Raw genomic sequence first — 56,249 nt, 5'->3', positions numbered from 1 at the left:
CCCCACAGCGCTTAAAACAAGGTTGATTCGCGTTGAAATTGCACAATGCGAAAGATTTGGAGACGGTGGGCGCGTAAATCGAGGAAGGCAGCTTCCGCCGGGGGCGTATTTCCGCAACCTGCTAGGCATCGTCACAGGGTTGACGCAGAGGACCCCTGAGCTTCTCGCAAAAGAAATTGCGCGGTGTCGTGAAATGACAGACAAGCCGTTTGGCGTGAATCTGACATTCCTGCCGTCCTTTACCTCACCGCCGTATCCGGAATACATCGCTGCCATCGCGGAAGGCGGCGTTCGTATTGTGGAGACTGCTGGTCGTAGCCCCGAGGAGCACATGCCAGCCCTGAAAGCTGCAGGGATCAAGGTAATCCATAAGTGCACGTCAGTTCGACACGCGCTTAAAGCAGAACGCATTGGTTGCGATGCGGTCAGTGTGGACGGCTTTGAATGCGGTGGACACCCGGGCGAAGACGATATCCCGAACATGATTTTACTCCCGCGCGCGGCTCAGGAACTAAAGATCCCATTCGTGGCTTCGGGTGGCATGGCCGATGGTCGCGGCCTGGTTGCAGCCCTCGCGCTCGGCGCGGACGGCATCAACATGGGCACGCGTTTCGTCGCGACGAAAGAAGCTCCCGTACACGAAAATGTCAAGAAAGCGATCGTAGAAGCAACGGAGCTTGACACAAAGCTGGTCATGCGCGGCCTCAAGAACACCGAGCGCGTGCTCAAGAACGCTGGCGTTGATCGTCTAATCCAAATCGAACGCGAGATGGGGGACGAGCTGCAAATTAGTGACATTCTCGATCAGGTTGCTGGCGTGTACCCGAAGGTGATGGTTGAAGGTCAGATGGACGCGGGCGCATGGAGCTGCGGCATGGTCGTTGGTTTGATTAACGACATACCGACCGTCAAGGAGTTGATTGACCAAATTGTGTCAGACGCTGAAAAATTGATACGCGACCGTCTCTCGGGTTTCCTCCAACCGTCGGTGCAGCGGAACTCATTGGAGACGGTTTGATCCGGCAATGGAAATTGAGCACCTGCTTTCGTTACATTGAAGCGACGCAACTTGAGCCGCGAGGATTCTCATAGGGTGACTCAGTCATGTGCGACTGGTGGGGAAGATTTTGTCCGCATTGCGGGGCGATCGCGCATCGGGAATACGTGTTCTGTCTAGCGATAGCGACGCCCCGTATAATGCGACTTCCGCGAGTCGCATTATTGGTATTGGTTTGCTAGATGATTGAAAGATCTGGGTAATCGGTGTTGCCACGCTCTATTCACCTCATTTGTTGCCTGATAGCGAGTGAAAATGAGAGGTTTAACATGTCGCGGTCGTATTTACGAGCTCAAATTGAGCTCGTGCGGATACTAATCGCGTTTGCGGTGTGCTGATCGGGTATCCTTAATGTCGAGGTTTGTTGTCAATCGATTGTGAAACGCTGTATCAATCCTAGTGCTGGTGTTTAATGAGGTCATTGCCGTAACGCAGCAATACGGTCATCTCTGCAGGCGTATGGCAATTTGGGCAGCAATTCGCCAGCGCAGCGTTGCGATCGAGTCAGATACGTGTCGCTGCATGCGCTGGGGAGCCAGGAGGGATGTAGTCTTCGGGTAAGGTAAGTGCGCGACCTATTTCGGAGTTCTTTTACTGCATCCTTCCCACGAGGCCAGCAGTAAAGTGGCGGTCGGAACGAAACACAAGACCCCGAATCACGGTTTCCGCTTCTCTGCGGAGATCATCAGTTGCGCGGTGCGATGGTACTGCGTGTTCAACTGACTCAAGCACATGGTTGGTGGGTGCGTGCCGTCGCCGTGTTGCCGGAAACAGGTTTCCATTCAGCGATCTGGCACGCTACCATGGTGCACTTCAGTTACCGCAATCGCGACTCGTGTTGCTGACGCAGGTCTTTTCGAAGTATTTTACCGACTGCGGATTTCGGGAGAGACGTTACCATCGAAATGTGACGTGGGATTTTGTAAGCAGCCAGGTTTTTCCGGCAATGGATCATAATTTGCTCAACGGTGACGTCGGCGCACTTGGGCACGACATAGAGGCAAGGGGCTTCCCCTGTCCGTTCGTCGGCGACACCTACGCAGGCGCATTCGTGAACATCGGGCAGCATCATTACGACCGTCTCGATTTCGTTTGGATAGACGTTGAATCCCGAGACCAGGATTAGATCCTTTTTACGGTCGACAAGATGCATGTAGCCGTCCGCGGTCATACTCACTACGTCACCTGTCCTTAACCATCCGTCGGAGGTAAAGGCCTCGTGTGTCGCATCGGCACGATTCCAGTACCCCGCGAACGTTTGAGGGCCTTTGACAAGCAGTTCGCCCGCTTCACCCAGTTCAACTTCCTGACCTTGTGCGTTGACGATTCGCACGTCGGTGGATGGGGCTGGAAGGCCGATCGTGCCACTAGATCCTGGAGGGTTCAGCGAGACTGTTGGTGAGGCTTCGGTGAGTCCATAGCACTCGGTTATGGCCGGCCCACCGGCCTCCGACCAGCGGCGCGCTACGGCGTCTTGCACGGGAGCGCCTGCTCCGAAGACGAGTCTCGTCCGAGAAAAATCGATTTCTCCGAAATCGGCGGCGCTAGCCAATGAATTAAAAAGCGTATTCACACCCAGGAACATCTCGAATGGTTCCCGGCACATTTCGCCTACGACGGTCTGCACATCTCGTGGATCCACGATTAAGCGATTCTTCATGCCGATGCATATGGCTGCGAATGTCATGGCAAGGGGATAAATATGATACAGAGGCAGAGGTGTGACGACGGACGGCGCGCCGCCCTCCAGCAACGTGCGGTATCCAGCGAGTATTTGTGACACGCTTGCGGCCATACTGCGTTGCGTCAACATGGCTCCTTTTGAGACGCCTGTTGTACCGGATGTGTATTGAAGAAAAGAGATGTCCGTCGGTTCTACCTTTGTTGCGTCAATCGGAACTTGGCGACCCGCTTCCAATGCGGCAGCTAGGTCGATCTCTAGTTCCTGGCCGGGAGAAGCACCGCGGGAAACGAGCGTAGCGTTCGCGGCAGACGAATCTAGCCGACGAGCTACTTCGCGAAGCCCCACTGGCGGTGCAATTACGATACGGCGGATGGTTGGCTGCGGCAATGCCTCTCTTAGGATGGGCAAGAACGCTTCCGCAACGACCACGCAGGCGGCGCCAGAGTCGCTGAGTTGCTGTGCTAGCTCTCGTGGTGTATAGAGCGGGTTGACGGCAGCAACGATGAAACCCGCGCGAAGCGTGGCGGTCATCGCAACAAGGAACGGTAGGCCGTTCGGGAGCACGAGCGCGACGCGATCACCTTTTGTTAGTCCCGACTGTTGCAGGAAAGCTGCGAAATACGTTGACAGTCGATTCAGGTCCGCATAAGTCAGCATTTCCCCGAGGCATGTGGCGACGGTGCGTTCTGCGTATCGTGCGAACGAGCGTTCCAGCATAGAATTTAAGGTTTCGTGGTCGTCGAGCGAAATCTCGCGTGGTACATACGGGGGGTAAGAGCGGTGCCAACGTGTCTTGTCCATGTGATTCCCTCTGCTTGTGTGGTGTTCTTGGGGCGTCTCACGCAATTTAAGTCGCTGCGCACGACCAGTTGATGAACGATGGTTAAGTAAACGAAAATTATGTTATGGACTTGGGTTATGTCAATAGGGTTACCCCGAATGCTGACAACCACTAGCGTGAAAGCTAAAGGTATGCGTCTGTCAGCTAAAGCAACTCTTGCGTCGCCTTTGCTTGACATCGCGTGAACGGATCCGTACCATAAATTAACGGTCGTTTATCTATGGTGCCGATGCGGTTCACCGGGCAGTCGGTTCTACCTGTTGCGGCAGAGTCGTCTGGCATCAGTGCGCGCGATCTGGCGTTGCGTTGGAAGAGGCCTTCCGAGTAAGGGGCGGTGTCTGGAAGCCGCGAACCGCCGTCTGCCGGTGAACTGTTCAGTGAGGCCGGAAAACCGGTCGGGTTAATCGGTTGGGGGTATGTGGGGTGCTCACGCTGTCCTAACTGGACGTCCGCTTCCTCTCATGGTTTCGCCGCAGTTGGTTGTCGGAAGTCCGAAGGTTATCTGTTCTCGGTGTCCCTCTTCAGGCGCGGTGGTACCGAGGCTGCCGGCTCCATGAAAGAGCCTGGGATTTTCTGCCATCGAATGGGTAATGCCCTTGGAATCAAAGACTGAGTTACGTAGTCTGAATCCTGCTTGGATGAATCGTGATATCGACGGAGCACCTCAGCAAGTTTGGATGGTTATGTTAGTGCCGCCTACAGTATTGTATTGAAAAACAATCGCTTATTAATAAGGAGACGCTGGAATGTCCGGTTACACCGCACCGCTGCGCGATCTGCAGTTTGTCATGAAGGAGCTATTGCCGGCTCTGCCGTTTAAGGCTGCAGGCGAGGATGAAGCTGACTGGGAAACGGTCGGGCAGGTACTGACGGCGGCCGGGCAGTTTGCGGAAGAGGTAATCGCACCTCTTAATCGTGTGGGGGACGTGAGCGGATGCACGATGCCTATGCCGGGCGTAGTCAAGACGCCGCCCGGGTATCGAGAGGCGTACGCACAATTTCGTGAGAACGGCTGGGCGGGACTGGCGTGCAGTCCCGGGTATGGTGGTCTTGGCATGTCGGGCGTCGTCGAAGTGGCCGTTGAGGAGATTCTCGGCGGCGCCAATATGGCATGGACGTCGTACCCGGCCATGTCGCATGCGACGTATGTCAACGTCGAGGCCAACGCATCGCCAGAGCTGAAGGCGATCTATCTGCCGAAGCTGGCTACAGGCGAGTGGGCAGGGACGATGTGCCTGACGGAGCCGAACGCAGGCACCGACCTTGGGTTGCTGCGTACCCGGGCGGAACCGCAAGCGGATGGTTCGTGCGTCATTACGGGAACAAAGATCTTTATCTCGGGAGGGGAGCAAGACCTTACCGAAAATATCGTGCACCTCGTCCTTGCCAGGCTGCCCAATGCGCCGTCCGGGGTAAAGGGCATTTCTCTGTTCGTTGTCCCGAAGTTCCTGCCCAACGCGGACGGTTCGGTTGGGCAACGAAACCCGGTGACCTGCGGCTCCATCGAGGAGAAGATGGGAATCCACGGGAATAGCACGTGTACCATCAACTTTGACGGGGCGCGGGGGTGGCTAGTTGGTGAGCCGAACAAGGGTCTGGCCGGTATGTTCGTTCAGATGAACTACATGCGAGTTTTGGTGGGGGTTGTTGGCACTGGTGTCGCGGAGGCGGCGTATCAAAAGGCCCTGAACTACGCACGAGAGAGATTGCAGGGGCGGACGCCCGTGCGCCAGGCAGACGGCGCTGCGGAGGCGATTGTCAGGCACGCGGACGTGCGGCGCATGCTCGCCACGCAAAAGGCGAGAATCGAAGGCATGAGGGCGCTCGCGTTGTGGGCCGCGCGTCTTGCCGATGTGCAGCGTGAGCAACCCGGCGATGTCACGGGGCGTGTGGCTGGAGAACATCTGTCTCTGCTGACTCCGGTGATCAAGGCATTGGGCAGTGACCTCGCCATGGATTCGACGCTCCTCGCAATGCAGGTTTTCGGTGGACACGGGTATATCCGTGAGAACGGCGTCGAACAGCATGCACGCGACGTCCGGATCATCGCACTTTACGAGGGAACAAACGGGGTCCAGGCGATGGATCTCCTGGGCCGGAAGGTAGTCGGGGATGGCGGGGCCCGTATGTCGAGTCTCCTCGGTCTGGTATGTCAGTTTGTCGAGGAGAACACGGCGAGCAAGGAACTGCAGGAGTTCGTCGGCCCACTAGCCGATCTTTTCCAGCGCGCTACTAAAGCGACCGCATTGCTTGTTGATATGTGCCGGGACGATCCGGATGTCGCCGGAGCGAATGCGACGGCATACCTGCGGCTTGTGGGGCACGTTCTTCTGGCCTGGGTGTGGGCTCATGCAGCGAAGGCCTCGGTCGTCCAGGCCGCCGCAGGCGACGCATTTTATGCTTCAAAGGTGGCCACAGCGCGCTTCTACTACCAACGTTTGCTTCCCGAGCACCTCGCACTGTGCAGTGAACTCAGCTCGGGTTCTGCTGCAGCCATGGATCCGGCATTGGGTCTTGACTGATAAGGAATACAACTGGCAAACACTTCCGCAGAGCCGGTTGCGCTGCACTTTGTCGACGGAGTGCGCTTGGCTGTCGCAGGCTGCAATGCGGAAGTCGTCGAAACTGCTGCTGTCACTACAACCTAAGGAAAGCACAACCGATGCAATCCTTTAGTTCTGTTCCTCGGCAGCACCAAGCCGATATCGAGCGCTCCGAGCTCGGGAAGCCGTTTGATGAGCGCTGCGGTGCTCGATGCGTATATGTCGTTTCTGTCCAGTCAGCGACGAAATTGCCGAACGCATCCGCTCTAACGACGATCATGACGCGCGCCGCTTATGCGATCCTTAGGACAGTCTCCTACTCTGAGTCGCTTGCGGGCATTCGCCAGGCGGCCAATCTGTTCGCTTCGATCGGCGGGGTGGGGTGCAGTGTTGCCTAGCTCTGCAGGCGGCGTCTGTAGTTCAACGCTGCAGCATTAGCACATGCATGATTAGCGGCTCTGTCGCAGTAGCGCGAGCACGTAGAATGGGTCGGATCGGAACGCGCGAGCACGCATGATGGCAAAGACGAAGACGCCCCGCAAGACACTGCCCGCCGGGATTGGCAAGGTACTGAAGCGGTTGCACTATCCGCTGGACGCGATCCTGCTGTGCGTGCGCTGGTACGTGGCGTACTCGCTGAGTCTGCGCGACCTGGAGGAGATGATTGTCGAGCGCGGCTTCGAGTTCGATCATTCGACCGTTTATCGGTGGGTCATCAAGCTCGTGCCGCTGTTTGAAAAAGCGTTTCTCAGGCACAAGCTACGAAGAATGGCGGTACGCTGTATGTCCTGCAGGCACGTCCACCAGCGATCATCGCCCTGTTGCCGGACGGTTCACACGAGGTCGTTATCGCGAATCTTACGCGCACGCCCGACGGGATCAAGGTTGATGCTGAAAACCAGGTGGTGTACTGGACTAACATGGGAACTGGCATTCATCTGGTCGACAGCGATCCGGCTTCCGGCGCAGTTCCCCCGAACGACGGAACGATCGAAAGCGCGAAGGCGGATGGAAAGGAGCATTGTGTGCTGGTGCCCTCCGGTCTCGCCGGAGCGCCCAAGGAACTGGCGCTGGACAAGGAGGGCGGTCATCTCTATTGGTGCGATCGCGAAGGCATGCGGGTCATGCGCGCGCGGCTGGACGGTACGGAGGTGACAGAACTCGTCCGCACCGGGCGTTTCCCGGAACATACGGGCGACGCGACCCGCCATTGCGTAGGCATCGCATTGGATAAGGCGAACGGATGCGTCTATTGGTCTCAAAAGGACCGCCGGATGCCGGAGAAGGCCGCATCTTCAGGGCTGGCATTGAGCTGCCGCTTGGTGCGACAGCCGATCAGCGCCCGGATGTCGAATGTTTGCTGGCCGATCTACCCGAACCGATCGATCTCGATATCAAATCACCGCGATGTTAGCGCCGGTGTAAATCCGACACTAAACGACGGCGTCATGGAATTGAGCCGTTAAGCGACCGGGGATTGCCAGGCGATGTTCAGGGAAGGTTCCGCCGGGCATTGATGACGCTTTGCGCGGCGTAAGGAGCCCGTAGGGCGAGTGCAGACGCGCAAAGCGCGGTGAAGGATGACGGTGCGCAGCGGTTGCGGTAGAAAGGCATACCGCCGAAGAAACTACCGGCGCGACACCGGTCAAACCGCCAAGTTCACCCCGGGGCCGCGCCACACAGGACATATGCAAGGCATGGGGCCAGGCACAGGCACACGTGCAGCCGCAGTATTCCACGGCTGGTGGTCCCTGTCGATACGACCTGCCTTCGGCGTTCCATGGGGACCGCCGATGCAGCCCACGGGCCGCTTCTTTCTGTGCGCCCGCTGTCGGGCGCAGGTGTTCATTTGTCGCCGCTGTGATCGCGGCCAGATCTATTGCGCCAACGGCTGTGCCCAGGCGGCTCGCCGCGCCAGTCTGCGCGAAGCGGCCCAGCGTTACCAGCACTCTCGCCGTGGACGTCTTGCCCATGCGCAGCGCGCCCGACGTTACCGGGCACGACTCAATAAAGTGACGCATCACGGTTCACCAGCGACGGCGCCCAGTGCTCTACTGCCTGCGGACTCGATGCGCGCTGCTGTGGCTCAGCATTGCGTCACGGCATCGGTGCCGGCGGCGACGCATTGCCACCTATGCGGCAATGCGTGTTCGCCGTTCGTACGCCTTGGCCCGCTGCGCCGTCGAGCTCTCCATTCCATCTACCGATTGAGGGGAGGCTCTAAAGGTGACGATTGACGCTGAACTCGAAGCCCATATCCTGCGGCTCTATCATGTCGAGAAGTGGCGCTGCGGCACCATCGCGCGGCAACTGCACGTGCATCGCGACACCGTCAAACGGGTGCTCGCACAGGCAGGGCTGCCTCGTCATGGACCGGCGCCACGCTCTTCGATGATCGAGCCATATCTGCCGTTCATCCGCCAGACGCTGGAGAAGTATCCAACGCTCACTGCCAGCCGCCTCTACGGCATGGTGCGCGAGCGCGGCTATCAGGGCGGCCCTACGCACTTCCGGCATCTGATCTCGCTGCACCGGCCACGGCCGCTGGCCGAAGCGTACCTGCGGCTGCGCACCTTGCCCGGTGAACAGATGCAATGCGACTGGGGGCACTTCGGTCACTTGCAGATCGGTCGTGCACGCCGGCCCTTGATGGCCTTCGTGATGGTGCTCTCGTACTCGCGCGATCTGTATCTGCGCTTCTTCTTCGACGCGCGCATGGAGAACTTCCTGCGCGGTCATATCGGTGCATTCACGCGCTGGGGCGGGCTCGGCAGGGTGATTCTCTACGACAACCTCAAGAGCGCCGTGCTCGAACGCCAAGGGGATGCCATTCGTTTCCATCCGACGCTGCTCGCCTTCGCCGCGCACTATCGCTTCGAGCCCAGACCGGTAGCGATTGCGCGCGGCAACGAGAAGGGCCGCGTCGAACGCGCGATTCGTCATGTCCGCGACGCGTTCTTCGCGGCCAGGCAGTTCACCGATCTGGACGATCTGAATGCGCAAGCCGAACACTGGTGCCGCACGCAGGCAGCCGATCGCCCCTGTCCGGAGGATCGGACGATCAGTGTGCGTCAAGCGTTTGCCCAGGAGCAGCCGACGTTGCTCGCGCTACCGGAGAATCCGTATCCCGTCGAGGAAACGCTCGCCGTCAAAGTCGGCAAGACGCCCTACGTGCGCTTCGATCTGAACGACTACTCGATCCCGCACACGCACGTGCGACGCACGCTCACGGTACGCGCCGATCTCGAGCAGGTACGCGTGCTCGACGGCGCTGAAGTCATAGCGCACCACGTTCGCAGTTTCGATCGCGGCGCGCAAATCGAAGAGCCTGTTCACATCGAGACGCTCATCGGCATCAAACGCGAGGCCCGTCATCATCGCGGCATGGATCGCCTGGCTAAGGCAGCACCGGCCAGTCAGGATCTGCTGCGCCGCGCGGCTGAACGCAATGCGAATCTGGGCACCATCACGGCGGCGTTGCTGCGTCTGCTCGAACGATACGGCGCCGCGCAATTGCAGGCCGCAATCGGAGATGCGCTCGAGAGCGGCGTACCGCACCCGAACGCCGTGCGCCTGGCGCTGGAGCGCCGCCGCGAAGAGCAGCAGCTACCGCCGCCGCTTGCCGTGTGTCTGCCGCCGCACGTGCGCCAGAAGGACACGCCGGTTCGACCACACCGGCTCGACACCTACGACCAACTTGCCGGAGGCTCCGATGATCTCGCTTGAATCATTGCGTACGCGCGCGCAGGAATTACGCTTGCATGGGCTGTTGGCCCACTGGCCGGAAGTCGCGCATGAGCCGTGGGTCGCCCCGCTCGTGCAGTGGGAAGAAGACGAGCGAGCCCGTCGCTCGCTCGAGCGGCGCATCAAGGAAGCGCATCTGGGCGGCTTCAAAGCCTTGTGCGACTTCGATTGGGCTTGGCCGTCACGATGCGATCGCGGCGCTATCGAAGAGCTGATGACGCTCGGGTTCATGAAGGACGCCGCCAACGTTGTGCTCATCGGCCCCAACGGCGTGGGCAAGTCGACGCTAGCGAAGAACATCGCGCATCAGGCGCTCGTGCATGGGCACACGGTCCTGTTCACCACCGCCGGCAACATGCTGGGCGAACTGGCCGCGCGCGATAGCGATTCAACGTTGCGCCGGCGCTTGCGTCGCTATGCTGCCCCCGACGTCCTTGTAATCGACGAGGTCGGCTACCTCTCGTACTCGAATCGCCATGCGGATCTGCTGTTCGAACTGATCAGCCGCAGATACCAGAACAACAGCACGATCGTGACATCGAATCGACCGTTCGCCGAATGGCATGAAGTGTTCCCGAACGCCGCTTGCGTCGTCTCGCTCGTCGATCGCCTCGTGCATCTGGCCGAGGTCATCTCGATCGAAGGCGAATCGTACCGCTTGAAGGAAGCCCGCGAGCGGGCTGACAAACGCGCCCGCCACCGCAGTCCCGGCAGATCGGCAAAGGCAGGCGAGACCTCATGAAAGCCCCGCTGTTGCCTTCCGGCCGAACGCGCGGCTTGAGCTTCGTCGTGCCCGACGACTGGACGCCCGAGCAGGCGCTCGCCGTGTTCGAACTGCTCGACGACCTGCGTGAAGTGATCTGCGCCCGCTATCTGCCCGACATGCAGCGGGTCCTGCGTGAAGACCGCCGGCAACACGAGCTACCGCTCAACGAGCGCGATCCGCCGTTCTGATCGATGTCATTGACGACGAAGGGGCCTGCGCGGCCCCTTTGTTCTTGAGTGATTCGCTCAACCTTGCGTCGTCGTTTAACGTCGGATTTACACCGGCGCTAACACGCGATGGCGTACTGTACTGGACTGACCGTGGCGACGATACGTGTAACGGAAATACACTAAATCGCGCAAAAATCACGGCGTCCGGACTGGTCGATCACCAGGTGGTCGCAAGGGGACTGGAGGAAGGCATCGGCGTGTCTCTGGACGCACGAGGGCGCCGCGCATCTGTGACCGATCTGGGCGGCAACGTCCGCGAGCTGAACATCGATACGAAGCAAGAGTCGCATTTCACTACAGTTGCTCATCTGGGTGTGCTGACTGGTATCGACTACGCCGACATCCAGGTCTGATCCCGTGGGGGCTGAAGCCGTTTGGCGCAGTGCTGCCGGGAGTTGCGCCGGGACCTTCGAGGTCGTGAAGGTGTGCGTCCCGTGGCGGACCACACGCTGGAGCTTTGGCGAAGTTGTGTTCGACTATTTCAACGGATGTTGATCGCTGCGCCACGGCGACGACGGGAAATATCTCACCCGCTCGGTGCGCACTTCGGCAAGCGTCGCCGGGTTTTTTTCAAGTTGACGTACGTAGACTGCACACGTTAGATAACCGTAGTGATCCTGACTAAATCGCTTTGCGGATTGCGGCGGCTCCAGTCCAGCCATACCACGTGGCGAAGCGTTCATGGAGTGCCGTACGATGACTTGCCACGATCGCGCGGGCTCAGGCTGAACCGGAAATACCAGCGAACCGCGCAGCTGGTGACGACGGCAGGGAAGCGGTGACCGTGATCACCGATTTCGTTTTCTTCATCGCTGCATTCTACCGCGACCCCTGCGTCAACCTGACAGATCCTTTAGCCGCTGGGCAACCATCTCCACCCTTCCCGAAACCGCTACGGGATCCGCTGATAGGGTAGGTAACGCGGCATCCAGACCTTGCTGCGAATCAGGCCTTCTATCTCGTCGGTATTCACCCCTTGGGTCAGACCTTCATTGTGAGCCTGCAGCGCCACCGCAAGGGCGACCGTGAACGACACGTCACGCAATGACGAGACCGGTGGCAACAGGTTCTTGCTGGCATCGCTGCGTGACGGCGACGCCGCAGCGAGCGCTTTCGCGGCCGCCATGAACATCTGGTCGGTTACCCGTGACGCTTTGACCGCGATTGCACCGAGACCCACGCCTGGGAAGATGTAGGAGTTATTGGTCTGATCGACCTTGAATTTCGCGCCGTTGCGATCGAGCGGCGGAAACGGACTGCCTGTGCCAATGACCGCCCGGCCCTCGGTCCAGGCTTCCAAATCGGTGGGCGTGGCTTCCGCGCGCGAGGTGGGATTGGAAAGCGGGAATATCACAGGGCGCGCGTTGTTTGCGGCCATGGCGCGAACAACGGCTTCGGAGAAAGCACCGGCCTGGCCCGACACGCCGATCAACACGGTTGGCCTGGCATTGCGTACGACGTCGAGCAGCCCGATCCGGTCTGGATGATCGAGCGTCCAGTTGGCGATGGCCACCTTATCCTGCAGGAACGGTTGCTGGAACGATGCGATGCCATCCATCCCGTCTACCAGGAGCCCGTCGCGATCGACCATGAAAAAGCGCCTGTCAGCTTCGCTCTCAGGCAGGCCCGCATCAATCATCGCTTTGCGAATCAGGCTCGCAATCCCGCAGCCTGCCGAGCCCGCACCCATCACGGCAATGCGCTGCTCCGTGAGTGGCACGCCCGTCACGTTGACGGCGGACAGGAGCGTGCCTGTCGCCACTGCGGCCGTGCCCTGCACATCGTCATTAAAGGTACATAGACGGTCGCGATAGCGTTCGAGCATGCGCGTCGCGTTGTTCTTGGCGAAATCCTCCCACTGCAGCAAGACGTGGGGCCAACGCTTCGTGACGGCTGTCACGAAGGCTTCGACAAAGTCGTCGTATTCCTCGCCGCGAACGCGCTCGTGACGCCAGCCTATGTAAAGCGGATCGCTCAGACAATCCGGGTTGTCGGTGCCGACATCGAGCATGATCGGCAGCGTCGTCGCGGGATGCAGGCCGCCACATCCCGTGTAGAGCGCCAGTTTCCCGATCGGGATGCCCATGCCGCCCGCACCCTGATCGCCGAGGCCAAGGATGCGCTCGCCGTCCGTCACCACGATGGCTTCAACGTTGTCAAAGCGGGCGTGCGCGAGGATCGACTCTATCCGCTTCTTGTGCGGCAGGCTCAGAAAGAGGCCACGCGGCTTGCGGAACAGGCGGCTGAACTGCTGGCAGCCGGCGCCGACGGTCGGTGTATAGACCACCGGCAGAAGTTCTTCGAGATTCTGCACGAGCATGGCGAAAAACAACGTCTCGTTGGTGTCCTGCAGATCGCGCAGAAATGCGAAGCGTTCGACGTCCGTCGCGAAGCTGCGCAGCACCTGGAGGCGGCGCGACACCTGTTCTTCGAGTGTGCCGATATTGGGCGGCAAGAGCCCGAGCAGATCGAACGTGTTGCGCTCCGATTCGGTGAACGCAGTGCCCTTGTTCAGGAGCGGGTCGGCAAGCAGTTCGTAACCGGAAAGTGAAGTATCGAGGAAGGCTTTTGCTGCGTCGGGGGAGGACACATCTGACATGGAAACCTCGTGCAGGGATTGGGGCCGTTGGGTACGCAGCATCAAACCGCGCGGCGAACTATCAGTTCCTTGATCTTGCCGATCGCCTTCGTCGGGTTCAGGCCCTTCGGGCAAACGTCGACGCAGTTCATGATTGTGTGGCAACGGAACAGACGGTAAGGATCTTCCAGGTTGTCGAGGCGCTCGCCTGTCGCCTGGTCGCGGCTGTCCGCGATGAAGCGATAGGCCTGCAGGAGACCTGCGGGACCGACGAACTTGTCCGGATTCCACCAGAAGCTCGGGCACGAGGTCGAGCAGCTTGCACACAGAATACACTCGTACAGGCCGTCGAGTTCGTCGCGCTCTTCCGGCGACTGTAGACGTTCTTTTTCCGGCGGCGGCGTGTCGTTGATCAGGTACGGCTTGATCGAATAATACTGGTTGAAGAACTGCGTGAAGTCGCAGATCAGGTCGCGCACGACGGGCAGGCCCGGCAGCGGACGCAGCACGATCTTCTGCGGCAGGTCGTTCAGGTTCGTGAGACAGGAGAGGCCGTTCTTGCCGTTGATGTTCATCGCGTCCGAACCGCACACGCCTTCACGGCACGAACGGCGGAACGCGAGCGATTCATCGAGAGCCTTCAGCTTGACGATCGCGTCGAGCAGCATGCGCTCGTGCGTGATTTCCAGCTCGTACGTCTGCATGTGCGGCGCTGCGTCCTTGTCTGGGTCATAGCGGTAGATTTCGAAGGTGCGTTTTGCCATGGTCGTTTCCTTTAATTCCTCGACTAGAAGGTGCGCGGCTTGGGGGGAACCGCTGTAACGGTAAGCGGTTGCATCTGAACCGGCTTGTAGTCGAGACGATCGCCATCGCTGTACCACAGCGTATGGCGCAACCAGTTTTCGTCGTCGCGCTGTTTGTGTTCGCTCGGCGCATGCGCGCCTCGGCTTTCCTTGCGAGCTTCGGCCGAAACCATCGTGGCGCGTGCCACCTCTATCATGTTTGCCAGTTCCAGCGCTTCGACGCGCGCTGTGTTGAACACCTTCGACTTGTCCTTCAGATGCACGTCATTGACACGCTCGGCAACTTCCTTAATGTTGCTGACGCCTTCAGCCATGAGCTGCTCCGTGCGGAACACGCCGGCATGCTTTTGCATCGTCGAACGGATGTCACCTGCGACCGCCTGCGAGTATTCACCCGAAGTCGATTTTTCCAGCCTGTCCAGACGCGACAGTGCGAAATCCGCGGCGTCGGCCGGCAGCGGCTTGTGTTCCTTGATTTCCTTGACGTGCTTGACGATGTGATTGCCGGCCGCGCGGCCGAACACCACGAGGTCGAGCAGCGAGTTCGTGCCCAGACGGTTCGCGCCATGCACCGAGACGCACGAGCATTCACCCACAGCGTAAAAGCCGTTGACCGGATCCTTGTGGCCCTTCGACGTGCCGACCACCTGGCCGTTGATGTTCGTCGGAATACCGCCCATCTGGTAGTGGATGGTCGGCACGACCGGGATCGGTGCCTTGATGGGATCGACGTTCGCAAACCGGATCGCGATTTCCCGAATCGACGGCAGACGTTTCATGATCGTCTCGGCGCCGATGTGCGACAGGTCGAGGAGGATGTGATCCTTGTTCGGACCGACGCCGCGGCCTTCAATGATTTCCTGTCCCATCGAACGCGAAACGAAGTCGCGCGGCGCCAGGTCCTTCAGGGTAGGCGCATAACGCTCCATGAAGCGGTCGCCGTTCGAGTTACGCAGAATGCCGCCTTCGCCGCGCACGCCTTCGGTAATCAGCACGCCCGCACCGGCCACGCCAGTGGGGTGGAATTGCCAGAATTCCATGTCCTGCAGGGCGAAGCCCGCGCGGGCTGCGATGCCGAGGCCGTCACCGGTGTTGATGAACGCGTTGGTCGATGCCGCGAAGATCCGGCCCGCGCCGCCCGTGGCGAACAGCGTGGTCTTGCCTTCGAGGATGTAGACGTCGCCCGTTTCCATTTCGAGCGCGGTCACGCCGAGCACGTCGCCGTCGGCGTCGCGGATCAGGTCGAGCGCCATCCATTCGACGAAGAACGTGGTCTTCGCGGCGACGTTCTGCTGGTACAGCGTGTGCAGCAGCGCGTGGCCGGTACGGTCAGCAGCAGCGCAGGCGCGCTGAACCGGCTTCTCGCCGTAGTTGGCCGTGTGGCCGCCGAACGGGCGCTGGTAGATCGTGCCGTCGGCGTTACGGTCGAACGGCATGCCCATGTGTTCGAGTTCGTACACGGCGTGCGGCGCTTCACGGCACATGAACTCGATCGCGTCCTGGTCGCCGAGCCAGTCGGAGCCCTTGATCGTGTCGTAGAAGTGGTAGTGCCAGTTGTCTTCGCTCATGTTGCCGAGCGAGGCGCCGATGCCGCCCTGCGCCGCCACCGTGTGCGAACGCGTGGGGAACACTTTCGAGAGCACACAAACCGACAGGCCAGCGCGCGCGAGTTGCAGCGAAGCGCGCATCCCCGAGCCGCCAGCACCGACGATGACCACGTCGAACTTGCGACGCGGCAATGAATTCTTGATTGCAGCCATTCTTTTACACTCTCCAGAGAATCTGAGCGGCGTAGCCGAGGCTGCCCAGCAGCCATGCGATCGTGAGGACGTCCAGCGTGATGCGCAGGCCGACCGGCTTGATGTAGTCCATCCAGATGTCACGCACACCGACCCACGCGTGCAGGAACAGCGCGATCAGGGTGACGAACGTCGCGAGCTTCATCCACTGCGCGGCGAAGATCGAGGCCCAGCCGTCATACGAGAAGTCGTGCGCGCCGAAGAACAGGACGAGCAGCACGATCGTGTAGATCGCCATGATCACGGCGGTGGCGCGTTGTGCGATCCAGTCGCGAATGCCGTAGTGAGCGCCGACGACGTGGCGCTTCGGACCGATACCGTTTTTAGCCGACATTTTTTAGAACGCTCCGAAGAGTTTTGCCGCAAAGGCGATCGTGAGGACCGAGGAGATGATCACGACGACGAGGGAGGTCGACTTGCCTTTTTCCTTGCTCACGAGGCCATGGTTGAAGTCCATGCACAGGTGACGCACGCCAGCGCAGAAGTGAAACAGGAACGCCCACCCGAGGACCAGCACGATGAGCTTGACGATGATGTTGGAGAGGAAGCCCTTGAATACCTCGAAGCTAAGCTCCGAAGTGAGGCTCTGGTCCAACAGGAACAAGATCAAAGGCAGGAACAGGAACAACAGCACACCGCTGATACGGTGGCCGATCGACACACGACCGGCCAGAGGCAGGCGGTATGCGAACAATATCTGCCCAAGCCCGATGTTCCGGTATTCCGGCCTCGGTTTCTTTGCGGCTTCTGTCATGGTAGACACCTACTGTGTGTTAGAGACTTCCTGCGGGGCGCAAAAGTCTGGATGCGGCCCGGGATTGGCTAAGTGAATGAATCGGCGCTGCGTAAAGCGGTTTGTGGTAAGGCGTGATGGCAACCTACGTGACAAAACGGTACGCGGCCATCGTCTGCGCTTATCCGTGACTGGCGCCGACAATACTCTCCGTCGGTTTCTCCGCGAATCTCATCAGCAGTCGCTTCGTTCTTTCGTTGAGATGCTCGTCGACTAGATCAATACCCTCGAGTTCCTCGTCCGGCCCTGCACGATGCAAGTTAGGTGAAAAGGGAAGAGACCTCAAATGGACGATGGTGTTGGCGATACCAGACCATCGTATGTTTACTTTCGGTCCGCAAGCGGGGATCGTTGCGTCGAAATGCGCCGGTCGAAAAGGAGTGCGATGGAGAACAAGCTTAAGTGCGTTCATGTCAGTCCCACAGACTTCGGCCTCTGTGTGTCAACCATCGCGACGGGCCCTTCATGTAGTCTCTCGCGGTGGCAAAGTGTGCTGCTTTCATGAAGCCCACAACAAGGCTTCAGCCTACGAATGAATTTAAAGTAAGCGCCGCGCAGTCGCAATTGCACTTTGGGTTACATATGACACGACACTTCGTGCCACGGGTACGAAGGTTTACCTAAACCATTGTGCAATGGACCGATGCCCCTCTCTCAACGTAGAGTAGTTATCGATATTGACGCCTCGCTCTGTCAGGTTGACGCAGGGGTGGCGGTGGAGTGCAGCGATAAAGAAAACGAAGTCGGTGTATCACGGTCACCGCTTCCCTGCCGTCGTCATCATCTGCGCGGTTCGCTGGTATTTCCGGTTCAGCCTGAGCCTGCGCGATCGTGGCAAGTCATCGTACGGCGCTCCAGGAACGCTTCGCCACGTGGTATGGCTGGACTGGATCTGCCGCAATCGGAAAAGAGATTTAATCAGGATGACTACTGTTATCTAATGCGTACAATCTACGGACATCAACTTGACAAAGCCATCCATCGCACTGCTTGCCAACCGGCGCCCTATGATGCACCGATCCCCTTTTTCCCACCGTTGGGCCACGTACCATGTTTTGGTATCGCCAACACCATCGTCCGCTTGAGGCCTCTGCCCTCTTCAATTAACTTGCATCGTGCAGCGCCGGACAAGGAACTCGAGGATGATCTTGGCGACGAGCGGCGCAACATGAGCGCGAAGCGACTGCTGATGGGATTCGCGGAGAAACCGACGGAAAGTATGGTCGGAGCCAGTCACGGGCGGCCGGAGACGATGGTCGCATACCGTTATGTTACTGAGACTGCCATCGCTTTGTACAAACGCATTCACGACGCCACTCGACCCACAGACGCTCACGCAGTTGCAGAAGCAGAGAGTCGGCCGGCTCGACGGATTCGAGGATGGCTATTCGCCCATCGACGCAGCGAACTGGTCCGTATCCGGCGCTACGTCCTGACTTTCAAACGACTCAACAGGGAACACGCATGAATCCGACTCATCCGACCCAGCCCTCGCTCGTGTTCATTCACGGGTTCCTGGACGGCGCCGACGTGTGGGACGACTTGGTCCGGCACCTGGGCGACCAGACGACCGGCGCCCTGCGTGTCGATCTTTCAGGAATGGGCGCACGCGCCGGCGAGCCCGGCCCGTACAGCCTCGAGCGCTTCGCAGCGGACGTCGCGACCCAGGTCCGCGCGCTGTCGCGGCCGGTCGTGCTCGTCGGGCACAGCATGGGTTCGCAGATCGCCGAACTCGTCGCCCAACGACTGGACGAGCAGGTCCGCGGCCTTGTGCTGCTGACGCCGGTGCCGCTACGCGGCGCCGGCCTGCCCGACGACGCGATGCGCCCGTTCCGTGCGCTCGGCAGCAATCCGGCCGCGCAGCGCGAGTTGCGCCGCAATCTGTCGGTCACGCTCGACGGTGCGCAACTCGAACGTCTCGGCCAGCTGGGTGACCGCGTCGATGCCGCGGCGGTCGGCACCTTTGTCGATCTGTGGAACAACGGCCATCCCTCGGGAGCCGAAGCCTCGCGATACCGCGACCCCGTGCTGATTGTTCGCGGTGGCGGCGACGCATTTGTCACCGCCGAGGTGATCTCGTCGGGCGTGACGCCGCGCTTCGAAGCGCCGACCGTCACATCGATCGAGCACGCAGGCCACTGGCCACACGTCGAACAGCCGGAAGCGCTCGCGCGCATCGTCGGTGCGTTTCTCGCGAACCTCGGCGCGGCTTCGCACCTGGCAGGCATGCCGGTCGCGCCGCAAGGATGGACCCGCGCGTTCGAGCACAAGTCGGCGGATGCGTTCGCCGATACGTTCGACCCGAATGTCACGCTCGAAGCGAGCGTGCTCGCTAAACCCGTCGTCGGCAGGGAGCAGGTCAAGACCGTGATGGCCGCGGCCAGCAAGATCTACGAGGCCATCTCGTTCACGCACGAGGCGCGGCACGAACTGCGCGACTACCTCGAATGGAAGGTGCAGGCATTCGGCGGCGAGCAGATGCGCGGGATCACGGTGCTGACGAAGAACGCGCAAGGCAAGATCATTCACGTGGCGATTCATCATCGCCCGCTCGGCGGCGCGTTGAAATTTTCGGCCGAACTCGCTCGTGTCCTGCAAGGACAGGTCGACACAAGCTTCTTCTATCGTGGCGCGTGATCCGCGTGCCCATCCAGAGTCCAGGAGATTGAAATGGTGCAACGCAGTGAGGTGGAATTCGAAGTGGACGGCGGCGTCAAGCTGCGCGGCTGGCTTTTTGTTCCGCAAGGTGAAGGACGGCGGCCCGCGATCACCATGGCACACGGCTACGCCGGCGTGAAGGAGCATGGGCTCGAGCCGTTCGCGCGCTTGTTCGCCGAAGCCGGCTTCGTCGTGCTGCTGCACGATCATCGCGGCTTTGGCGCGAGCGAAGGCACGCCGCGCCAGGACATCGATCCGTGGCGTCAGGTCGCGGACTGGCGACGCGCCATCAGCTTCCTCGAAACGCTCGACGTCGTCGATCCTGCGCGCATCGGCCTCTGGGGCACGAGCTACGCGGGTGGCCACGCGATCGTGCTCGGCGCGACCGACCGGCGCCTGCGCTGCGTCGTCGCGCAGGTGCCGACGATCAGCGGTTACGAACAGGGTCTGCGCCGTATTCCGCCGGAGAGCGTGGCGGTAATCGAGGAAGCGTTCGCCGACGACGATCGCGCACAACTACGCGGCGAGCCGCCCCGGCGTCAGGCGGTCGTCAGTGCCGATCCCGCGACCTCCGCTTCGTATCGCACGAGGGACGCCATCGACTTCTACCTGCAGCCGCTGCCTGACGGCGCATGGGAAAACAACGTCACAGTGCGCTCGACGCGCGCCGCCCGCATGTACGAGCCCGGTCAATGGATCGCACGCGTATCGCCGACGCCGCTCCTGATGGTGGTCGCGACGCGCGACACCATCACGCTGACCGACCTCGAACTCGCAGCCTACGAACGCGCGCTGCAGCCAAAGCGGCTCATTACGATCGAAGGCGGACACTTCGATCCGTATGTGTCGCAACTCCGTCTTTCCAGCGAAGCCGCAATCGAGTGGTTCAAGCAGCACCTCGGCTAACGTTCTCTTTCACGTTCAAGGATTCCTTCATGTCTCACCTGACTATCAGCTTCGACAACGACATCGCCACGATCGACATCGACCACCCGCCACAGAATCGCATCGACGACCAGATGGTCAACGAACTGGCCGCGGCTGTCACCGCGATCGAGCGCAGCGACGCGCGCGCGGTGCTCGTGCGCAGCGAAGGCGAAAACTTTTCGTTTGGCGGCGACATCTTGACCTGGCCCGACGCAAGCGTGCGCGAACTGCGTGCCCGCTTCGGCCATTACATGTCCGTGTTCAACCGCTTCGAGCATCTTCCGATACCGGTGGTCGCCGCCGTGCAGGGCCTGTGTTTCGGCGGCGGTCTCGAACTGGCGCTGCGCGCGGACGTGATTTTCGCGGCCGAGTCAGCGACGTTTGGGCATCCCGAACAGACGCTCGGCATCGTCACCGTGCTGGGCGGCATCTACCGGGTCGCGGAACGCGCAGGCCGCTCGCTCGCGTCCGAGTGGGCACTGACCTCGGAGAAAGTCCCTGCTGCGACGATGGAACGCTTTGGCGTCGTAAATCGCGTGGTCGCCGACGTGGACCTGCAGAAGGAGTCGTCCGATTTCGCACGCAAGGTTGGGCGTGGACCCACGCGGGCCTACGCCGCGCACAAGGCGTTGCTGCGTGCGTGGGCGGTCGGCGGCGTCGCAGCCGCGGACGAAGCGATGTTCGACATCGCGATGCCGTTGTTCGACACCGACGACGCGCGGCGCGGGATTCGCTCCGCGGTCGATGCGCTGAACGCGGGCCGCGCGCGCCCGGTGATGGATTTCAACGGGCACTGAGGCCGGAGAAACGCGCGCAAACGTCACCTGCAGCAATCAACTCCGCACACCCAGATCAGCGAGCGGATGTTGATCGCTGCGCACGGCGGCGACGGGAAATATCGCACCGGCTCGGTGCGCACTTCGGCAAGCGTCGCCGGGGCTTTGTCAAGTGGACGTACGTAGACTGCACGCGTTAGATAACGGTAGTCATCCTCATTAAATTGTTTTGCCGATAGCGACGGCTCCAGTCCAGTCATACCACGTGGCGAAGCGTTCCTGGGGTGCCGTACGATGACTTGCCACGATCGCGCAGGCTCAAGCTGAACCGGAAATACCAGCGAACCGCGCAGCCGATGACGATGGCAGGGGAGCGGTGACCGTGATACACCGATTTCGTTTTCTTCATCGCTGCATTGTACCGCCACCCGTGCGTCAACCTGACAGAGCCATCAGGGGTGTATGTTTGACTCCAGCCTCGCTAGCGTTGCACTATCTACGTTGCTCTTAAGCATCGAGTGCTCAATAATTTTGCGTCCTATTCCTGTATAGGCCGAAACCGGCAATCACTTGAGATGCATTCTCCCCGGCTAGCCGGTTGGGTTTCGATTTGGATGTTCTGATGATGGCGCGTTTTACAAGGACAAACAAGGGACAAGGAGGTACTGCGGCGCTCTTGGCCGGGCGAGCAGCCTGTCGGTTTTCATCTGCGCGGCTAATTTTACATAAATATAATGATCGAAGTTTTAATAAGGATGGCTAAACTAGCGTCATAGTTTCCCTAGCAACTAGAGTGCCTTGCGTTCACGTCATGCGGCAGTTTTACCCTGCATCGACGGCAAGCGATTCGCCCTTCTGTGATCCTTCGCGCGGCACATCGTCCGATCCACCATTTGGCAAGCGGAACGATTACGTTGATGCGGAGGCGCTTTGTGTGGCGGCCTCCTGCCTCGCGATGCGCTTCATTGAGCTACATACAGAAGCAGAACAGCTTCTGGTGGCAATATGTGAGACACGTGAAGGGCTGGTCACCGAGCGCTCGGACGTCATGAACCTGCCCTACAGTATCCGGCGCCGAGTTCGGCGCCATCATTCCCCTGTCGAGGACCACGCTTCGCCGGTTGGTCGACATGCTCGCGGTGCATGATCGGCCGCCGAAGCTAGTCCAACTGATCCACCAGAGACATGCCAGCTATCGTCAATTGGGTCAGCGGGTTGATCGAGATTCAACGCTCCGGCCTCTCCACTTCTTGGTTGATGTGACGAGCAGCAAGGGCGCCAAGAAGTGGTGGCAAGTGGACCCGCTAGCGTGCAGGCAATTCCGACGAACCTGTTACGCGCTCTGGGGCCGCGAATTTTGGTTCTTCACTCGGATAGCAGGGGTGCTGGTTCAGTTGCTGCGCCGCGGCCGCCGGTGTGGGCGATCGGTCGCCTCGCTGGCACGCCCTTGGTCGGTAGCATTGTTCACGTGCGTTTTGACCGGATTCGCCGCTTTCTTGTTCGAGCGACGTGTTTTTTTGAGCTTCAGTTCGACTTCGGCGAGGAGTTCACTGGGCGAGCATTTCAAGGCGGCAGCAAGCGCGAAAAGCGTAGTCAGCGTTGGCTGGTGCTGGCCCAACTCCAGCATGCTGACGTACTTGCGCTGTATATCGGCCTCAAAGGCGAGTTGTTCCTGTGTGAGCTCCGCGCGAAGACGGTACTCGCGCAACACGGCGCCGAAGACTTCCACCAACTCCAAATTTCTCTCCCAGTGAAATGGGAGAACTCTCCATTTGGCGCTATAATTTGTCTTCCCAGTACACTGGGAATTGAGCGGGAAATTTCATGCTGAAACCTATGTGTGGTCCGGGTTTGGCAGGTTTTTCGTGGTGTTGTGTTCTCGGGAGGGGGTGATTCTCTTGGGGAGCCTGGCGCGGCCGCAGGCCGTCAAGTTGATAGAGAAAGCGTTTGAGGTCGTGGCTGTATGTTTTTGACGTGTGAAAGTAACCGTGTGCCTGCGTTGAACGTGCCTTTCGGCGGGTTGCCGGGCAGGGGGGTATGGTCAGCGGTCCAGCAACTGCTGCCGCGGGACGTCCTGATTCTCAGGGTGTCGCGGCCGCGCTCGCGGGCCGTTCCAACAATCGTGATGCTGGACCTGCGCGAAACGGCTGCGACGCTTGAGCAGTTCGTCGAAGGGGCGGTCGTCGTGCGCGACGCTGCCATACTGAGCACAAGGATGGCACGGGAAGTCGACAAGTGGACGCTCGAACCGCTTGGCGAGATCCGGGTGGGGGTGACCGAGTACGAACATCGCAGCACAGGCAAGCTGCTGCTCACGGTGACCCGGTTCACGACCGCGGCGGGACGCACGTTATCGGTGCCGTACGCGCTGGCAACAAAGCCCGCGCGCGGCAGGCGGCTCTGGGGCGCGAGAGCGCCTGCCGGACCGGCGCGCGCCTGATCTAGGCTCGCCGTGGACGCACATCCGGGCATGGCGCAACGCACGGCCAATCAGGAACCGGACGCGCGGCCGCGTGTGCGGGGATGTGTCGTGCTGTATCTCGACTTCGACGGGGTTCTGCATCCTGAGGATGTGTGGCGCCGGCCGGGTTATGGTCCCTACGTCGCCACGCCGCCAGGGCATGTCGTGTTCGAACACGCGGCGCTGCTTGCGCGCTGTCTCGACCCGTACCCTGAACTGCGCATTGTGCTGTCCACGAGCTGGGTGCGCGTGTTCCGCAGCGTGCGCAAGGTGGCCCGCCGACTGCCGCCGGAGTTGCGTCGGCGCGTGGTCGGCGCGACCTTCCACGGCCGCATGGATCCTGTGTGGTTTCAGTCCGTGCCGCGTGGCGTGCAGGTCTGGGGCGACGTGTGCCGGCGGCGGCCATCGGCATGGATTGCGCTCGACGACGATGATGCGGGCTGGCCGGCGGTGTGCCGGGCTCACCTGGTGCACACCGACCCCGTACTGGGCATCAGTGCGCCGGCGGTCCTCGCGGAACTGCAGACTCGGCTCGCCGCGCTGCGCGGGCCGGAAAATGGCTGGCCGTGATAATCCGCCTTATCACGGGAGAACGATGGGCGCGGGACCGGAGAGGTTTGAGATGATCCAGATCGAAACGCTGGCGACGCGTGTGTCCGGACTGTATGCGGCCCTCGAGGAGTCGGGGCGCCGGGCGATTGAAGCGCTGCGTCAGACGGATCCAGCCCTCGTCGATGTACTTGTCGGCGCGTTCGAATCGGAAGCGGGCGCGTCCGCCTGGCTTGCCAGCCGGACGACCGGATTCGGCGGACGCAGCGCGCTTGAACTGCTGGCACAGGGTGAGCGCGCACAGGTGGTGCATGTCCTCAATCATCTGCGATATGGACTCTGCGCGTGAACGGACCATGACAGATACAGGCTTCCATGGCGCGTTGCTCTGGCCACTGCCAGCCGGACTGCAGGGTAGTCCGGGCAACCGCTATTTCATCGACACGGAATTCACCGACTTCCAGCAGTGCCAGCTGATCAGTCTTGCCATTGCTGGCGAGAACGGAAACGAGTTTTACGGCGAACGTACCGACTTCGATCCGGCGTGGTGCAGCGAAATTGTCCGCGCAGTGGTGCTGCCGCGGCCTGGCCAGTTCGCGGGGCGCGCGATGCCGTTTGAACGGCTGCGCGAGGCGCTGCGTGCGTGGATGTGAGCGTGCCGGGCGACGCCGCGCCGGTGCTCTGCTACGACTACAAGGCCGAGTTGAGCCTGTTCCGGTTCCTGCTGGGCGGCACGCTGCCGCGTGGCTGGCGGATTGAGAATATCGCGGGCCGTCGCGACCGGGAGCGGCGTGCCGCGTAATTCGGCCGCCATGGTGGCGAGCACCATGGGCTGCATGACGCGCGGGCCAATGCGTACGCCTTTGCCGGCTGAACGCGGCTGACGTCATGCGGGCGCACGAGGGTCACGGTTTTTGCAACCGGACGCATACGTCCTTTCCATGAATATTGCAGATACGCAGGCGGGAGACCGGGATGACCAGGGAGCGTGAATGGTTTCCACGATCCGATGTACCACAGATTGGGCAGCGCCTGCGTGACCGGCGGGAAGCGGTAGGTCTGACGCAGTGCGAACTTGCACGCCAGCTGGGCGTGGGCGAATCGACCTATGTGCACTGGGAGAGAGGAAGGCTGCCTGGCTCTGTTGCGGAAGGTATGGTGCGAGCGCTGGAAGCTGCCCTGCAGGTACCACAAGGATGGCTACTCGATCACGAAGTGCTGCCGTTGCCGGAGCCAGTGTTGGACGCGGCCAATGCGCAGGCCTCCCAGCGCGGCTGTGATGGCCTGCCGACGCGGATTTCCCGCGCCCGATGCCGCGAACTCGGCCCACATGCACGGCGACTGCGCGAGGAACTCGGCCTTTCGGTCGCTGAAGTGACGCAAGCATGCGGTGTGTCCCGTCCGACACTCCTGCAGTGGGAAGGGGGAGCGTTCCCGAAGACGCTCACCGCAGATCGGCTTCGCGCCTGGGCGCGTGCACTCCTGCTTGCACCAGAGCAACTGCTGGCGCTTCCGGCGCCGCATCCGGGTGTGCACGATGGCAGGTGGCGCGTGGTCATCGAGGCAGAAACGCTCGAAGCTGCAATCCATCGCGTCGCGCAATGCCTGGCCACCCGCGGCCGGAACCTGCTCAGGCCGGGACAACCACTGGACAAAAGAGCTCGCCGGAATGCGGACCTGCTTGCCCACCGTTATGGAATTGGGTCGCACCGCGGGCCACTGGTCGACGTCGCCGTCTCGTACGGAATGGCTGCAACGGAGTTGCGCAAGACCGTTGCACGGCTGATCACACGATCGGCACAGTTTGCGTTCGAGATTCCGGTGCTGGATGTCGTCGTGACTGCGGGGGGATTGTCGTCAGCGACCGCTATCGCCGATGACCGCGTGCGTGACCTGCTGGGGCCGTCGCTGTCCATGGAGCGTGCCGCGGCCTTCGCTGGCGAGATATTGTCCCGCCGGATCGCCGGCGCAGATCCCCGTATGGGGGGCGGCCCGCGCACAGCACCCCGGTGAAACCGGTGCGCGTCGGCGTCTCTGGCGCTGACGCGCGACAGCGAGCAACTACCCGCGATGCCATGCACGCCACTGCGACTATTTGAGAACCGTCTTCATGATGCCTGGGACCGACGCTTGAGCAACGAATCAAAACCGCGAACGCTCGTTCTGGACGAGCCAGTGCCAACACTCTTCGTAGACTACGATGGAGCGCTTCACCGCGGTCACGCATTGCTTGACGAAAACGGCGAGATATCCCTCGATACTGGAAACCCGCTGTTCGAATTTGCGCCGCTGCTGGTCAGCCTGCTCGAACCCTGGCCCGAGGTCGAAATCGTACTTACCACCTCCTGGCTCAGCAAATTGTCCGTTGAACAGGTGGTTTCATACCTGCCGGCGCAACTTTCGAAGCGGGTCGTCGGCACAACGCAGGGCTACAGGGCGCGTTTCGGTGACTGGAAGATTGGCATCGCGCGGACCTACATCATTCGCACGTACGTGTTCAAACATCGCCTGAAGGACTGGCTGGCGATTGATGATTCTGTTTACGGCGCACGTGATCTGAGTACGGACTTTCTCGCGCTGGATTCACATCTCGTCCTGCTCGACTCCCGACGCGGCATCGGCGACGCGCAGGCACAACAACGGATCCGGGACTGGCTCGCCAAAGTTCACGGTGCTGACACGGGGTCGGCCTGACGGCGTCCAGTACTGACAGTGAGGCCACCAGCCGCGTCCTCGAAGGTCGGATGCTGGCTGGACACCTGACTGGTTCGACTTTCTTGGTGGCCATCGCTGAGGCCAGAGGACACGGCGCACGATACACGATATTAATGCAATCCGCATATATCTACGTCCACCTGTGACTGTTTCCGACAATTCACGTTGCGAGGTGCATCGAAATTGGTCGAATCTCATTCGTTCCATGGTTTATGATGACGTGCACTCTTGGCATACTCGACGAACACCGGGTGGCATTCTCATTTAACGACGCATCGGGCAAATATGCACATAATTTTAAAAAATCACGTCGAAGAACTTGCTCGGGATTTTGAATACGAAGATCTGGTTGCCTCGAAGCAGTTTGAACAATTTTGTAATTATTGTGTAATCTCAAAACACTATTTTGGCCGATTCAGCCCTGCTGATGTCACCACAGACGAGGATGACGCATCCATAGATGGGCTGGCTGTGCTGATAGATGGTGATCTAATCACAACAGTCGATGATGCGATCGAAGTATTTAAGACTCACAAAACAAATTTATCTGTCGATGTAATTTTCACTCAAATAAAAAGCGGCGAGCAATTCAAGAAGGACGAAATTGCCAATTTCAAGATGGGGCTTGAAGATTTTCTCTCGCTAGATCCCAAGTTGCCAAATGGGAAATTTAACAGTGAGTCGCTCGAAATTTTCAAAATCGTTCTTGGAAATTTGAAAAAAGTTAGAAATCGACGTCCCAATTGTGCGATCTACTATTGCACTTCGGGCGTCTATTCGGCTGAGCGCGAAATCAAAGCCTCCTTCGATATTATTGAGCGTTATATAAAGGAAATTGAATTTTTCCATACCGTTGACGTGACGCCGCTTGGTCGCAGTGAATTGATCAGGTATTACGCCCAGCTGTCCGAGAAAAATGAGGCGAAGCTCAAGCTCATAGATTACTTTGGAATGCCTGCGATGCCTGGCATTCCGCAATCCTACGTTGCGATTGTGAATGCACGCAATTTGGTTGATGCATTGTTAGTCGATCCTGATGGAAATCTCCGCGAATCTGTATTCGAGGAAAATGTCAGATCGTTCCTTGGGAGTGGCAACGACGTCAATGCGGCTATAAAAAATACTCTGCAGAATGCCGAAAAAAAATCTCTATTCTCCGTCTTAAACAATGGAATTACCGTCGTCGCACCGGAATTGACTCTAACGCCAAACACCAAGGAACTGCAGCTTGCAAATTATCAAGTTATCAACGGTTGTCAAACAAGCAGTACGCTGCATGAAAATAAATTACTTTTGACTGACTCTGTGAATGTTGTCGTAAAATTCATAGAGTCACCAGAGAATGACGCATCCAGTGACATTATAGCTGCGACAAACAGCCAATCAGATATACCAAAAGAAGCATTCTTTGGGCTTCGCGGAAAAGCGAAGTTAGTGCAGAAGTATTTCAAGATTCAGAATCAAGAGCGCGCACAAGAGAATCATATTCATTTCGAGCGGCGACAGGGTGAATTCAAAAACGTGGGTTATCAGTCGACCCGAATTTTCGACGTTCGTGAAGTTGCACGGTGCTATGCCGCTATGTTTCTTGATCTTCCGCATAATTCGGCTAGATACGTTGCCAAGATATTCTCAGCTAGTGACGGAGATAATTTATTCCGTGAGGGCGATCATGAGGCTTATTACTATGCCGCATGTTTGGCGCTATACAAATATCAGACGCTGATTAACGGCCGGAAGATTGGCGCGCAAAACTACGTTAAGGCGCGGTGGCATGTAATACAGCTTTTCAAATGGCTATGCGTTGGCGAGATGGATACTCCGGCTTCTAATTCAAAAAAAGCGGAGAGCTATGCATTAAAATTGATCGAGGCATTGAATTCTGAGGCGAAGTCTTACATTAAGACTTTTGAACGCTGCCAAAAAATCATCGATGATTTGGGTTTTCCCACAGATGATGAACTCAAGCGCGCTCGATTTGCTCAAGAAACCATGACCGCAGCACGCCAAGTGCTTGCGAAGAAGGGTAAAGCAGTTAGGAAACAAGGATAAGAAAACGCTGCGGAGCGGGAGGCCGCCGTTACTGCGAGGCATCGCAGGAGTACGCGATTGGCGACCCGCTCCATATGAGAAGAGCGGGAGTTGCGTTGTTGCTTGTTTTCCGCGTCGGAGCCGAAGGTGTCATAGACCCGACAGCTGCCCGATGCAATGAGCCGTAGCCGACCCCCAAGCGGTCGCCCGAGCCGCCTCGAGCGGACCTTCAGGCACTCCCCGCCGCGCGCTCTGCTGCTGTTACCGTCTGTGAGATGAGCGTTGAGATCGTCATCGGGCCGACGCCCCCCGGAACGGGAGTCACTGCAGCACATCGATCCAGCAGGCCGCCGGCGTCAATGTCCCCTATGCCGCCGACGTGGTATCCCGCATCGATGACGATAGCCCCGTCACTGATCCACTCTCCCGGAATGAATCCGGGCTTTCCTACCGCGCCAACGATGAGTTCCGCGCGCCGAACCTCCGCTTCAAGATTGACGGTCTTCGAGTGGCACAACGTAACCGTCGCGTTGGCATTGGACAACATCAGGGCCATCGGCTTTCCGAGGATCGGGCTGCGCCCCACGATAACGGCCCGCATGCCTGACACACCGATCCGGTAGTGCGAAAGCAGACGCATGATTCCAGCGGGAGTGGCAGAGCCGAAAGCGGGCTCGCCGAGCGCCATCAATCCGAAGCCGTGGCTGGTCACGCCATCGACGTCTTTCGCAACAGCGATCCGGTCGAAGCAGGCGCGTTCGTCGACATGACCCGGCACCGGATGCTGGAGCAGGATGCCGTGGACCTCCGGATCAGCGTTCAGCTGGTCGATTTCTGACAGGACGTCTCCGGTTGTCGCGGAGGAGGGCAGCGTGATCGCGCGCGAGTCCATGCCGACCCGGCGGCACGCATTGCCTTTCATGCGCACATAGGTCGCTGACGAAGGGTCATCGCCCACGAGGATCGTTGCCAGTACCGGCGTCTGGCCGCCGTTCCATGTCTTGAGCGCAGCGACGCGTTCAGACAATTCGCATTCGTGGAGCGCGGCCAGTTTCCTGCCATCAAGCAAAGTCGTCATGCGACCTCCCGCTGCGGAAATCCAGTCACCGCCTGTCCAGAAACAGGCGCATGCAGGGCAACGCATCCGAAGGTCGGGAAAGCCGGTGAGCGTGGTTCACACGGTAGAGAAGGCAGGCATAAAACGGAGATGCGGGCATTGATCATTGGAGGTCTCCAGAACGGACGATCACGATGCCCAGGCGAACGGCGGCGCTAAGTCTACGCTCCCCGATGGTGCTCCATCCGTTCTCGCCAGTCACGTAGATGCCATATCTTACCGCACCCCCGGGATCGCGACCGGTTCAGTCCGGCACAACGGGAGCCGCGACTGGAGAGCCGGCGGGCGTGGCAGTCCGGTCGCTGCCACCGGTCGTACGCTTCCCGCGTCGCCGCGGTTTGCAGGTCAGGTGGGTGCACGGGGTGTGCAGCATTGCCGCGATAAGCGGCGTTATCCCGGCTTGGCGAAGAATGTGCTCAGAGTCTTGACGGAATATTTGGCCTACTATTGTCGCTAACGTGCATCCGGGAGAGTCGCTATGGGGACGATAGCGGAAGACGAATATGAATGTTTCACATGCTACGTTCATTTCAAGGGGAGGGTGTTCAGTATTGCTCGACAACGGGAGCGCGTGCACTTCGGAAAAGAACTCCCTGAAGTCGAAACTGTCGATGCGGACGGTCTGGAGTGCTACTGTTCCAATGTTTGTTTGGAAAAACGCCGCGATAGGGTGATGGCGAAAGAGGGCGTACCGATTCGGTACCCGGACATAGGTCCTGTCGAAAGTTGTGCCAAGTGCGGCGGCCTAGTTGATACGGCTGAGTTCCATCTCGCTTACCTTGAGGACGAGTTCTTCGATGAAGGTATGTGCGGTACGAGAACGATCAGCGTTAAGTATCTGGCGGTTCTGTAGTCGGTGCCGGCCGCGGGGGATTTTGCGATCAGCGTGCGAACGCGTCGTAGATTTGTCTGCTAAGGAGACGCAGTAGCGAGAAGCGGGCGCCTCACAACGTTCAGGGAGCTAGATTATCGGCAGCAGACACGATATCGGCTGCAGTTTTGAATAAACGATCGCCGTATTGCGGGAATGTTGTTTAACCGCTCGCTATTCCCGGGAAAGTTGCTTGATGGGAGGTGGGCGACCTGTAAATGCAAGTTGTTGGCTACTACCGCGGAGTAAAAATAGCAAGACGCTGACGAAACCGAGGCAGAGAAGGGGCCTATATGCACAATTGCTTGGTGTAGGTGAGCATATTTACCGAGGGCAGCCATTCGGCTGAAGTTTGGTGGCAGTGGGCGTAGTATTGATGCGACGGGATGCGCGCATATAGCGCAAAACTGACAATCGATAGCCCCAGACCGCCATGCCCAAAACACCTGTCCGTGCTCGCCCGGCGCGCTATCTGCGCCTGCCGCCCTTCACCGACGTGCTGCCCACGCCCGTGTTTTTCCGCATGGAGCACATGCCTTCGCACGCCACCTATCCGCAGATGTGCCACCCGTGGGGCGAGTTCGTCTACGCGTTCAGCGGCACGACCGAAGTGAAGGCGGGGGACGAGCACTACATCACGCCGCCGCATCTCGGGCTCTGGATCGCGCCGGGCACCGAGCACGTGGGCTTCAACGAGCAGGAGACCGTGCATTGCTCGGTCTACATCAGCCGCGACCTGTGCACGCGCATGCCGGCGACGAGCTGCGCGGTGATGGTGTCGCCGCTCGTGCGCGCGATTCTCGAGCATCTGCGCGTGACGCCGGCCCAGGAGGAGGGCGAGGCGCAGCGCGCGCGTCTGTTGCGCGTGCTCGTGGATCAGCTGTCGACCTGCGCGACCACGGGCAGCTTCGTGCCGCACACCGAAGACGCCGATCTCAATGCGATCCTCCAGGTGCTGCGCCAGAATCCCGCCGACAATCGCTCGCTTGCGGAGCTTGCCGATGCATTTCACATGAGCGAGCGCACGCTCATGCGCCGCGCGCAAAACGAGCTGGGCATGTCGTTGACGGAATGGCGCCAGCGCATCCGCCTCGTCAACGCGCTGCCGATGCTGCATGCGGGGCGCAGCGTCGAGGCCGTGGCGCTGGATCTGGGGTACGCCACGTCGTCGGCTTTCATCGCAATGTTCCGACGATTGACGGGCACGAGTCCCGGGCAGTTCGTGGCGCGCACGCGTTGAGCATAGGGTCGCGCGCAACGCTTACCAACCCTCACGAAACCCCACAAAACCCTAAAGATTCCCCGTGCGCGCGCCGTTAGAGCGGGCATGAAAGCCCTACTCACCCAAACCGACGCACGCTTCATCCTGTCGATCGCCCTCGAGCTGGCCGAGAGCCAGGCCGCCGCGGCCGGGGTTCAGCTCGAATCGGCGGCAGGATCGGCGATTACCGACGACGTGATCGTCGCCACACTCTCGCAGTTCGCACCGACCGTGACGATCGACGAGTTTTACGGTCTGCTGGACCGGCCCGAGGTGCTGCACTGAGCGGCGGCGCGGCTGAATAAAGCAAGCGGGTGCTCATGGCGTGAGCACCCGCGATTTCGTTGTGTAAGCAACGAATCAGGCGTTTGCCTTGCCTAGAACTTCTGACGCAAGCCCACGCTCACGATGGCTTGCGACTGCGTGGCCGACGAGTGGCCGTTGCCCTTGTCGGACACCGAAGCGGTTGCCGCGACCGGATTGCCGGCGGCGTCGAGCGTCATGCCCGATGCATGCTGGTAGCCCGCCAGCAGGTACACCGTCGAGCGCGTCGAGAGATCGTAAGTCGCACCCACTGAAACGTTGTGGTACTGCGCATCTTGATCCACGCCTTCCACGGCGCTGCCGCGCGTATAGCTGTAGCCCGCGAACAGATGCGTGCGCGGCTGCACGTTCCACTGCGTGAAGATGCCCGCGATATTGAAGATCGCATTGCCAGCGAACAGCGAATTCGCGCCCGAGCGATATTGCACGTTGCTGTAGTTCACGCCGACCACGGCGGGACCGAAGTCCCACGTCGCGCCCGCGGCCACCACCTGTTGCGATTGCGCGCTCGCATAGCCTTCGTTGATCGACGAGTTGAACGTGCCGTCGTACGTGCCTTGCCACTTGCCGTAGGTGGGATCGTCGAGGCCGGTCTTGCTGTTGTCCGAGCGCTCATACCCCACGCCCATGCGCAGCGGGCCGTTCGTATAGCCCGCGCCCACGCTCCAGGTGTTCTTGCGCTTCATGCTGCCCGCCTGGCCGCCGAAACCGTACAGCGCGCCGAATGTGAAGCCCCCGTAGTTCGCGCTCGTGTACTTGATCGAGTTGTCCACGCGCGTGGTCTGGTCGAGGTCGTCGATGTCGCCCGGATGCGCGCCGAAGCCGCCGATGAAGTTCACGGGCGCGACCGGCCCGACGAAGTCGTCGAGCGAGGTGTACTGGCGGCCCATGGTGAGCGCGCCGTAACGCTGGTCCGAGAGGCCCACGAAGGCCTGGCGGCCGAACAGGCGCCCGCTCTGGCCCGAGGTGCCGTTCGTGATGTCGAAGCCGTCTTCGAGCAGGAAGATGGCCGCGAGCCCGTTGCCCAGGTCTTCCTTGCCCTTGATGCCCCAGCGGCTGCCCGAGAGGTTGCCGGTGGAGAGGCCCACGTTCGAATGGCCCGTGTAAGCGCCGGTGGTGCCGGTGCGCTCGTTGCTGCGATACGTGATGCCGGCGTCGGCAATGCCATACAGCGTGACCGAGCCTTGCGCCGAGGCGATGCCGGCGAGCGAGAACAGGACTGGTGCGGCGAGCAGGTGTTTTCTCATCATTTGTTGTATCAACGTCTAAAGATCGCCTGTTGAGCGATTTCTGGTTTTGCGCGCACACGCCTGCGGTCTCGCGAACGAGACTGCAGGCATGAAACGCGGGGAGGGAAAAGGGCTGCGCGGGGCGCGTTAGCGCTTGAGCGTTGCGCCAGGCGGCAGCCCCGGCGTGCTCACGGTGATGGTCTTGCGGACCTTCGCGACGTCTGCGGCGCTCACTGGCGCGCCAGTGTTGCCCCAGCTCGCACGCACGAAGGTGGACACGTCGGCCACTTCCTGGTCGGACAGACGCCAGCCGAACGGCGGCATCGTGAACGACGACGGCGCGGATTGCGTGCCTTCGAGCGCGCTGCCTGCTAGCAGCACGTGAATCAGCGAAGTGGGGTCCTTGCCCTGCACGACCGGGTTGCCGCCGAGCGCCGGGAAGACGCGCGTGTAGCCGCGTCCGTCGCTGCGGTGGCAGGCCATGCAGTTGTCGCGATAGACGGCTGCGCCGCGTGCGCTCGCGTCGCCGTTTTGCAGCTTGTGCGCGGCCACGGGATCGTAGGCGTACGCGGTTTCCTTCGGGTCGCTGGAGGGCAGCGTCTTGAGGTAGCGCGCGATGGCGAGCAGGTCCGCGTCGTTCATGTGCTGCATGCTGTGCTGAACCACGTCGGTCATGCCGCCGAAGGCGGCCGTATGCAGATTGCGGCCCGACTTGAGGAACTGCACGATGTCGTCCTCGCTCCAGTTGCCGAGGCCCGTGCGCGGGTTGCCGCGCAGACTGGAGGGGACCCAGCCGTCGATCGGGCCGCCGCCTGCGAGGAAGTCGTCGCCTTCGAGGTCGGTGAGCGCGAGTTCCTGCATCGTGCGTGCGCGCGGCGTGTGGCACGCGCCGCAGTGGCCGAGGCCCTGCACGAGATACGCGCCGCGCGCGACGATCGCATCGTTGTAATGCGAGCCGTCGAACGCCTGCACCTTCGGCGCGAACAGCACGCGCCAGGCGCCGAGCGGCCAGCGCATCGAGAGTGGCCATGGAATGTCAACGGCGCGGTTCTGCGCCTGCACGGGCCCGACGCCATGCATGAAGTACGCGTAGAGCGCCTTCATGTCGTCATCGGAGAGCCGCGCGTACGAGGGATAGGGCATCGCGGGGTAGAGCGTTTCGCCATTCGGTCGCACGCCCTGGCGCACCGCCCTGGCGAAGTCGTCGTAGCTCCACTTGCCGATGCCGCTCCGGGCGTCGGGCGTAATGTTGGTCGAGTAGATCGCGCCGATCGGCGTGTCGAACTTCAGGCCGCCCGCGAAGGGCTTGCCGCCCAGTGTCGTGTGGCAGGCAATGCAGTCGCCGGCGCGGGCGAGGTATTCGCCATGCGCGACGAGCGCGGCGTTCGGTTGCTCAGCCGCGTGCGCCGAAAATGCCATGAAAGCCGCATACGTAAAAGTTGCGCGTGCAACGTTCGCGCACATCAAAAAAATATTCTTCTTCATGCGGCTCCTCACACGCTCACCAGGGGGCCGGGGTTCTTCAGATACTGGTTGCGAATGGCTTTCGCACTCCAGTAGGCGAGGGCGGCGACGAGGCCGGTCGGGTTGTACCCGATCCCCTGCGGGAACGCGGAGGCGCCCATCACGAACACATTGGGCACATCCCAGCTCTGCAGATAGCGGTTGATGACACTGGTGTTCGGATCGGTGCCCATCACGGCACCGCCCACGAGGTGAGTGGTCTGATAGCGGCGCGAGTCGAAGTGCACGCCGAATTCGCGCGTGTAGACGTTGATGGCCTTCGGGCCCATCGCCTCGGCGATCTTCTGCATCTGGCCCGTCACGTACTGCGCCATCTTGATGTCGTTGTCCTTCCAGTCGAAGGTCATGCGCAGGAGCGGCTGGCCGTACGAATCGCGATAGGTCGGATCGAGGTCGAGGTACACGTCGCGGTACGACATGTTGGAGCCGTGCGCGTCCATCGAAATGGTGTGCGCGTAGTGGTCCTTCACGGCCTTCTTCCACCCGGCGCCCCAGTTCGGCGTGCCCGCGGGCGTGGCGATGCCGCTGATCGGCTTCACCCCCGCCTGGTTCACCCAGAGCGGCGAGCCGCCCACGAACCCGAGCGGCCCGTGGTCGAAGTTGTCGGCGTTGAAGTCGTCCACGGCCACGCCGTTGCCGCCCGCGCCGATGAACGGATTCGTCCACGTGTCCTTGTCGAAGAACGCCGTGATGGTCGAGAGGTTCTGGTACGCGAAGTTGCGGCCCACCACGCCTTCGCCCGACACCGGGTCATAGGGCTTGCCGATGCCCGAGAGCAGCAGCAGGTGCACGTTGTGATACTGGAACGCCGAGACGATCACGAGGTCCGCAGGCTGGAACACTTCCTGGCCTGCCGGATCGATATACGTCACGCCCGTGGCGCGCTTTTTGGTGTCGTCGAGTTCGACGCGCAGCACGTGGCATTTCGAGCGCAGTTCGAAGTGCTTTTCCTGCTTCAGCGCGGGCAGGATGTTGAGATTCGGCGAAGCCTTCGAGTACATGTAGCACGCGTAACCGCTGCAAAAGCCGCAGAAGTTGCACGGGCCCATCTGCACGCCGTAGGGGTTCGTGTAGGGCCCCGACGTGTTCGCCGAAGGCAGGCGGTAGGGATGCAGGCCGAGAGACTTCGACGCGTCGAAGAAGCGCTGCGCCGAATAAGTATTCAGTTGCGCGGGCAACGGGAAATTGTCGCTGCGCGCGGCTTCGAACACATTGCCGTCGCCGACCACGTTGCCCTTCACCTTGTACGCCTGGCCCGAGGTGCCGAACACCTTCTCCGCGAAGTCGAAGTGCGGCTCCAGTTCGTCGTAGGTGACGCCGTAGTCCTGGATCGTCATGCCTGCGGGGATGAACTTCTTGCCGTAGCGCTCTTCGTAGTGGCTCTTCAGGCGCAGCTCTTCGGGCGTGATGCGGAAATGCACGCCCGACCAGTGCAGGCCCGCGCCGCCTACGCCTTCACCGGGCAGAAACGCGGCGAGCTGGCGGTAGGGCAGGGCCGTGTCGTTCACGCCGTGGCGGATCGAGACAGTGGTCTTCGAAAGGTCGAGAAAGAGCTTCTTGCGGATGTTGTACGTGAGCTCGTCGATGGTGTTGGGGTACGCGCCGTCCGGGTAGGTGTCGCGATACTCGCCGCGCTCGAGCGCCACCACCTTCAGACCCGCTTCGGTCAGTTCCTTCGAGAGGATCGCGCCGGTCCAGCCGAAGCCGACCACGACGGCATCGACGTGAGGTTTCTTGATTGCCATTTACGTACGCTCCCCGTTGATCGAGACCGGGCCGTACGGATAGGGCTTGCCGTTCTGGTTCACGAAATCCATGAAGTCGGCGCGGGCGCCGGGGAAGCCGATCATCTTCCACGCGGCCATGTTGCGGTTGCCGCCGTGGATCGGGTCGCAGAAGTAGCCTTCGCGCGTGTTCTGCAGCAACTGGCCGAAGAACACGGAGGCCGGCACGCCGTCCAGTTCGACCTTGCCCGCTTCGAGCGCGGCCAGCACGCTGTCGCGCGTGCTGGCGTCGAGCGCGTCGAAGTCCTTGCCGTAGGCCTTCGTGCAGTACGCGTTCACGGCCTTGATGCCGAGCCGGTAGATGTCGCGCGGCACGAGCTTCAACTGATAGCCGAGTTCGGGCACGCCTTGCTGGAACGGCCCCTGCATGTACCAGAGCGCGCCGTGGGCGTAGGGCGTGTCCATCTGCCGGTCGATGAATTCGGGCACGCCGGTTTCCAGCGCGCCGGGGCCTTCGGAATCGGCGGGAATCAGACGGTCGGTGGCGGCTTCGACGAAGGCCCACTCGCGCGCGTCGAAGAAGCGCGGCTTGTAGGCGACGGCCTGCGCGGCTTCTGGCCTGGCGTTGGGCGCAGAGGCGGCGCTGCCGGCCGCAGTGGTTTCGCTTGACGGCTGCTTGCCGCCCTCGCAGCCCGCCAGCGCGCCGGCGGGCACGAGCACCGCTGCCGTGCGCAGGAAACCGCGGCGTGTCGTGAGAGGAGATTCAGACATTGTGGGATTCTGTATGAGTTCGGCGCGGTGTGGTTCGGCCGTGTCCGCGTAGCCATCTTGTGCGCTGCGCGTGACATCCGCGGCAGCGGCACGGAACGGAACGGAGATGGTAAATGGAACCGGTTCCACGATTGGAGCGCGATTCTACAATATTCCTATACGGGGCCGGTGCCGGGCGCGCAAGGGCGGGCGGACCGCGGTTGTCATACCCTCCGAACAAACCCTAACAAATGGAGCAAGTTGTTTGACAACTACGGTGGGCGGGTGCTACTGTGCACGGTATTGACAACCCTCCATCCCAAGCACGAGGCCTCATGAACGTGTCCCCGATTGTCGAGAGCGAATTCGCCTCGACTGTGATGGCAGTGCCGCCGCTCGCACGCCGCCCCGACTTCTCCCTCGACGTCGAACAGAACCGCAAGTTGATCCGCCATATGGAAGCGGGCGGTATTCGCACGCTGCTGTACGGCGGCAATGCGAATCTGTACCACGTCGCCGTGAGCGAATTCCGCGAGTTGCTTGACATGCTCGCCGGCCTCACCGCGCCCGAAACGCGCGTGATTCCGGCCATCGGCCCCGACTACGGCAAGATGCTCGACCAGGCGCGCATCCTCGCGCAAACGCAATACAAGACGGCCATGGTGCTGCCGCTCTCCGGCTTCACCACGCCCGCAGGCGTCGAAGCCGGTCTCGCGCGTATCGCCGACACCGCCGGCATTCCGCTCACGCTCTATATCAAGAGCGAAGACTATGTCGACGTCGACACGCTCGTGCGCCTGATCGACCGCGGCACGCTCATTGCGGTGAAGTACGCCATCGTGCGCAAGGACCCGGCGAACGATCCGTATCTGCGCCGCCTGCTGGAACGCGTGCCGGCCTCGAAGGTCGTCTCGGGCATGGGCGAGCGTCCGGCGCTGGTCCACGTGCGCGACTTCGGTCTGGCTGCCTGGACCACGGGCTCGGGCTGTATCGCTTCGAGCGCCATCATGGCGCTCCTGAAGGCCGCGAAGGAGGGCCGTGCGGAAGAAGCCCAGCGCCTCTACGATGCCTTCATGCCGCTCGAAACGCTGCGCGACAACATCTCGCTCATCCGCGTGCTGCATGACGCCGTGACGCTCTCGGGCATTGCCGACATGGGTCCGATCCTGCCGCTGCTCTCGCAGTCGCCCGCTGAGGCGCTGCCGGCGATCGGCGACGCGGCCAGGGCGCTGCTCGCGTTCGAGCAGAATCTGGCCGCAACGGCCCAGACCGCCAGCGCATAAATGGCAGATAGCATTTGAACGGAGCGAACATGCAGATTACTGGAGCCATGTTGTTGGGCGCGCAAGCGGTGCGCGGCGAGGCGGGCGAGATGCGCGCCTTCGCGCCCGCGCTCGGCCAGGAGATCGAGCCTTCTTTCGGCCTCGGCGGCAAGGCCGAAGTCGCGCGCGCCTGTGAACTCGCGGCGCAGGCGTTCGACGCCGTCCGCGCCGCGCCGCACGAAACGCGTGCGCGCCTGCTTGAAGCGATCGCCGAACGCATTCTCGGTATCGGCGACGCGCTGATCGAGCGCGCGCATCTCGAATCGGCGCTGCCCAAGGCGCGCCTCGAAGGCGAGCGCGGCCGCACGGTCGGCCAGCTGCGTCTTTTCGCATCGCTCGTGCGCGACGGCCGCTGGTGCGGCGCCGTGCTCGACTCGGCGCTGCCCGAGCGCAAGCCGCTGCCGCGCTCGGACCTGCGCGCGCATCGCATCCCGCTCGGCCCGGTGGCCGTGTTCGGCGCGAGCAACTTCCCGCTGGCGTTTTCGGTGGCGGGCGGCGATACGGCTTCGGCGCTGGCCGCCGGCTGCCCGGTCGTCGTGAAGGCGCACCTGGCGCATCCGGGCACCTCGGAACTCGTGGGCCGCGCGATCCAGCAGGCCGTAGCTGCCGTCGGCCTGCCCGAAGGCGTGTTCTCGCTCGTCTTCGGCGGCGGCAACGAAGCGGGCGAAACGCTCGTGGCGCACCCGGCCATCAAGGCCGTGGGCTTCACGGGCTCGCGCCGCGGCGGTCTCGCGCTTTCGCACATCGCGGCCACGCGCCCCGAGCCGATTCCGGTCTACGCCGAAATGAGCAGCATCAACCCGATGTTCGTGCTGCCCGCGGCGCTGGCTGCACGCGGCGACGCGCTCGCGCAGGGCTTCGTCGATTCGCTCACGCTGGGCGTGGGCCAGTTCTGCACGAACCCGGGCCTCGTGCTCGCGATCGACTCGCCGGAACTCGACCGCTTCGTGAAGGCGGCGAGCGCCGCGCTCACGCAGAAGCCCTCGCAAAGCATGCTGACGGCCGGCATCGCCTCGACGTATGGCGAAGCGGTAGTGGCGCGCAAGCAGCTGCCGGGCATCGAGAATCTGGCCGAAGGCACGAAGACGGACGCGCATTGCGACGCGCTGCCGGTCCTCTTCAAGGCGAGCGCCGAGCAGTTCCTCGCCGAGCACGCGTTGTCGGACGAGATCTTCGGGCCGACCTCGGTTGTCGTGGCGTGCCGCGACGAAGCCGAACTCGCGCGCGTGGCGGAGCACCTCGAAGGCCAGCTCACGGCGACGCTGCACATCGACCGCGACGACTACGCGATCGCCGCGCGCCTCCTGCCGATTCTCGAGCGCAAGGCCGGCCGCATTCTCGCGAACGGCTTCCCGACGGGCGTCGAAGTCTCGTATGCGATGGTTCACGGCGGCCCGTTCCCGGCCACCTCAGACGCGCGCTCGACTTCGGTGGGCGCGATGGCGATCGAGCGCTTCCTGCGTCCGGTCTGCTACCAGGACCTGCCGGCCGAACTTTTGCCGGTCACACTGCAGAACGACAATCCGCTCGCGCTGTGGCGTTTGCGCGACGGGGAACTGGTGAAGCAGTAATCCCGCGAAAGCGGTCGGGAAAGCGCCTGCAGAAGCCTTGCAGGCGCTTCCTCCAGGCGGATTCCGACAAGAGGCCCACAGTAGCCTCACAAAGAGCCTGACGTTGCTTGACAACTTGATGCGTGGTTCGGCATCCTGTGTCCGGCTTTGAAAATACAAGAATCAACGGGTCGCGTAGAACAAATTCCATAAACAGATGTGAGGAGATGCGATGTTCGATGGACGCTTGAAGGCCAGCGTGCTGGCCGTGTGTGTGGCGGCCGCCGCGGCGCTCGGCATGAGCGCGGCAAAGGCCGATCCCGTTTCCCTGAACATAGTCGACGTGGCCGGCAACCTGCAGCTCACGCAGAAGGCCTTCGAAGCGTTCAAGGCGAAAAACCCGAATCTCGTCTCCAACATCACCTACACCAACGCGCCCGCGCCGCAGTTGCCTGGCAAGATCAAGGCCATGCAGGCCGCCGGCCGCGCCGACATCGATCTCGTGCTGACAGGCACCGACGCGCTCGCCGCCGGCATCGAACAGAATTTGTGGATGAAGCTGCTGCCCGATCAGCAGGCCGCGCTGCCGGGCGTGCTCGACAAGTACGCGCCGGGTCCGCGCAAGATGCAGGACCTGGCGCAAGGCTACGGCCTCGAAGTGTCGTACATGCCGGCCGGTCCGCTGATCGAATACAACCCGGCCAAGGTCGCCAGGCCGCCGCAAACGCCGCAGGAACTGCTGGCGTGGTGCAAGGCGAATCCCGGCAAGCTGATCTATGCACGTCCGGCCAACTCGGGTCCGGGCCGCACGTTCCTGATGGGCCTGCCGTACCTGCTCGGCGACAAGAACCCGCAAGACCCGATCAAAGGCTGGGACAAGACCTGGGCATACCTGAAGGAGCTGAACTCGTGCGTGCCGTACTACCCGGGCGGCACCTCGGCGGTGATGAAGGAGCTGGGCGAAGGCACGCGCGACATGACGGTGACCGTGACGGGCTGGGACATCAACCCGCGCGCGCTCGGCATCGTGCCGGCCGACTTCAAGGTGCAGGCGTTCAACAACATGACGTGGGTGAACGACGCCCATTACATGGTCGTGCCGAAGGGCGTTTCGAAAGAGAAGCTCGCGGTGCTGCTCAAGCTCATGAACTTCATGCTCGAGCCGCAGCAGCAGGCCATGACCTATGACGACGGCTACTTCTATCCGGGCCCGGCAGTGAAGGATGTCACGCTGCAGATGGCGCCGAAGGAAAGCCAGGACGTGATCGCGAAGTACGGCCGTCCCGAGTACGCGAAGTGGCTCGCGGCCTATCCGCATGTCCAGCCGCTTTCGGCCCAGGCGATGGTCGCGGCGTTCCAGAAATGGGACCGCGAAGTCGGTTCGCAGAAGTCGCAGTAACGAGAGGAAGAATCAGCAATGGACGGACGGTGCTTGCGTACCCCATTCGGTTTGAGCGCCGTCCGCGTTTCATTCGTACGTAGTTGATGATGTTGGTCAGGAACGTGTCATGAAGCATTCTTTCGATCGTCTGCGTCTCGATTCGGTGTGCCGTAGCTTCACCAGCGCAGAGGGGACGCAGCTCGCCGCGCTGCGTAGTCTCGACCTCGAGATTCGCCGCGGCGAATTCATCGCGCTGCTCGGGCCTTCGGGCTGCGGGAAATCCACCGCGCTCAATTGCATCGCCGGTCTGCAGCCGCTCACGAGCGGCAGCATCTGGCTGGACGAGCTGCGCATCGACGTACTGCCGCCCGAGAAGCGCGGCTTCGGCATGGTGTTCCAGAATTACGCGTTGTTCCCGCACATGACAGTGCTGGAAAACGTCGGCTTCGGCCTGAAAATGCAGGGCGTGCCGCGCGACGAGGCGAAGCGCCGCGCGCGCGAGGCGCTGCAGCTCGTGCAGCTCGTCGGCCATGAAAACAAGCTGCCGGGCCAGCTTTCGGGCGGCCAGCAGCAGCGCGTGGCGATTGCCCGCGCCATCGTCATCGAGCCGCCGCTCGTGCTGATGGACGAGCCGCTCTCGAACCTCGACACCAAGCTGCGCATCGAAATGCGCGCGGAAATCCGCCGCATTCACGGGCAGCTCGAACGCGCCACGATTTACGTGACCCACGATCAGGACGAAGCGCTTTCGATGGCGGACCGCATCGTCGTGATGAGAGAGGGCGTCGTGCAGCAGGTCGCGACGCCGAAGGAAGTGTATAGCCGCCCCTCGAATCTGCACGTTGCGCGCTTCATGGGCTTTCGTAACGTGCTGCCGTTCGCGATTACGGGCGAGCAGGGCGGGCATGTTGCGATGTCGTCGTCGGGCATCACGCTCACTGGCGTGCCGATGGGCGATATTGCTGCCAACAACGGCGGCAACGAAATTTCCGTGGCCATGCGCCCCGAAGATTTCGAGCGCGCCAACGCGGGCGATGCGAACGCCTTCGACGTCGAAGTGGAAATGGTCGAATACGGCGGCCGTGACTCGCTGCTGCTCGCTAACGCGCCGTTCGGCAAGCTGTGGGCGCGCGTGGAAGGCGAATTCGCAGCGGGCGAGCGCGCCACGCTGCGAGTCGCGCCTTCGCACGTGCTGGCCTACGCGGAGCGTGCGTCATGAGCACGCTCATTCCGTCGCTGGTCAAGGCGCCGCGCGATTCGCGCGGCTGGCTCATCACGCCCGCGCTCGGCTTCATCATCGCGATGTTCCTCTACCCGTTCGCCTACGGCCTCGTGCTGTCGTTCAGGCCGATGAACGGCGGCGGCGTGTTCGCGAATTACCTGCAGTTCGTTCACGACCTTTCGCTGTGGCCCACGGTGTTCGTCACGCTCAAGCTGGCGGTGCCCGCGACGATCATTAACGTCGGGCTCTCGCTGCCGGTGGCCTTCGCGCTGCGCCGCAAGTCGCCGTACCAGAAGCTCGTGACCACGCTGCTCGTCATCCCCGTCACGCTCGGCACGGTGCTGATCGCCGACGGCATGCTGAGCTACTTCGGCCCGAACGGCTGGTTCCCGCAGGCGCTGCACGCACTGCATCTGTATACGAACGAAGAGATCCGGCTCACGCACAACTATTGGGGCGTGCTGATCTCGCTGATCGTTTCGGGTTTCCCGTTCGCGTTTCTGCTCACGCTCTCGTACGTGACCGGCATCGACCCGACGCTCGCGCGTGCCGCGGCCACGCTTGGCGCAGGCCCGTGGCAGCAGTTCCGGCAAATCTATCTGCCGCTGCTCGCGCCGGGTCTCACGATGGCCGCATGCCTGTCGTTCGTGCAGGCGTATTCGGTGTTTCCTTCGGCGGTGCTGCTCGGCGCGCCCGCGGGTCCCACGCGCGTGATCTCCATTGCGGCAGCGGAGGCGGCGTTCGAGAGCTATGACTACTCGCTCGCCTCGACCATCGCCATCGTGATGGGCTTCGTGCAGTTGATCGTCGTGGCCGCGATGCTGAGCGCCAAGCGCTTCTTCTACTCGGGCCCGGTGAGCGGAGGGAAAGGCTGATGACCGCACATCAACGCAACGCGGCCGGCCTCGGCGCGGAAGCGACGACGAGCGAGCAACGTTCCGCACCCGCCGCCAACGTCGAGCAGGCCAGGCCCGCTTCGCGCCTGCCCGATGTGCTCTGGAAAGTGTTCGTCTGGGGCGGCGTGGTGTTCTTCCTGCTCAACGTGGTGCTGCTGATCGCTACCGTGGGCGTGAACTCCATCGCCACGCGCTGGTTCGGCACGCCGCTGCCGCAAGGCTTCACGCTGCACTGGTATGCGCAGGCGTGGCGCGACTTCCAGTTGTCGAGCGTGCTGTGGGTGACGTTCGAAGTGGTCGGCTCGGTCGTGCTGCTCTCCATCGCGCTGGGCGTGCCTGCCGCCTATGCGCTGGCGCGCGCGCAGTTCCCAGGCAAGCGCATTGCCATGCTCGTATTCCTGCTGCCGCTCATGGTGCCGCCCGTCACGTACGGTATTCCGATGGCCACTGCCATGTACCAGATCGGCCTCGCGGGCACGCTGCCTGGCGTGATCCTCGCGAACCTGGTGCCCGCACTGCCGTTCGTGATTCTCGTGATGACGCCGTTCATCGAGCAGATCGATCCGAACCTCGAGTCTGCCGCGCGCATTTTCGGCGCGAACACGCTGCGCTATTTCCGCTATGTATTGCTGCCGCTCCTCGTGCCGGGGATGCTGGCGGCGGGGCTGCTCGTGCTGGTGCGCACGATCGGCATGTTCGAACTCACTTTCTTTACCGCCGGACCCGACACGCAAACGCTGGTGGTTGCGCTGTACTACGCCGTCTTCTCGACGGGCGTGCGTGCGCCGCAATCCATCGACGCGATGGCCATGATCTACATGGCCATCACGCTTGCGTGGGTGCTGGTCGCCCTGCAATTCGTCAGCCCGACACAGCTCGTGTCGCGCGTGAAGGAACAACGCTAGCGCGAAGCCGGCGGCTTTACTGGAAACACCTGGAGCAACGCAAGATGAGCAAGAAGCGAAAGACCCCCGAAGAACTGCGCAGCCACCGCTGGTATGGCGTGAACGACCTGCGGTCGTTCGGCCATCGCTCGCGCTCCGCGCAGATGGGGTACAGCCGCGAGGAGTACGCGGGCAAACCGGTGATCGCCATCCTCAATACGTGGAGCGAGATCAACCCCTGCCATACGCACTTCAAGCAGCGCGTGGAAGAGGTCAAGCGCGGCATCTGGCAGGCGGGTGGTTTCCCGATCGAGTTGCCGGTGCAGACGCTTTCCGAGCCGTTCCAGAAGCCCACCACGATGCTCTATCGCAACTTCCTCGCCATGGAAGCGGAAGAGACGATCCGTTCGTACCCGGCCGACGGTGTCGTGCTGATGGGCGGCTGCGACAAGACCACGCCGGCGCTGCTGATGGGCGCGATCTCGATGGACCTGCCGACCATCTTCCTGCCGGCGGGCCCGATGCTCAACGGCAACTGGAACGGCGTGACGCTCGGTTCGGGCTCGGACACCTGGAAGTACTGGGCCGACCTGCGCGCGGGCAAGATTACCGACGAGGACTGGAAGGGCGTGGAGGGCGGCATCGCACGCTCGCCGGGCCACTGCATGACGATGGGCACGGCATCGACGATGACGAGTGCCGCGGAAGCGCTGGGCTTCACGCTGCCGGGCTTCGCCTCGATTCCCGCGCCGGACTCGCGCCATGCGCAGATGTCGGCGAAGACGGGCATGCGCATCGTCGAGATGGTGTGGGAAGACCTGAAGCCGTCGGACATCATCACGCGCAAGTCGGTCGACAACGCCGTGACCACGTGTCTCGCGCTGTCGGGCTCGACCAACGCGATCGTCCACATGATCGCGCTGGCGCGCCGCGCTGGTGTCGATCTCACGCTCGCACAGTACGATGAAATCGCGCGCCGCACGCCGGTGCTCGCGAATATCCGCCCGACCGGCAAGTACCTCATGGAGGACTTCTACTACGCCGGCGGCCTGCGCGCGATGCTCAAGGAACTCGGCGAGCTGATCGACGGCACGCAGATGACCGTGAACGGCAAGACGCTCGGCGAGAACATCGCCGACGCCGAGATCTACAGCGAAGAGGTGATCTATCGCCGCGCGAAGCCGCTCATGCCGGATACGGGCCTCGCCGTGCTGCGCGGCAATCTCGCGCCGGACGGCGCCGTGATCAAGCCGGGCGCGGCGGAAAAGCACCTGCACGTGCACACGGGCAAGGCCGTGGTGTTCAAGGACTACAACGACATGGCTGCGCGCATCGACAGCGAAGACCTCGACTGCGACGAGAACAGCGTGATCGTGCTCCAGCACGCGGGACCGGTCGGCGCGCCCGGCATGCCCGAGTGGGGCCAGCTACCGATTCCGCAGAAGATTCTGCAGAAGGGCGTGCGCGACATGTTGCGTATTTCCGACGCTCGCATGAGCGGCACGAGCTATGGCGCGTGCGTGTTGCACGTGGCGCCGGAATCGTTCATCGGCGGTCCGCTCGCGCTCGTGCAGGACGGCGACCTGATCGAGCTGAACGTGCCGGAGCGGCGCCTGAACGTGCTGATTCCGGACGAGGAAATGGCGCGCCGCAAGGCCGCGTGGGTCGCACCGGAAGCGCGCTTCAAGCGCGGCTACGGCGCGATGTACCAGATGCACGTCATGCAGGCCAACAACGGCTGCGAGTTCGACTTCATGCAGCGTGACGGCGTGGGCGGCTCGTGCGCCAGCGCGGGCGGCGAGCCCGAGATTCACTAAGGAGACACGTCGCCAGGGAGCGCTTCAGGGGCGCTGCGCTCCCTGCCGGGCAGGAGGCAATGTAGCAACCAGGGTTTTAACGAGTAGCAAACCACAACGACTAAAGATAGGACGACTGATGAAAAAAACTATCCTCGCTTCCGCGCTTGGACTCGCCGCGCTGGGCGCTCACGCGCAAAGCAGCGTCACGCTGTACGGTATCGTCGATAACGGTATTGGTTATCAAAGCAGTTCCACCTCGCTGGGCAAGACCTCTGGCGGACGTTCGGTCGTCAAGATGGCGCAGGGCATCTGGGCCGGGTCGCGCTTCGGCTTGAAGGGCGGCGAAGATCTGGGCGGCGGCACGCGCGCGATCTTCACCCTCGAAGAAGGCTTCAATTCGGCAACGGGCGCACAGCAGACCACGAACCTGATGTTCAGCCGCCAGGCGTTCGTGGGTGTCACGAACGCGAACTACGGCACGCTGACGGCCGGCCGCCAGTACGCCCCGTACTACACGCTGCTCTCGCCGTACAGCCCGACCACGTGGCTGACCGGCGCATACGGCGCGCACCCGGGCGATATCGATTCGATGGACACCATCTATCGCATCAACAATTCGATGGTCTATACGTCGCCGAACATCGCGGGCCTGACCGTGAGCGGCATGTATGCACTGGGCGGCGTGGCGGGCAGCACCGGCGCAGGCCAGACGTGGAGCGTCGCCGCGCAATATCTGCACGGTCCGGCAGGCATCGCCGTAGGCTTCGAGCGCCTCCACAATTCGACGCCTGGCGGCGGCGCGTGGGGCGATAACTCGACGGCGAACAGCGCTGGCGAGCCGGGCGTGTCGGCTCTCACGAACGGCTTCCGGACGACACAGTCGCAGCAGCGCCTGGCGGTGACGGCTGGCTACCAGTTCAGCTCGCAGTGGGACATTTCGGTGGCTTACTCGAACGTCCAGTACATTCCGGGCACGAATTCGTCCTTCCACGACACGCAAATCTGGAACACGGGCGGCGTCGTGCTGCACTACAAGCCGATCACCACGCTCGATCTCGCGGCTGGTTTCGCCTACACGCGCGCGACCAAGGCCAACGGCATCCAGAGCTCGGCTTCGTACGCACAGTACAACCTGTCGCAGTACTACACGCTGTCGAAGCGCACGGGTCTGTACTTCGTCGAGGCGTACCAGCGCGCAGGCGGTCAGACGCTTGGCACGAACGGCGCGGGCAACATCATCAACGCGACTGCCGACATCGGCGATGGCCAGAACAGCGCGCCGTCTTCGTCGCGCAGCCAGGTGGCGGGCGCGATCGGTATCATTCACCGCTTCTAAGCACATATCGAAGTCTTCACGCTCCGAAAGCAGTATGTTCGGCGGTGCCGGGTTGATAACCGGCGCCGCCGTTTTTTTTGCGGGCAGAGGTAGTAGAACATCTAATCTTTGAATATCCGGCCGAATCGATAAGATCCTGCGATGCTTCAAGGAGAATCGGCATGACATTCACGACTTCCGCGCTTCATCTCTCCAACGTCAGGTTGGCCGACGGCCAGCGCGTTGCCGTCGCGCTCGCCGATGGCCGCATCGAGGCAATCGGACCCCACGTCGCGGCACAGCCGGGCGTACCGGTCGTCGACGGCGGCGCCGGGCTGCTGCTGCCCGGTTTCGTCGAGGGCCACACGCACCTCGACAAGAGCAACTGGGGCCGCCCGTGGTATCGCAACGAGGTTGGGCCGCTGCTTACCGACCGCATCGCCAACGAGCGCGAATGGCGCAGGACCTCGGGTCACGATGCCGGCGCCCAGTCGCTCGCGCTGGCGCGCGCATTCGTGCAGGCCGGTACGACGCGCCTGCGGACCCATGTCGACATCGACACCGACGCGCGACTGCGTTACCTCGAAGGCGTGCTGGCCACGCGGCAGACGCTGCGCGATGTCCTCGACCTGCAGATCGTCGCGTTTCCGCAGTCGGGCATGCTGATCCGGCCGGGGACGGTCGAACTGCTCGACAGCGCGCTGGCGGCCGGCGCCGACGTGCTCGGTGCGCTCGACCCGGCGCTGATCGACGGCGATCCCGTGGCCTCGCTCGATGCCACGTTCGCACTGGCGGAGCGCCATCGCAAGCCGATCGATATTCATCTGCACGAACCCGGCGAGGTCGGGGCGTTCACGCTGAAACTGCTGCTCGATCGCGTGCAGGCGCTCGGCATGCAAGGTCAGGTTGTCGTGAGTCACGCGTTTTGTCTGGGCGCGTTGCCGGAGCGGGCGCGCGACGCGTTGATCGACCGGATTGCGCAACTGCGCGTGGCGCTGCTGACGAGCGCACCGCCTTCGTGCCCGGTTCCGCCGCTCAAGGTCTGCCGCGACAGGGGCGTGACGGTGTTTGGCGGCAACGACGGCATTCGCGACACGTGGTCGCCGTATGGCGTGCCCGACATGCTCGAGCGTGCCATGCTGATCGGCTTGCGCTACGACTTGCGGCGCGACGACGATATCGCAATCGCATTCGACTGCGTGAGCGATGCCGCCGCGCGAGGCTGCGGGTTCACCGACTATGGTCTGCAGGTTGGGGCGCGGGCGGAGCTTGTCGTCGTGGACGCGGAGAGCGTCGCGCAGGCCGTCGTCGCGCGTCCGAAGCGCAAGCTGGTTGTTGCGAACGGACGCGTAGTTGTGCGTGACGGGGAGTGGATCGTGTGAGCGATCGGCGGGACATGCAGCACGCCGGCGCGTTCGGTCCGCCAAAAAGCTTGACTGAGTGTCTGAGGGCGTGGAGCGGTCGATCAACATACGCAACCAAATGTCCGCTGTCGCATCGACTTCGGCTCTTCAACGCGATGTCGTTGAACGCCGCTTCATAGCCACGCTGCCGATATTGACGGGCATGCAGGCCGGTCGGGGCAATCCGCCTGGCCGCGACCGGACGCATCATGTACCTTTTTGCGCAAAAGTGATTTCGACGTTCGGTACTTCTGGCGTCAAGGCCCCACCCCTACAGTCAGGTCAGCCTTCGGACGCGGCGCTCTCCACCAGAATGGACCCGCACGAAGCTTCTTGGCACTCGAAAGGAGCAAACATGCTGACCAGAACATTTCCCGCACTTCTCGCCGAACCCGACGTGGCGACCGAGGACGCGCAGTACTTCGAATACACGTCGTCCGCCAATCCGATCGGCGCAAAACTCATCTCGCGCGTGCCGTTCCGCAACTTCCCGCCTTCGCTCTATGCCGACGGCGCAACCCGGGTCGTGCCGCTCGACCTGTCCGCCGAACTGGAGTGTCCCGGTCCCGCGACCGGCCCGGGTTTGAGCGCAAGCTTCCTGCGTATCGAGGCGGGCGAAGTGTTGACGCTCGATCCGAACGCGACCTCGCAGGTCTGCTACGTGATCAGCGGAACGGGCAGCGTGAAGCAGGGCACAACGCGCTTTCCGTTTGCGCAAGGCGACTTCTTTACGCTTCCGGGCGGCGTCGCCGCTGTGCTCTCCTCGGATGCGACCGCCACGCTGTACTACGTCAATGATGCGCCGCTGCTGACCTATCTTGGCACAACCCAGGTACAGGCGCGCTTTGCGCCCACACGCTATCCGGCCGCCGACGCGCAGGCAGCATTGCGCGAAGTCGCGGAACAAAGCAACGCGGGCCGCCGCAACCGCATCAGCGTGCTAATGGGCAACGTCAACTTTCCGCAGACGCGCACGGTCACGCACGTGCTGTGGGCAATGTTCGGCATCGTGCCGCCGCATTCGGTGCAGAAGCCGCATCGACACCAGTCGATTGCTCTCGACTTTATCGCCGGCGGCGGGCCCGGCGTCTATACGCTGGTCGGCACCGAACTCGACGCGGAGGGCAATATCGCGAATCCGACTCGCGTCGATTGGGAAGCGGGTATGGCGTTCGTTACGCCCCCAGGATACTGGCACGCGCATTTCAATGAAACGACCGACAACGCGTATGTGATTCCGATCCAGGACGCGGGCTTGCAGACGTATCTGCGCACGCTGGACATCCGCTTCGCGCGTTAAGGCGTACGTATCGGCGCGAGTCCGTCGTCCCAGTACGGCGGCTCGCCGAACGCTTCGGCGTAGAAGTCCACGAAGACGCGCACTTTCGACGAAACGACCTTCTTGGGCGGATAAGCCGCCCAGACCGCGGGGTCGGCTCGTCCGCTACGCGCCTCCCATTCCGGCAGCACCTGCTGCAAGCGTCTGGCGCGCAGGTCCGCGGCAGCGAGCCAGGTCGGCAGGAGCGCCACGCCGCAACCGGCCACGGCGAGCGCGAGCACGGCTTCCTGGTCGCTAGCACGCAGGCGTCCCTTCAGTTCGACCACCGTCAATTGCGGTGCCTCCTGCGCCGACTGCAAGTTCGCGGGGCTTCGTACGAAGGACCATTTGTCATCCGGCATAAGCGACAGGCGAAGTGCGTCGTGCGCGGACAGATCGTCAGGCGTGCGCGGTATACCACTACGCTCAAGATAGGCGGGGCTGCCGCAGACAATACGACGATGCGGCGCGAGGCGTCTCGCCATCAATGATGAATCGGGCATTACGCCGGTACGGATAGCCACGTCAATGCCTGCGTCGATCATGTTGAGCGTTTCGTCCGTCGAGACGATGTCGAGGTCGATGTCGGGATAGCGCGACATGAAGGCCGGCAGATGCGGAACTATGTGTAGCCGTCCGAATGCAGGCGGTATCGTCACGCGCAGCACGCCTTGCGGCGTGCGATTCAGCGATGAGGTGACTTCCCGTGCGTCGTCGAGGGCTCGCAACGCAAACGCGGCGTGTTCGCGAAAGAGGCGGCCGCCTTCTGTCAGGACTAGTCCGCGTGTCGATCGGTTGAATAGCGCGATGCCGAGGTCTTTTTCCAGCTCGCTTATGTAGCGCGAGACAGTCGAGGTTTTTACGGACAGTTCGTTGGCGGTCTTGCTAAAACTCTGTAGTTCCGCTGCGCGAACGAAAGCCCGTACTGCGGCGAAGTAGTCCATGGGGGCGAGTTTGATGGTCGGGCTTTTGGCTTCCCTGAGAGTGTACCGGGTCGGTGCAGTCGGCGTGGAGATGGGGTGATGGTAAGGTCGAACGTGGCCCGTTAGCAGCCGCTCAAATTTTATCTTTCAATGACGAATCATGGCCGACTACTGCGCGACACAGTGCGGACGGCGACCCGAACTGGCCACGTAGTTTAGCGACAGGGCACGCCGCGCTCAGAGGAAGTTCCTGATTAGCATCGTCACCCACCACCAGGCACCGCCGCAGCCGGCGGCCCGGCAGCGCGCATCGGGATCCGCCAGAAGGCGGCCATTGGCGTCGCTCACCGAACTTGAGTTGCTCAGGAAGTACGCCACGCTGTCTTGCAAGGGATCGAGCCCGTCCTCAGGGATCTCTATCCAAAGGCCGTTTTCGGTATTCAAGCGGGCCGACAGCGAATCGAAATTGAAACTGCCAAGATAATATCGATGGCCGTCGATGAGGACCAGCTTGGCGTGCATCATGCGGTTCTCTCGGTCGGAGTATTCGCGCACCTCGATCCCGGCATTCACCAAGCCGGGCAGATCGTCGGCATAGGCGCGTCCGACTGCGGGGAATTCCTGCGTGATGCTCGCCAGCGAGGCGCTCACCAGGATCACGTGGACACCTTCGCGCCGCTTGCGCTCAAGCGCCTCGCGCAGTTCCGGCACCAGGATCAGGTAGGGGTTGATGATCAGGATTTCGTGCTGCGCCGTATCGAATGCTTCTAGCATGTCCTGCAACGTGCCTGGCGAGCGCTTGTCGGGCCAGTCGTGGACATAGTGCAGGCGCTCGCAGGCGATCGGCATCCAGGCGGGATCAAAAGACGCCCCGGGAGCGGGCGGAGTGGCGGGATCATTGGGCGTATCGGAGGCAGTGGGTGTATCGGTAGCGGCCGGGTCTGTCGCCTGGGTAGCGGCATCGAGCGGAGCCTGCAGCCATTCGCGCCAGTAGTGGATGCGCGCCGGGTCCAGCGTCGGATAACCCTGCGAGTCTCGATAAGGACTTTCGACTTTGAGGAATTTTTCCGGCTCGGGGCGAACCACTTCCGGGCTATTCCAGAACAAGGCGAAATGCTGGTACATGGCGTGCAGGGAGGAGGCCTCCTGGCCGGCGTCGCCCGACACCATCAGATCGCGCTCGCTGAGCCAGTTGCGGAAGCTTTCATCCCAGATCGAGGTGCTGCCGATCACGGCCGTGTCGCCAACCAGGAACAGTTTGTCGTGCATGCGATGCGAAATCTCGACGAGATCGGATCGTGGATGGAAGATTCGGAGTTCAATGCCGGGCGCCACCTCGTGCAGGGCGACGACGAGCTCGTCCTCGAACGGGTAGTGCGGCTCGGGGCCGATGCCGTCGATCAGCAGCTTGACCGGCACGCCTCGGCGCGCAGCCTCGACCAGATGACGCAAAAGCAGGCCGCCGGTCTGATCGATTTCGAAGATGTAGGCGAGGATGCGGATCTGTTCGGTAGGCGTGGCACGGTCGACCAGCGCAATCCGCGACTGCATCAACTGACCGTCGTCAAGACTGGCGACCAGGTCGACACATTGCGCGTGACCTTGCTGAGAAGAGGCAAACACGCATGCCAGAACGAGCGCCAGGCTTCTTGTTGCGGTCATGATGTGGCGAACGGGTACGATTTGTCTCCGGTCCTATGTCTTTGAAGGTCTGGAAGCTTTGTCGCGTAAGCGCGGTCAAGTCGCTCGCTGTTACATCGGGAAGGTGAACAGAACGGCGAGCCCGATCCGGCGACTTCAACCATTTCGCATGCGTGCAACTAATGCGACCAAGCGAGCACTCATTTCCTTGGCCGGCAAGTGCGCGAGCCAGCCGTGACCAGGAAGCAGCCATTCGAAACGATACACGGCCAGCTTGCTGAGCGATTCGGTGAGCTCGGTCCATGAGTACCAGCACGCGTCCCTGAATGCCACGAGGTCCTGCTCGCGTGGGCTCCAGGCAAGCGAATCACCCGAGAAGAGAATGCGATCGTCGAGGAGATACACGACGCTACCCCGAGTGTGACCGGGCACGGGGACTGCCTGTACGCCGGCCGCAATGGTCGGCGCCGACATGTCGTCGAGAAGATCCGTTGCATAGGGGGCGGCCGAGCGGTCCTCCCGGTGAATCCAGACGCGCGCGCCGAATCGACGCGCGTATTTGTCGGCGTCTGCGACGTCGTCACGATGCGACAAAAGAATGTGTGCGATGCCACCGGCGTCGTCGAACCATTTGACGAGCTCTGCCACATAGCGCGGTGAGTCGATCAGCAGATTGCCGTCCGCACGCGAGGCAATATAAGAATGTGCGCCAAACGATGAGCGTGAGTTGAATCCGCAGCGCCACACGCCCGATGTGATCTGCTGTGGAAAGATCACCGCGTTCGGACGAAGCTGCTTCGTTTCGCTGCGTACCGATGCTGTCGGGCATACGAACACCGCACGCCAGGCAGCAAGCTGCTCTTCCGGCGTGCCGGGCTGCCGAACGAAGATGCTTTTGTCGTTTCGCTCGACGATCAGCCCGGGCGCGACATGACGCGATGCACCGCAATTGATGCACGCTGTGTCGATATACCACTCTCCAGGCGCGGAGTCGGTATTGCGTGGTGGCTTCATTCGATGCTCGGGTCCTGACAACGCATGGCAACCTCACAGTCCCATCATAGACCTTTCAACCACGAAGAGACGACCGGAGCAACGGGAGGAAGTCGGAGCCACCAGCTTCGTAGCGCTTCACCTCTTGACTAACCGTCATTGCACGGAATTTGGGCCGCCACATATCGGGTCTTTACCCATGCCCTTTGGAGTAGTTGCCGACTTCCTGTCGTATCCATTCGCGCAAGAATGACATGACCGTCGCCGACGGGGATACCGGGAAGTGCCATGCCCATCACTGATTCACGGCAAGACCGGGCCCCCACCATCGGGCTACTGTCCTATCGATATTCCGACTCACTGTCGGTTCGCTGAGGGATCACATCATGAACAAGCTCACTGCCACCATTCTCGCCAGCTGCTTCTCGTTCGCGACCGCGGGCGCTTTTGCTGATGATAGTGTACCAACCGACGCGACTGCCAACGACGCGCCGAGTCAGGAGATAACCGCAAAGAGCGCAACAGAATCAGACGCGATGAGCGCCGACAGCGCGGCCAAAGACGGGATGAAAGAAGATGCGATGAACCACGACGGCATGGCCGGAGATGAAACAAAGAGTGCCGAGGTGAAGGAGTAGTGTCGATGCGAAGTGATCCGCTGATGCCAAACCAGAAGACGCTCCCCGGAAGCGCTCCACGGATCACCCTCACCAAGCACCCGCGCAGTAGTCAGGCCCTTTAAAGCCTTGACGGTTTCGGAACGTCCGTTGCCTGCTGGAGAGCCGACGTATGAATGTCAGCGTGAGAACGGTGGCCAGCGTCGGCAATTGGCCGACTGCTAGCTGATGCGGGTGGCAGTAGTCGACCCGATGCGGTCCTTGAACACCGCACCGCTTAGAGGGCGGGTTTCGAGGACGAACGGTCGGTCGCCCGGCCGACTCCCAAGCAGATTGCTTTGCTGGGATAGACGCTCGTTAAGCCGAGTTGCCCCTACGCGGCCAAGGCAGCAGCCGCAACCACAACTGCACGCGTTTGACTCTACATATTCGACACCGCCGGTCTATAATGATGCACCTTCATTGAATTCATGCTGATTTAATAGAAAAATGATCAAAGACCACGCTCAAAATGCGTTTTTTGCATCTCATGCCGATCAGAAACGCATGGCCGAATTATTAGACGAGGGATTCGACATTACCTTTGGAGCCGCTCATGGGGAGAAATATTTTTGGCTTGCAGAGCCGAAATCCCATATGAACCAGCGATTCGGCCTCCAGCAAGAAATCTTAGTCATTTATTCTCCGCAACCAAAATCTGATGCGCGAATTCTTACTTCTATAGAGCAAATCTCAAGATCGCCTGATTTCAGACATCGAATCGATAAAGTTCTCTTTCTTGTTCTGCATAACGGTGACAAGGAATCGACCGACGCACTCCTTGAATCAGATGCGGACCGAGTAATTATAGGAATAACTGTCGATGAAATTTTAAATCCCGGCAAAGGCAGTTTTTTTATAAGATCAAAAATATCTTCCCGATTCGGGAAGATAGATTTGTTCGGGATGTCCTCTCCGATTGGATTGGATCGGATCAGTACTTCTTCGGCCGTGATCCGCTTGTGCAAGAGCTCATCCAGAATTGCACCGTTAAAAATCAAAGCGTCGGGCTTTTTGGTCTTCGAAAGACAGGAAAAACGTCGGTTCTTCAAGCGGTGATGCGTCGCCTAGCAGGTTGCGGAAATACGCCCCCGGCGGAAGCTGCCTTCCTCGATTTACGCGCCCACCGTCTCCAAATCTTTCGCATTGTGCAATTTCAACGCGAATCAACCTTGTTTTAAGCGCTGTGGG

Annotated in this window: 49 protein-coding genes, 4 pseudogenes and 1 riboswitch; of the genes and pseudogenes, 35 read left to right on the top strand and 18 right to left on the bottom strand. The window is 61.4% G+C overall.

What is annotated here, in order from left to right:
* The first annotated feature begins 22 nt into the window (after positions 1-22).
* The gene (locus tag AB4Y42_RS39540; protein WP_368697315.1) at positions 23-1,018 is read left to right on the top strand and encodes an NAD(P)H-dependent flavin oxidoreductase; all 996 of its coding nucleotides are present in this window, start codon (positions 23-25) and stop codon (positions 1,016-1,018) included.
* A gap of 856 nt (positions 1,019-1,874) precedes the next feature.
* Here the strand turns inward: AB4Y42_RS39540 and AB4Y42_RS39535 are convergent.
* Positions 1,875-3,542 carry an AMP-binding protein gene (locus tag AB4Y42_RS39535; protein ID WP_368697310.1) on the bottom strand — a complete coding sequence of 556 codons (1,668 nt, stop codon included), beginning with the start codon at positions 3,540-3,542 and terminating at the stop codon, positions 1,875-1,877.
* A 786-nt stretch (positions 3,543-4,328) separates the two neighbouring features.
* Here AB4Y42_RS39535 and AB4Y42_RS39530 point away from each other — a divergent pair.
* The 7 genes and pseudogenes from AB4Y42_RS39530 to AB4Y42_RS39500 all read left to right on the top strand — a co-directional run bounded on the left by AB4Y42_RS39530 (position 4,329) and on the right by AB4Y42_RS39500 (position 11,218).
* A complete protein-coding gene (locus tag AB4Y42_RS39530) occupies positions 4,329-6,104 on the top strand; it encodes an acyl-CoA dehydrogenase C-terminal domain-containing protein (protein ID WP_368697309.1) in 1,776 nt (591 codons plus the stop codon).
* A gap of 534 nt (positions 6,105-6,638) precedes the next feature.
* Positions 6,639-6,884: pseudogene (locus AB4Y42_RS39525) on the top strand (IS6 family transposase); the annotation flags it as partial.
* Positions 6,885-6,946: 62 nt separating this feature from the next.
* Positions 6,947-7,591, top strand: a complete 645-nt coding sequence (locus AB4Y42_RS39520) for a hypothetical protein (protein WP_368697316.1) — start codon at positions 6,947-6,949, stop codon at positions 7,589-7,591.
* A gap of 760 nt (positions 7,592-8,351) precedes the next feature.
* Positions 8,352-9,851 carry an IS21 family transposase gene (istA, locus tag AB4Y42_RS39515; protein ID WP_342925492.1) on the top strand — a complete coding sequence of 500 codons (1,500 nt, stop codon included), beginning with the start codon at positions 8,352-8,354 and terminating at the stop codon, positions 9,849-9,851.
* Positions 9,838-10,611 carry an IS21-like element helper ATPase IstB gene (gene istB / locus AB4Y42_RS39510; RefSeq protein ID WP_368697308.1) on the top strand — a complete coding sequence of 258 codons (774 nt, stop codon included), beginning with the start codon at positions 9,838-9,840 and terminating at the stop codon, positions 10,609-10,611. The genes istA and istB overlap by 14 nt, the downstream gene beginning before the upstream one ends.
* Complete coding sequence (locus AB4Y42_RS39505) at positions 10,608-10,823, top strand: hypothetical protein (RefSeq protein WP_342925490.1); 216 nt, start codon at positions 10,608-10,610, stop codon at positions 10,821-10,823. The genes istB and AB4Y42_RS39505 overlap by 4 nt, the downstream gene beginning before the upstream one ends.
* A 44-nt stretch (positions 10,824-10,867) precedes the next feature.
* Positions 10,868-11,218, top strand: a complete 351-nt coding sequence (locus tag AB4Y42_RS39500) for a hypothetical protein (protein ID WP_368697307.1) — start codon at positions 10,868-10,870, stop codon at positions 11,216-11,218.
* Between the two features lie 356 nt (positions 11,219-11,574).
* On the opposite strand, the pseudogene AB4Y42_RS39495 reads toward AB4Y42_RS39500, so the two are convergent.
* The 7 genes and pseudogenes from AB4Y42_RS39495 to AB4Y42_RS39465 form a co-directional block, all read right to left on the bottom strand.
* Positions 11,575-11,675: pseudogene (locus AB4Y42_RS39495) on the bottom strand (IS6 family transposase); the annotation flags it as partial.
* Between the two features lie 82 nt (positions 11,676-11,757).
* On the bottom strand, positions 11,758-13,506 hold the full coding sequence (locus tag AB4Y42_RS39490) for an NAD-dependent malic enzyme (protein WP_368697306.1): 1,749 nt from the start codon (positions 13,504-13,506) through the stop codon (positions 11,758-11,760).
* Positions 13,506-14,207 (bottom strand): succinate dehydrogenase iron-sulfur subunit, encoded by a 702-nt coding sequence (locus AB4Y42_RS39485; RefSeq protein WP_368697305.1) that lies wholly within the window; start codon positions 14,205-14,207, stop codon positions 13,506-13,508. The genes AB4Y42_RS39490 and AB4Y42_RS39485 overlap by 1 nt, the downstream gene beginning before the upstream one ends.
* A gap of 23 nt (positions 14,208-14,230) precedes the next feature.
* Complete coding sequence (sdhA, locus tag AB4Y42_RS39480; protein WP_368697304.1) at positions 14,231-16,006, bottom strand: succinate dehydrogenase flavoprotein subunit; 1,776 nt, start codon at positions 16,004-16,006, stop codon at positions 14,231-14,233.
* 4 nt (positions 16,007-16,010) lie between these two features.
* Positions 16,011-16,379, bottom strand: a complete 369-nt coding sequence (gene sdhD / locus AB4Y42_RS39475) for a succinate dehydrogenase, hydrophobic membrane anchor protein (protein WP_368697303.1) — start codon at positions 16,377-16,379, stop codon at positions 16,011-16,013.
* Positions 16,380-16,382: 3 nt separating this feature from the next.
* The gene (gene sdhC, locus AB4Y42_RS39470; RefSeq protein WP_368697302.1) at positions 16,383-16,799 is read right to left on the bottom strand and encodes a succinate dehydrogenase, cytochrome b556 subunit; all 417 of its coding nucleotides are present in this window, start codon (positions 16,797-16,799) and stop codon (positions 16,383-16,385) included.
* A gap of 160 nt (positions 16,800-16,959) precedes the next feature.
* On the bottom strand, positions 16,960-17,250 hold the full coding sequence (locus AB4Y42_RS39465) for a transposase DNA-binding-containing protein (protein WP_368697301.1): 291 nt from the start codon (positions 17,248-17,250) through the stop codon (positions 16,960-16,962).
* A gap of 316 nt (positions 17,251-17,566) precedes the next feature.
* Between AB4Y42_RS39465 and AB4Y42_RS39460 the strand changes: the two are divergent.
* The 5 genes and pseudogenes from AB4Y42_RS39460 to AB4Y42_RS39440 form a co-directional block, all read left to right on the top strand.
* A pseudogene (locus AB4Y42_RS39460) lies at positions 17,567-17,668 on the top strand (IS6 family transposase); the annotation flags it as partial.
* Between the two features lie 47 nt (positions 17,669-17,715).
* Complete coding sequence (locus AB4Y42_RS39455) at positions 17,716-18,306, top strand: transposase DNA-binding-containing protein (protein ID WP_368697300.1); 591 nt, start codon at positions 17,716-17,718, stop codon at positions 18,304-18,306.
* Positions 18,303-19,475, top strand: a complete 1,173-nt coding sequence (locus AB4Y42_RS39450; protein ID WP_368697299.1) for an alpha/beta fold hydrolase — start codon at positions 18,303-18,305, stop codon at positions 19,473-19,475. The genes AB4Y42_RS39455 and AB4Y42_RS39450 overlap by 4 nt, the downstream gene beginning before the upstream one ends.
* Before the next feature lie 33 nt (positions 19,476-19,508).
* Positions 19,509-20,402 (top strand): alpha/beta hydrolase, encoded by an 894-nt coding sequence (locus tag AB4Y42_RS39445; RefSeq protein WP_368697298.1) that lies wholly within the window; start codon positions 19,509-19,511, stop codon positions 20,400-20,402.
* 29 nt (positions 20,403-20,431) lie between these two features.
* Complete coding sequence (locus AB4Y42_RS39440; protein WP_368697297.1) at positions 20,432-21,220, top strand: enoyl-CoA hydratase/isomerase family protein; 789 nt, start codon at positions 20,432-20,434, stop codon at positions 21,218-21,220.
* 286 nt (positions 21,221-21,506) lie between these two features.
* Here AB4Y42_RS39440 and AB4Y42_RS39435 read toward each other — a convergent pair.
* Both AB4Y42_RS39435 and AB4Y42_RS39430 read right to left on the bottom strand, forming a co-directional pair.
* A pseudogene (locus AB4Y42_RS39435) lies at positions 21,507-21,608 on the bottom strand (IS6 family transposase); the annotation flags it as partial.
* Between the two features lie 981 nt (positions 21,609-22,589).
* On the bottom strand, positions 22,590-22,928 hold the full coding sequence (locus AB4Y42_RS39430; protein ID WP_368697314.1) for a helix-turn-helix domain-containing protein: 339 nt from the start codon (positions 22,926-22,928) through the stop codon (positions 22,590-22,592).
* Positions 22,929-23,324: 396 nt separating this feature from the next.
* Between AB4Y42_RS39430 and AB4Y42_RS39425 the strand changes: the two genes are divergently transcribed.
* From AB4Y42_RS39425 to AB4Y42_RS39390, 8 genes are all read left to right on the top strand, one after another.
* Positions 23,325-23,639 (top strand): hypothetical protein, encoded by a 315-nt coding sequence (locus AB4Y42_RS39425; protein ID WP_368697313.1) that lies wholly within the window; start codon positions 23,325-23,327, stop codon positions 23,637-23,639.
* A 12-nt stretch (positions 23,640-23,651) separates the two neighbouring features.
* Positions 23,652-24,230: an HAD domain-containing protein gene (locus AB4Y42_RS39420; protein ID WP_368697296.1), complete on the top strand. Its 579-nt coding sequence runs from the start codon at positions 23,652-23,654 to the stop codon at positions 24,228-24,230.
* 52 nt (positions 24,231-24,282) lie between these two features.
* On the top strand, positions 24,283-24,558 hold the full coding sequence (locus AB4Y42_RS39415) for an MbcA/ParS/Xre antitoxin family protein (RefSeq protein ID WP_368697295.1): 276 nt from the start codon (positions 24,283-24,285) through the stop codon (positions 24,556-24,558).
* Positions 24,521-24,862: a hypothetical protein gene (locus tag AB4Y42_RS39410; protein WP_368697294.1), complete on the top strand. Its 342-nt coding sequence runs from the start codon at positions 24,521-24,523 to the stop codon at positions 24,860-24,862. The genes AB4Y42_RS39415 and AB4Y42_RS39410 overlap by 38 nt, the downstream gene beginning before the upstream one ends.
* The gene (locus AB4Y42_RS39405) at positions 24,853-25,011 is read left to right on the top strand and encodes a hypothetical protein (protein WP_368697293.1); all 159 of its coding nucleotides are present in this window, start codon (positions 24,853-24,855) and stop codon (positions 25,009-25,011) included. Before AB4Y42_RS39410 ends, AB4Y42_RS39405 begins: the two co-directional genes overlap by 10 nt.
* Positions 25,012-25,184: 173 nt before the next feature.
* Complete coding sequence (locus AB4Y42_RS39400) at positions 25,185-26,222, top strand: helix-turn-helix domain-containing protein (RefSeq protein WP_368697292.1); 1,038 nt, start codon at positions 25,185-25,187, stop codon at positions 26,220-26,222.
* A gap of 117 nt (positions 26,223-26,339) precedes the next feature.
* The gene (locus tag AB4Y42_RS39395; RefSeq protein ID WP_368697291.1) at positions 26,340-26,903 is read left to right on the top strand and encodes an HAD domain-containing protein; all 564 of its coding nucleotides are present in this window, start codon (positions 26,340-26,342) and stop codon (positions 26,901-26,903) included.
* 249 nt (positions 26,904-27,152) lie between these two features.
* Positions 27,153-28,976 (top strand): AIPR family protein, encoded by a 1,824-nt coding sequence (locus tag AB4Y42_RS39390; protein WP_368697290.1) that lies wholly within the window; start codon positions 27,153-27,155, stop codon positions 28,974-28,976.
* 208 nt (positions 28,977-29,184) lie between these two features.
* On the opposite strand, the gene AB4Y42_RS39385 is transcribed toward AB4Y42_RS39390, so the two are convergent.
* A complete protein-coding gene (locus AB4Y42_RS39385; RefSeq protein WP_368697289.1) occupies positions 29,185-30,033 on the bottom strand; it encodes a tetrahydrofolate dehydrogenase/cyclohydrolase catalytic domain-containing protein in 849 nt (282 codons plus the stop codon).
* A gap of 168 nt (positions 30,034-30,201) precedes the next feature.
* Positions 30,202-30,284, bottom strand: a riboswitch (ZMP/ZTP riboswitch).
* Between the two features lie 1,092 nt (positions 30,285-31,376).
* On the opposite strand from AB4Y42_RS39385, the gene AB4Y42_RS39380 reads away from it, so the two are divergent.
* Positions 31,377-32,183, top strand: coding sequence for a helix-turn-helix domain-containing protein (locus AB4Y42_RS39380; RefSeq protein WP_368692000.1), 807 nt, complete (start codon positions 31,377-31,379; stop codon positions 32,181-32,183).
* Between the two features lie 87 nt (positions 32,184-32,270).
* Positions 32,271-32,489, top strand: coding sequence for a hypothetical protein (locus tag AB4Y42_RS39375; RefSeq protein ID WP_028207581.1), 219 nt, complete (start codon positions 32,271-32,273; stop codon positions 32,487-32,489).
* 92 nt (positions 32,490-32,581) lie between these two features.
* Here the strand turns inward: AB4Y42_RS39375 and AB4Y42_RS39370 are convergent, their stop codons facing one another.
* The 4 genes from AB4Y42_RS39370 to AB4Y42_RS39355 form a co-directional block, all read right to left on the bottom strand.
* Positions 32,582-33,775 (bottom strand): porin, encoded by a 1,194-nt coding sequence (locus tag AB4Y42_RS39370; RefSeq protein WP_368692064.1) that lies wholly within the window; start codon positions 33,773-33,775, stop codon positions 32,582-32,584.
* 129 nt (positions 33,776-33,904) lie between these two features.
* Complete coding sequence (locus tag AB4Y42_RS39365) at positions 33,905-35,176, bottom strand: c-type cytochrome (RefSeq protein ID WP_368692063.1); 1,272 nt, start codon at positions 35,174-35,176, stop codon at positions 33,905-33,907.
* Between the two features lie 74 nt (positions 35,177-35,250).
* Positions 35,251-37,026, bottom strand: coding sequence for a GMC family oxidoreductase (locus tag AB4Y42_RS39360; RefSeq protein WP_368691999.1), 1,776 nt, complete (start codon positions 37,024-37,026; stop codon positions 35,251-35,253).
* Positions 37,027-37,776, bottom strand: a complete 750-nt coding sequence (locus AB4Y42_RS39355; RefSeq protein ID WP_368691998.1) for a gluconate 2-dehydrogenase subunit 3 family protein — start codon at positions 37,774-37,776, stop codon at positions 37,027-37,029. It lies immediately after the preceding gene.
* Positions 37,777-38,090: 314 nt separating this feature from the next.
* On the opposite strand from AB4Y42_RS39355, the gene AB4Y42_RS39350 reads away from it, so the two are divergent.
* From AB4Y42_RS39350 to AB4Y42_RS39305, 10 genes are all read left to right on the top strand, one after another.
* A complete protein-coding gene (locus tag AB4Y42_RS39350; RefSeq protein WP_368697288.1) occupies positions 38,091-39,038 on the top strand; it encodes a dihydrodipicolinate synthase family protein in 948 nt (315 codons plus the stop codon).
* Positions 39,039-39,067: 29 nt separating this feature from the next.
* On the top strand, positions 39,068-40,648 hold the full coding sequence (locus AB4Y42_RS39345; RefSeq protein WP_368697287.1) for an aldehyde dehydrogenase (NADP(+)): 1,581 nt from the start codon (positions 39,068-39,070) through the stop codon (positions 40,646-40,648).
* A 277-nt stretch (positions 40,649-40,925) separates the two neighbouring features.
* Positions 40,926-42,026, top strand: a complete 1,101-nt coding sequence (locus AB4Y42_RS39340) for an ABC transporter substrate-binding protein (protein ID WP_368697312.1) — start codon at positions 40,926-40,928, stop codon at positions 42,024-42,026.
* 109 nt (positions 42,027-42,135) lie between these two features.
* Positions 42,136-43,227 (top strand): ABC transporter ATP-binding protein, encoded by a 1,092-nt coding sequence (locus tag AB4Y42_RS39335; protein WP_368697286.1) that lies wholly within the window; start codon positions 42,136-42,138, stop codon positions 43,225-43,227.
* Complete coding sequence (locus AB4Y42_RS39330) at positions 43,224-44,105, top strand: ABC transporter permease (protein ID WP_368697285.1); 882 nt, start codon at positions 43,224-43,226, stop codon at positions 44,103-44,105. Before AB4Y42_RS39335 ends, AB4Y42_RS39330 begins: the two co-directional genes overlap by 4 nt.
* Positions 44,105-45,031, top strand: coding sequence for an ABC transporter permease (locus AB4Y42_RS39325; RefSeq protein ID WP_368697284.1), 927 nt, complete (start codon positions 44,105-44,107; stop codon positions 45,029-45,031). Before AB4Y42_RS39330 ends, AB4Y42_RS39325 begins: the two co-directional genes overlap by 1 nt.
* 44 nt (positions 45,032-45,075) lie before the next feature.
* Complete coding sequence (gene araD / locus AB4Y42_RS39320; protein ID WP_368697283.1) at positions 45,076-46,827, top strand: L-arabinonate dehydratase; 1,752 nt, start codon at positions 45,076-45,078, stop codon at positions 46,825-46,827.
* A gap of 118 nt (positions 46,828-46,945) precedes the next feature.
* Positions 46,946-48,145: a porin gene (locus tag AB4Y42_RS39315; RefSeq protein ID WP_368697282.1), complete on the top strand. Its 1,200-nt coding sequence runs from the start codon at positions 46,946-46,948 to the stop codon at positions 48,143-48,145.
* Between the two features lie 161 nt (positions 48,146-48,306).
* A complete protein-coding gene (locus AB4Y42_RS39310; protein ID WP_368697281.1) occupies positions 48,307-49,506 on the top strand; it encodes an amidohydrolase family protein in 1,200 nt (399 codons plus the stop codon).
* A gap of 376 nt (positions 49,507-49,882) precedes the next feature.
* On the top strand, positions 49,883-50,827 hold the full coding sequence (locus tag AB4Y42_RS39305) for a cupin (protein ID WP_368697280.1): 945 nt from the start codon (positions 49,883-49,885) through the stop codon (positions 50,825-50,827).
* Here AB4Y42_RS39305 and AB4Y42_RS39300 read toward each other — a convergent pair.
* From AB4Y42_RS39300 to AB4Y42_RS39290, 3 genes are all read right to left on the bottom strand, one after another.
* Positions 50,824-51,789, bottom strand: coding sequence for a LysR substrate-binding domain-containing protein (locus AB4Y42_RS39300; RefSeq protein WP_368697279.1), 966 nt, complete (start codon positions 51,787-51,789; stop codon positions 50,824-50,826). The two genes, AB4Y42_RS39305 and AB4Y42_RS39300, sit on opposite strands and share 4 nt — an antisense overlap.
* Before the next feature lie 216 nt (positions 51,790-52,005).
* Entirely contained in the window at positions 52,006-53,430 is a 1,425-nt protein-coding gene (locus tag AB4Y42_RS39295; RefSeq protein ID WP_368697278.1) for a phosphatidylserine/phosphatidylglycerophosphate/cardiolipin synthase family protein, read from the bottom strand.
* Between the two features lie 135 nt (positions 53,431-53,565).
* The gene (locus tag AB4Y42_RS39290; RefSeq protein WP_368697311.1) at positions 53,566-54,423 is read right to left on the bottom strand and encodes an MBL fold metallo-hydrolase; all 858 of its coding nucleotides are present in this window, start codon (positions 54,421-54,423) and stop codon (positions 53,566-53,568) included.
* A 365-nt stretch (positions 54,424-54,788) separates the two neighbouring features.
* On the opposite strand from AB4Y42_RS39290, the gene AB4Y42_RS39285 reads away from it, so the two are divergent.
* On the top strand, positions 54,789-55,040 hold the full coding sequence (locus AB4Y42_RS39285; protein ID WP_368691184.1) for a pentapeptide MXKDX repeat protein: 252 nt from the start codon (positions 54,789-54,791) through the stop codon (positions 55,038-55,040).
* A gap of 468 nt (positions 55,041-55,508) precedes the next feature.
* On the top strand, positions 55,509-56,117 hold the full coding sequence (locus tag AB4Y42_RS39280) for a hypothetical protein (protein ID WP_368697277.1): 609 nt from the start codon (positions 55,509-55,511) through the stop codon (positions 56,115-56,117).
* Positions 56,118-56,249 lie beyond the last annotated feature (132 nt).

The sequence above is a fragment of the Paraburkholderia sp. EG286B genome (assembly GCF_040965655.1).
GTDB lineage: Bacteria > Pseudomonadota > Gammaproteobacteria > Burkholderiales > Burkholderiaceae > Paraburkholderia.
Note: the sequence above shows the minus strand (reverse complement) of the source record. Positions and strands in the feature narration are given on the sequence as shown.

Bases quoted from the DNA above. Each gene is read 5' to 3' on its own strand.
- AB4Y42_RS39380 (WP_368692000.1), top strand. From the start codon at position 31,377: ATGCCCAAAACACCTGTCCGTGCTCGCCCGGCGCGCTATCTGCGCCTG.
- AB4Y42_RS39410 (WP_368697294.1), top strand. From the start codon at position 24,521: ATGTCCTCAATCATCTGCGATATGGACTCTGCGCGTGAACGGACCATG.
- sdhD (WP_368697303.1), bottom strand. From the start codon at position 16,379: ATGTCGGCTAAAAACGGTATCGGTCCGAAGCGCCACGTCGTCGGCGCT.
- AB4Y42_RS39490 (WP_368697306.1), bottom strand. From the start codon at position 13,506: ATGCTGCGTACCCAACGGCCCCAATCCCTGCACGAGGTTTCCATGTCA.
- istB (WP_368697308.1), top strand. From the start codon at position 9,838: ATGATCTCGCTTGAATCATTGCGTACGCGCGCGCAGGAATTACGCTTG.
- AB4Y42_RS39385 (WP_368697289.1), bottom strand. From the start codon at position 30,033: ATGACGACTTTGCTTGATGGCAGGAAACTGGCCGCGCTCCACGAATGC.
- AB4Y42_RS39455 (WP_368697300.1), top strand. From the start codon at position 17,716: ATGGCTGGACTGGATCTGCCGCAATCGGAAAAGAGATTTAATCAGGAT.
- AB4Y42_RS39505 (WP_342925490.1), top strand. From the start codon at position 10,608: ATGAAAGCCCCGCTGTTGCCTTCCGGCCGAACGCGCGGCTTGAGCTTC.
- AB4Y42_RS39485 (WP_368697305.1), bottom strand. From the start codon at position 14,207: ATGGCAAAACGCACCTTCGAAATCTACCGCTATGACCCAGACAAGGAC.
- AB4Y42_RS39355 (WP_368691998.1), bottom strand. From the start codon at position 37,776: ATGTCTGAATCTCCTCTCACGACACGCCGCGGTTTCCTGCGCACGGCA.
- AB4Y42_RS39530 (WP_368697309.1), top strand. From the start codon at position 4,329: ATGTCCGGTTACACCGCACCGCTGCGCGATCTGCAGTTTGTCATGAAG.
- AB4Y42_RS39375 (WP_028207581.1), top strand. From the start codon at position 32,271: ATGAAAGCCCTACTCACCCAAACCGACGCACGCTTCATCCTGTCGATC.
- AB4Y42_RS39330 (WP_368697285.1), top strand. From the start codon at position 43,224: ATGAGCACGCTCATTCCGTCGCTGGTCAAGGCGCCGCGCGATTCGCGC.
- AB4Y42_RS39440 (WP_368697297.1), top strand. From the start codon at position 20,432: ATGTCTCACCTGACTATCAGCTTCGACAACGACATCGCCACGATCGAC.
- AB4Y42_RS39280 (WP_368697277.1), top strand. From the start codon at position 55,509: ATGATCAAAGACCACGCTCAAAATGCGTTTTTTGCATCTCATGCCGAT.
- AB4Y42_RS39535 (WP_368697310.1), bottom strand. From the start codon at position 3,542: ATGGACAAGACACGTTGGCACCGCTCTTACCCCCCGTATGTACCACGC.
- AB4Y42_RS39370 (WP_368692064.1), bottom strand. From the start codon at position 33,775: ATGAGAAAACACCTGCTCGCCGCACCAGTCCTGTTCTCGCTCGCCGGC.
- sdhA (WP_368697304.1), bottom strand. From the start codon at position 16,006: ATGGCTGCAATCAAGAATTCATTGCCGCGTCGCAAGTTCGACGTGGTC.
- AB4Y42_RS39400 (WP_368697292.1), top strand. From the start codon at position 25,185: ATGACCAGGGAGCGTGAATGGTTTCCACGATCCGATGTACCACAGATT.
- AB4Y42_RS39425 (WP_368697313.1), top strand. From the start codon at position 23,325: ATGCTGGACCTGCGCGAAACGGCTGCGACGCTTGAGCAGTTCGTCGAA.
- AB4Y42_RS39365 (WP_368692063.1), bottom strand. From the start codon at position 35,176: ATGGCATTTTCGGCGCACGCGGCTGAGCAACCGAACGCCGCGCTCGTC.
- AB4Y42_RS39305 (WP_368697280.1), top strand. From the start codon at position 49,883: ATGCTGACCAGAACATTTCCCGCACTTCTCGCCGAACCCGACGTGGCG.
- AB4Y42_RS39325 (WP_368697284.1), top strand. From the start codon at position 44,105: ATGACCGCACATCAACGCAACGCGGCCGGCCTCGGCGCGGAAGCGACG.
- AB4Y42_RS39450 (WP_368697299.1), top strand. From the start codon at position 18,303: ATGAATCCGACTCATCCGACCCAGCCCTCGCTCGTGTTCATTCACGGG.
- AB4Y42_RS39295 (WP_368697278.1), bottom strand. From the start codon at position 53,430: ATGACCGCAACAAGAAGCCTGGCGCTCGTTCTGGCATGCGTGTTTGCC.
- AB4Y42_RS39285 (WP_368691184.1), top strand. From the start codon at position 54,789: ATGAACAAGCTCACTGCCACCATTCTCGCCAGCTGCTTCTCGTTCGCG.
- araD (WP_368697283.1), top strand. From the start codon at position 45,076: ATGAGCAAGAAGCGAAAGACCCCCGAAGAACTGCGCAGCCACCGCTGG.
- AB4Y42_RS39290 (WP_368697311.1), bottom strand. From the start codon at position 54,423: ATGAAGCCACCACGCAATACCGACTCCGCGCCTGGAGAGTGGTATATC.
- AB4Y42_RS39465 (WP_368697301.1), bottom strand. From the start codon at position 17,250: ATGAACGCACTTAAGCTTGTTCTCCATCGCACTCCTTTTCGACCGGCG.
- AB4Y42_RS39445 (WP_368697298.1), top strand. From the start codon at position 19,509: ATGGTGCAACGCAGTGAGGTGGAATTCGAAGTGGACGGCGGCGTCAAG.
- AB4Y42_RS39340 (WP_368697312.1), top strand. From the start codon at position 40,926: ATGAGCGCGGCAAAGGCCGATCCCGTTTCCCTGAACATAGTCGACGTG.
- AB4Y42_RS39315 (WP_368697282.1), top strand. From the start codon at position 46,946: ATGAAAAAAACTATCCTCGCTTCCGCGCTTGGACTCGCCGCGCTGGGC.
- AB4Y42_RS39360 (WP_368691999.1), bottom strand. From the start codon at position 37,026: ATGGCAATCAAGAAACCTCACGTCGATGCCGTCGTGGTCGGCTTCGGC.
- AB4Y42_RS39310 (WP_368697281.1), top strand. From the start codon at position 48,307: ATGACATTCACGACTTCCGCGCTTCATCTCTCCAACGTCAGGTTGGCC.
- AB4Y42_RS39335 (WP_368697286.1), top strand. From the start codon at position 42,136: ATGAAGCATTCTTTCGATCGTCTGCGTCTCGATTCGGTGTGCCGTAGC.
- AB4Y42_RS39300 (WP_368697279.1), bottom strand. From the start codon at position 51,789: ATGGACTACTTCGCCGCAGTACGGGCTTTCGTTCGCGCAGCGGAACTA.
- AB4Y42_RS39345 (WP_368697287.1), top strand. From the start codon at position 39,068: ATGCAGATTACTGGAGCCATGTTGTTGGGCGCGCAAGCGGTGCGCGGC.
- sdhC (WP_368697302.1), bottom strand. From the start codon at position 16,799: ATGACAGAAGCCGCAAAGAAACCGAGGCCGGAATACCGGAACATCGGG.
- AB4Y42_RS39350 (WP_368697288.1), top strand. From the start codon at position 38,091: ATGAACGTGTCCCCGATTGTCGAGAGCGAATTCGCCTCGACTGTGATG.
- AB4Y42_RS39415 (WP_368697295.1), top strand. From the start codon at position 24,283: ATGATCCAGATCGAAACGCTGGCGACGCGTGTGTCCGGACTGTATGCG.